This window comes from Paenibacillus sp. MAHUQ-63, assembly GCF_028765165.1.
Classification (GTDB): domain Bacteria; phylum Bacillota; class Bacilli; order Paenibacillales; family NBRC-103111; genus Paenibacillus_E.
Map to the genome: position 1 here is coordinate 410,826 of NZ_JARADB010000003.1, position 57,671 is coordinate 468,496.

Below are 57,671 nucleotides of genomic sequence, written 5' to 3' on the forward strand. Positions count from 1 at the left end.
GGATGCGGGAGCGGATGCGGGAGCGGATGCGGGAGCGGATGCGGGAGCGGATGCGGGAGCGGATGCGGGAGCGGATGCGGGAGCGGATGCGGGAGCGGATGCGGGAGCGGATGCGGGAGCGGATGCGGGAGCGGATGCGGCGGCGGGAGCAGCGGCGGGGAGCGAGGCGCAAGTGCCTATGGAGGCGGAGGCGCGAGGCTAACGGACACAGCTGCCGTTATTTGCGCGGTAGCCGCCTCGCCAGAGCTCTAACGGACACCACGTACCTTATTTGCCCAATTCGAGGCGAAATCACGCTTAGAATGGGCAAATAACAGCACTGGTGTCCGTTAGCGTCTGAAAGCGGCCCATTTCCGCCGAATAAGCGCCGCTGTGTCCGTTAGAGCCGCTGCCGTGCCCGTCCAGGACTGACCGGGACTGGGTGGGCTAGCCGCGCCTCGCGGAACCAGCCTGGACCGGTTGGCGGCCGGAAGAAAGGTGCGCGTGGAGGCGGAGGCGCGAGGCTAACGGACACAGCTGCCGTTATTTGCGCGGTAGCCGCCTCGACAGAGCTCTAACGGACACCACGTACCTTATTTGCCCAATTCGAGGCGATATCACGCTTATAATGGGCAAATAACAGCACTGGTGTCCGTTAGCGTCTGAAAGCGGCCCATTTCCGCCGAATAAGCGCCGCTGTGTCCGTTAGAGCCGCTGCCGTGCCCGTCCAGGACTGACCGGGACTGGGTGGGCTAGCTGCGCCTCGCGGAACCAGCCTTGCCCGCGAAATTCTCGCCCCGCCCGTGACACTCTCGTCCTGCCCGCTCGAGGCACCCGCGGCACCCGCGTCCCGCCAGCCCCGGCACTCGCCATCCCGGCCGGCCGCCAGCCCCCGGCCAACACAAAAAGGAGTTGAGCGCAAACAAGCCGCTCAACTCCTTTTTCAATTACTTCTTCTGGCTCTGCGCATACGATTCTTGATACTCTTGAATCATTTTGCTGCCGCCGGCCGTTTTCCACTTCTCGATTTCAGCCTTCCAGCCCGCTTCATCGATTTTACCCATAATGAACTTCGTTTCGGCATCCGTAATCATCTGCTCGAGCTCCTTGCCCCGTTCGGAGAATGTCGCGGAGTTCAGCGTCAACGCCGGATTCGGCACGATATACTGCTCATTCGTTTGGCCGATTTTCTGACTCCGGCGGAACAGATCCGGCTGCTTCATCATCTTCGTGATGTTGTAGCTTTCGCCACGCTGCGGCAGCGTATCCCGGTAAGGCTTCACTTCTTTCAAGTCGGCTTCGCGGTCGAGCGGCTCGGTAAACTCTCCTTTATCCGCGTAGTGCTTGCCTTCCACGCCTTTGACGATCAAATTCGCCATTTGCGGATCGAGCAGCTTGTCTACGAAGGCCAACACTTTCTTGAACTCCGCTTCCGTTTTGACAGAAGATTTGGGAATCGCCAGGAAGCCTGCATTGCCGCTCTCGCCCGGAACGCGGCGTCCGCTCGCGCCCTCGACGGCAGCCGCTTCGATGACTGCGTTCGGCACGACTTTCACGATTTTGTCCTGCCAGCTTTGCGCGTTACCGCCTGAAATTCGAATGCCCGCGCGGCCGGATTCATAAGCTTTATCCACCTCTGTCGTATCCACAACAGGGAAATCCTGATTGATCAGCTTCTCATCATACAAGCGCTTGAACAATTTCATCGTCTCAAAGAAAGGCTCGGTCACAAACTCCGGCGTAAACACGCCGTTCTCCACTTTCCACTTGGACGGTCCGCCTTGGGAAACCGAAATACGCGTCAGTGTGGAGCTCACATCCTGGTTGTATTTTTTCTCCAGCATGAGGCCGTACGTATCGTTTTTGCCGTTTTTATCAGGGTCATTCAGCGTAAGCGCTTTAATCACATTGTACCAATCATCCAATGTTTTGGGCGACTGAAGGTTCAGCGCATCGAACCAGTCCTTGCGGTAATGAATGACGGCACGTCCCAGATCACGGTACAGCGGAATGCCGTACAGTTTGCCGTCGACCATTATATTGTCGTAGAACAGCTTGTTCTGGGCCTGCAGGTTTTTGTAATCTTTGAGATAAGGACCGACTTCCCAGAACAGATCGGACTTCAAGGAGCTGATCATGCTCGGGTTGCTGTAATTAAGCTTGATGAGCTTCGGCAGCTCGCCCGATGCGATCATGACGTTCACCTTCTCGTCATAGGCGGAAGCCGGAATCCATTGAATTTGCAGATCCGTATTCGTATAAGATTTGATCGCCTTCTCGATGTCATTGTCCTTCGCCGGCACCTCGCCGACCTGATTGACGACCAGCGTAAGCGGAAACGGCTTCGTATCCTCCGCAGCGGCCGTGCTTTGCGCCTCGTTCCCGTTGGAATCGGCTCCGCACGCAGACAGCAGCGTGGACAGCAGCAGCACCGTTCCCATCGTCAGAGCTACTTGATTTCTTTTCATCGAGCTTTCCCCTTTCGTTATCCCTATATTATACTCTATTTTCAATCTCCGCCTATCTTCTAGCGAAAACAGGCAGAGTGTAAATAGGCTAGCCTTTGACCGAGCCGAGCAAGACGCCTTTCGTGAAATGCTTCTGCAGGAACGGATACACGAGCAGAATCGGCAGCGTGGCGAACACGATGACGGCCATCCGGATGGTCAGCGGTTGAATCTCGGCTTCATCAAACCCGGAATCGCCGATGCGGCTCTGCGCCAGCATGATGATTTCCCGCAGCAATACTTGAATCGGCCATTTGGCGTTATCGTTAATGTACAGAATTGCATTGAAGAACTGATTCCAATGCGTAACGGAATAGAACAGCGCGAACGTCGCCATAGCCGGCATGGAGAGCGGCAGCACAACGCGGAACAATACGCCCAGATCGTTGCAGCCGTCGATTTTGGCCGAGTCCTCCAGCCCGTCGGGAATTTGTTGGAAAAAGTTTTTGAGAACAATCAGGTTAAATGCGCTAATGGCGCTCGGAATCATCAAGGACCATAACGTATTCGTGAGATGCAGTCCTTTCACAACGAAATACGTAGGGATCATGCCCCCGCTGAACAGCATCGTAAACAGCACGGCAAGGAGGATCGTTTGGCGGCCTCTGAGCTTCGATTTGGCCAGCGGATACGCCATAAGCGCCGTAAAAATAAGATTGATAATCGTACCGACTACCGTGATGTAGATGGAGACCCCTAAGCTGCGAAGCAGCGTATCCGTGGAGAAAATATATTTATACGCCGACAAGGACCATTCTTTGGGGAACAATATGATGCCGCCCTTGGCCACTTCGGTGGGACTCGTGAATGAAACCGCCAGCACGTATACGAACGGCAGCACGCAGACCAGCGCGATAATCAGCAGCAAGCTGTAATTCACAATGTTAAAAATGCGGTTTCCAAGCGTTTTGTCGTAATGCATGTCGTGCAACCTCCATCGCAAGCGGCATCAGTAGACGCCCTCTTGACCGAATTTTTTTGCCATCCAATTGGAGCCCAGAACGAGCAGCAGCCCAACCAGCGATTTGAATAAGCCGACAGCCGCACTATAGCTGTATTGGCCTTGACTTAACCCTTTCATATACACATAAGTGTCGAACACTTCTCCGACCTCGCGGTTCGTCGGCGTCAGCATGAGGAAAATATGCTCGAACCCGGCGTCGAGGAAGTTCCCCAGCCGCAGAATAAGCAAGATGACGATCGTGCTGGAAATGGCCGGCAGCGTAATGTGCCAGAGCTGGCGCCATCTTCCCGCGCCGTCCATTCTCGCCGCCTCGTAGAGCTGGAGATCGACGCCCGACAACGCCGCCAAGAAAATAATGGTGCCCCAGCCGACCTCTTTCCAGATAGACTGCGAGACGATCATCGTTCTGAACCATTCCGGCTCCATGAGGAAAGCGATTTTGTGTCCCGTTAAATTGAACAATAGTTCATTAAGAATGCCGTTTTCCGTTGTCAGCAGCATGTAGAATATACCGACGACCACGACCCACGATACGAAATGGGGAATATACACCAGCGTTTGCACGAACCGTTTGAAGCGCTCTCTGCGAACCTCATTCATCATCAGCGCAAGTACGATCGGCAATGGGAAGAAAAAGACCAGATTATAGATAGCCAGAACGACCGTGTTCCGAAAAAGCATCCAGAATTGCGGCTCGCTGAAAAACCGCTGGAAATGCTTCAGACCGACCCAAGGACTATCCGCATATCCCAGATGCGGCTTGTAGTCCTGAAAAGCCATAATAATGCCGTACATCGGCACATATTTAAAGATTAGAAAATACGCAACCCCGGGCAGCAGCATGTAATAGAGCCATTTATCTCTGATTACATCCCTGACCCATTCCCTTCTGCGCAGCTTCTGCCCAAGCGATGCGGGCGCTGCTGATGGTATAGCTGTCTCCTTCATGCTCTCTCTTCTCCTTCCAGCTCGGAAAACCGATATGCCCTGATTATTGACCAGCTTCACATGAATAGAAATACCTAGCAGACAACTTGTGCTCCGCTCAGGCTGACAGCCCTCTCCAGCCCGCTTGCAGACGCTTGCGATATCTCCTGCATAACCCCGTGTGTGCAACAGGAAACCCGGGCACGCCGGCGGGAGCGAAGCCGCTGACGCTCAATCGCCTTGGCGTAACTAGAGATTAGATCACACTGAAACGACAAAAGCCGCCCTCTTCGCGATTGACCATCGCAGAAGGAAACGGCTCTTGGCTCATTTGTTGTTCTCCAGCAGCTCCCGGTAACTGCCCGGCGTCATGCCGAATGTTTTGCGGAAATTGCGGATAAATGCACTGATATTTTTGTATTGCAGCTTCTCGCCGATCTCGGAAATTTTGAGGCTTGTCGTTTCCAGCATCACCTTGGCCATATTCATCCGGTAATCGGATAAATAATCGCTGAAAGGTATGCCCATCTCCCTCTTGAACACACGGCTTAAGTACACAGGATGGAAATTGAGCGCCGCTGCGCACGACTCCAGCGTAAGGTCTTGATCGTACTGGTCTTGAATCATCCGAACCAACCGGTCGGCGATGTTCAAATACTGCGTATCCGCCTTCTCCGACAGGATATTCATGATCGGGACGAACAATTTGCTCTGGAACCAGACGGCGATGTCTTCCCGTGTTTGAAGTTTCAGCAGCCGTTCTACGGCGGAATCGCCTTCCAGCACCTTTTTCACCGAAATGCCTTGATCCTGCACAACGGTTATAATACGGGACATCAGCTGCAGCAGCAGGATGTGATGCTCATGTAAGAAGCCGTCTTTGTTCAGCAGCGTTGACAAGTACGTCTGGAACACGTCCATCGCTTTGTCCGGCTGTACGTCCTTCAACGCTTGCAGCAGCTGGTCTTCCATCAGCTTCAAATGCGAGTAAACGGCGGATTCGGCGCGTTCGCTGCTTTCAATGTCTTCGAAATGAACGATAATGTCCGGTCCCAGCGAAATGCGGGATTTCAAGGCGGCGAGACTCTCGCCGTAGGCTTTGACGGTTTCGGACAGCTTCCGGTACGGCTTGCTGATGCCGATGCTGACCTGCAGCTGCAAGTACTGGCTCACATTAGATTTGATGAGCTCCGCTGTCCGATAGCAGCGCTCCTTCAGCTCCTGCGGATCCAAGGTATCCAGGCTCAGCAGGGTAACCTGCGATTCACCGAGCAGAATCGGACTGAACCTCGCTTGGACGGGCAGCAATTCGCCGACAATATTATTGATGGCGAAGAGCAGCAGTTCGCGGTCCTGCTCTCCGTACCTGGTTTCCTGCAGTTGATCGATCTGCAGCGTCATGACGCCGAGGGAGCTCCAATCCGTAGGAAATCCGTACATAGGAGCGCGATGAATGAAATCATCGTCGGAGATTTGCCCGGTGAACAGCTTAAGCACGAAGAACTCTTTCAAATGAACCGATTGGCCCTGCATTTGCTTCTCCAGCCGTCCGCGCGAAACCGCGAGCGACTGGAACTTTTGCTGGATATACGCCAGCTCGTCCGTTCTGGCCGCCGTCTGCTCCGCAGCAGGCTCCACCTCGTAAGACCTCGTCACTTCCAGCAAATTGCGGATAGGGGAATACATTCTTTTGCTTCCATAGAAGGCTATCGCGAGCACGAACAGTAAAATGAGCGCACAGGCTGCCCCGGTAAGCAAGCCGATCTTCTTGCTGGCTTGCGTCATATCGGCAATGGATACGACCGAGACGAAGGTCCAGGCATTATAACCGGACGACAGGTACGTGACGCCTACTTGCTCATCGCCGAGCTTGGCCTTGAAGAAGCCCCGCTTGTCCGGATCTCCGTTCAACCGCTCTTTAATCATCGCATTAATTCCCAAATATGCCGTTTGGTCTTCCTGCTTCGACAGAAAAGCGTTGCCCCGCTGGTCGAGCACATAGTTCGTTCCCAGCTGCTTGTTGGTGGAAAGACCACCCCGAATTTCATCCGCTGGAACCTGCACGACCAGCATCCCTTTGGGGGTACCGGTTTTCGGAATGACCGGAATTTTGTAAATGAGACTCAGCCTGTCCGCAGCTGCCGGGCGGTCCGTTGGTCCGCTGCCGTCCCCCTGCTCGTCCCCAATGGGTTCGGGTGCTCGCTCAAGCAGGCTCGTATTCCAGAACATGCTCTCGGGCTGCCCTGCATACAGCATCAATTCCTTATAATTGTCCAGACGGTCGGCCTGCTTCAATTTGTCTAGAGTAACCGCCCAGTTTTTCTCGAAATTGACGAGATAAGCTTCACTAATGAGTGCTTTGGACTGAAGATTGTACAGCCCCGTCATCACTTCCCGCACCCGGATGAAGTCCTCCCCCGTCAGCGATTCGTTCATCACTTCCCGCACAAGCGAAGAATTGATGAATTGCAGGGACGTGACCTCGAGCGACTTGATCGTCTGTTCCACACGAAGCTGTGTCTGCAGCAGCAGCTGCATATTGGCTTCATTGACTTTCTGTTCAACATCCCGCGTCGCAATATAGTAAGAAGCGATCCCGATAAAAATGGTTGGAAGCGCACCTAGGATTAAACTGAATCCCAGAAGCCGGAGCAAATATTTGTGCAAGATCCACACAACCTTCCAATACGAAATATTACAAGTATTGCACATTCGTTACGACCCATCAAGACAATCACACTCGTGATATCGCTTACATTATCAAAATCAACTGTAACTGACTATGTGTTGCAGATAACTTTATGCATCCACGGCGAAAAACCCCTTATAGTATAAGGGGTTTGGCCAAGCATGCAAGCTATCCGCGAGCAATCAGGTTATCTAAAGCGCATTGGTTATCTGCTGCACATTCCGGCAATGATGCAGCTGAATAGCCGGCTCCTCGCTCGTTTGCAAACGTACATTTTCCAGCAGCAGGTCATCCGCATAGTGGGCGATGACGCCCCGCTCCGCCGTTGCCAGGAAGTTGCTGAGGCGTACGGAGGCTAGCGGCATTTCGGGCAGACCGTTGACGATCAGCGCCGTGTGTGCACCGGTGCAGACGACGTCGCGAATGTCGATGTTGCGGAAAATCGGCGTGCCCTCCGTGACGGGATGCACATCGTTATGGGCGCTGCCCGACCCTTCCACGCCTGCATAGAACAGATGAAAGGAGATCGCCTCCCCCGCAATCTGTGTCATCCGGATACGGCTGATTTCGATCTCTTCGACCACGCCACCCCGGCCGCGGGCGCTTTTGAACCGCAGACCGATATCGGTTCCCATGAACGTGCAGTCCGATACCCGAACGCGCCGCACGCCGCCGGACATCTCGCTGCCGATAACGAAACCGCCGTGTCCGTGATACACGGTGCAGCCCCGAATCGTGACATACTCGCATGGCATGCCTAATGCACGGCCGGCCTCGTCCTTACCCGATTTCATGCAAATCGCGTCGTCGCCGACATCGAATGTGCAATTCTCGATGAGGGCGTACCGGCACGAATCGAGATCCAGTCCGTCTCCGTTCTGGGCGAACCAAGGGTTGCGCACCGTCACCTGGCGAATCGTTACATGCTCCGATGCCCACGGGTGCAGGCACCAAGCGGCCGAGTTCTGGAACGTCGGACCGTCCAGCAGCACATATTTGCATTTGCGGAAGCTCAGGAGGTTCGGTCTTAAATAGTCCCGGTAAGGTGCATATGCAGCCGGATCGTGATTCCCTTCCCGGACAAGCTGCTCCGTCTGCGCTCTCCCGTTCATGGCCGCTTCGGAGGGCCACCAGAATTCCCCGTCGTGATCCGTCACGCCGCCCGATTGGACGAGCTTATCCCATTGCGGCGCGGTCATCTTCCAACGTTTGACCGGCCGCCAGGCTTCTCCGTTGCCGTCATAAACGCCTGCGCCCGTCAGCGCAATATGCTCCAGCCCTTCGGCGTCGAGCGGGGATTGACAGCGCACCGTCGGAATGCCTTCGAAGGTGGACATCACCAGCGGATACTGCGTGAAATCCTTCGTGAACAATACGACGGCGCCTGCCTCCGTGTGCAGCTCCAGCCTGCTGGCCAGCTTAAGCGGTCCCGTTACCCATACGCCGGCTGGGATGATAACTCGCCCGCCCCCAGCCTCGGAGCATGCCCGGATGGCACGCCGAAAGGCTTCGGTATTATCCGCCAACCCGTCGCCGATGGCTCCGTAATCCGTCAACAAGAAGCTGCGGTCCGGAATTTGAGGCAGGAGCACCTCCGGCATGGTCCAAGAACCGTTTATTGTATGCGTGGTCATTCGGTCATTCCTCCATTCGTATCGCTGAATCGGAACCAGTCGATGTCTGCATAAGCTCGTTCCGGCGATTGTTCCCCGCCGCCGCTTCGCAAGCAGAACAATCCCAGCTTCGCGCCGACCCAATGGCCTGGTTCCGCTGTGAATTCGCCGCCGATCTTCGCGAAGGTTACGCCGTCCAGACCGTAGGCGAAGCTGAAGACGGCTTCCTCAACGACCGTTGTTTGCAAATACACTGTGTGCACGTCTGCGGGAAGTCCGGCACGGTCCGTGACTTGTTCATTCGACGATTCCTTGTCGCCCCGGCCCTCCACATGGATAAGCTCGAGCCCCTGTTCCGAGCGCCGCACTGCCACATATCGGTAAGCATGCCCGAACGCCGTCAAGCCGGCCATCTCGTCCTGCCTGCCGAATCCGGGAGAGAGCGTGATGGATGCCGTCGCCGTGAATTGCGGGGCAGGAAGCTTCTGGCAGACGACGTTCAGCGCATCGTACAACGTTGCGCTTCCTGCAGGAAGCTCATAGGCGAATAGCCGCAGGTGCCCCGGGTTCTCGCTCAGCGAGTACCACTCGCGCCGGTAGTTCGCCTGCCACTGCCACTGCAAGCCCAGCTCTTGCCCGTTGAACTCATCGCTTGTTTCCGGTACGGCCAACGGCCAAGAGCGCCCTACGTCCGGCTTCTTGTGCACGAGAACCGGCTCGCCGATCCCGTCGCCATTCGCGTCAATCCCCATAACCGGCCAATCGTTCTCCCAGGCCATCGGCTGCAGGTGAACAATGCGTCCGTAGGCTTCTCTATCTTGGAAATGAAGAAACCACGATTCGCCGGATTCCAGCTCCACATAGCCTCCTTGATGCGGACCATTGACCGGAGAATCGCCTTGATGCAGCACGATCTTGTCCTCATAAGGCCCCATGATGTTCTTGGACCGAAGTATCGTCTGCCAACCGACGGAGACGCCTCCGGCAGGAGCAAAAATATAATAATAACCATTGCGCTTATACAGCTTCGGCCCCTCAATCGTCGGATGGCTCTCGGTCCCGTCGAACACAATGACACCATCGTCCAGCAGCGCAGTGCCGTCCGCCGACATCCGGCAGATCTGCAGCATGCTCTTAATGCCGCAGCGGCTGCGGGCAAATGCATGCACGAGATATGCCTGCCCGTCGTCATCCCAGAACGGGCAGGTATCGATCCAGCCTTTCACTTCCTTGACCATGTGAAGCGGTGACCAAGGCCCCGCAGGATGGACGGCCTTCGTCATATAAATGCCTTCATCCGGTGCGCTGAAGTAGATCCAATAGTGGCCGTCATGGTACCGTATGGCCGGAGCCCATACGCCGTCGCCGTGTCGAACCCGGTCATCGTATCCGCCCGGCAGCTGCTGAACGGCATGTCCGATCAACGACCAGTTGACGAGATCTTTGGAATGAAGAACCGGCAGTCCCGGCGAACTGACGAAGCTCGATGCCGTCATATAGAAATCTTCTCCGACGCGAATGACGTCGGGATCGGAATAATCCGCACATAGAATCGGATTGCGGTACGTGCCGTCGCCCAGATCGGCGAACCATACCGGCTTTATTAGGCTTTCACTGATACTCACTTGCGATCTCCTCCTCGTTCCATCTCTACACTGGCAAGCAGAAACGGCGCCATGCCCATCAGCACATCTCTCACAACCGCTTCTTCCAAATAGTACTCATAGCTGCCGTCCCGGTACGGATTACCGCCCAGTCCAGCACCATGGCAAATCCCTTGCACATGAACACTTGTTGGTGTTTCTGTTACTAGTTCGTTCAGCAGTCCTTGATACCCTTTGTGCGCGACCGTTTGGAAGGAACCGGAGAGATATTTCAAACGCGCGCCTTTGGCTGCCGCATAGACAATCATACTGCTCCCCGATGCTTCCAAGTAGTTGGCTCCGTCCGCTCCACGGTCCAGCACCTGATACCATAGTCCTGTGTTCGGATCCTGCACCCGTGCAAGCGCCCCCATCATCCGTTCGAAAATGCCGATGATCGTTCCGCGCTGCGGGTGCTCCTCCGGAAAGTGTTCCAAGGCATCGACGAGGGCCATCGCATACCAGCCCATGCCCCGGCACCAGAAATGCCGCGATTTGCCTGTATCGAGATCGCACCAACGCTGTTCACGGCTCTCGTCCCAGCCATGGTGCAGCAGCCCCGTAGTGACATCCCGCGTATGCTTTTCGACCAGAAGCAGCTGCCTAGCCGCTTCGTCGAACAACTCCGGTGCATCGAATGTTTTGGCATATTCGGCGATGAACGGAGTCGCCATATATAACCCGTCCAGCCACATTTGGTACGGGTATATCTTTTTATGCCAGAAGCCGCCTTCGCTCGTTCTCGGATGCCCTTTGATTTGCCGGATCAGCCTAGCCGCCGCCCCGGCATATTTCGGCTCGGACGTTCTCCGCCATAGCGCGAACAACGCCTTGCCCTGATTGATCTGATCCAGATTGTAATCCTCCAAGGTGTAAGTTCGAATCGAACCATCCTCCTGAACGAATAAATCCATATGCTTCCGGACATATTCCACATAAGCTTCATCCCCGGTAAGATCCCCGACGTTCAGCAAGGCTTTCAAAGTCATTCCGTTCACATACATCCAGCGCTGCTCTATTTCCGGATGGTAACCTCTTTCATTTGTGTTGCCCATGATCGTTTGTGCCGTTTTGACTGACCAATTCCCTGATTCCTTCATCTGCTCTTCCCGCCTTCCCCTTATTGCCCAGCATATCGTCCGTGACTACAGCTATTATGCTCGAAGATGGCATGTCAGCCTATGCAGTTGAGATAACCAGTTCGCTAGAGCGGCATTGAAACCGAGAGCCACAGCATGGCCCGGGTGAACAGGTTGCTTCGGGCACATTGGTTGCATCCTGCATATGTAACGGACATTCCCCGCATTTTACCTGCCAAAAAGGACCCCATGACGAGTTTAACTAGTTGTTTGAAGACTATTCGCTGTCTGCAGGAATAAAAAAACCCGGTGGCTCCTCATGGAGTCCCGGGTTCTTGCCTGTATGCTTCCCTCACGCTCTCGTCAGCTTCCTGCGATCTTCCACCTGCGGCGGCTCCTCCATCCAGCCGTGCTTAATCATAAGCTCCCCGCCTTCTTTCAAAAAAGGCAAAATCTTCTGAGCCGTGCGAGCCATCGTCAGCGGCAAATCGCTGCGCAAGCTGAACGCTCCGCCGAGCGCGTTGCTGCCGAGGCCGAATGCGCCCAGCAGATTCGTCAAATACATCATCAGCTTGTCGGAAAACGGAGACACGGTAGAATTCGTTGCCTTCCCTGCGTGCGTAGCCGGCGGCTCGATGTAGTCGCGGCGCAGAAACTCGCCCAGCGTCGTCTCCACATCTTTGGACAATTCCATCCCCTTGATGAAATAGTTCTTCACTTCCCGATCATTGGCCACTTGCGCGAAGCCGATCATCAACTGCATGCCGGTCAAATTCGTCTCAATGGCATGATGGAGAAGCGAGATTTCGATCGCATTCAACGATCTCGTCTCTCCGATCAATTTGAACCCGGTCAGATAGCTCTCGTCTTTAATGAAGTTGACTTCCGTAGGCATGGACATGAACGGAGGACGGACGAGCACGCCTTTATCCAGCAGCAATTGCGAGCTTTGATCAAAGACGTCTTGGGAATGCGCCGTTAATTGTCTATACAGCTTTTTGACGTCCTCGCGGTAAGACATCGTAGAATGCAGGGCGAACAGATTGACTTCTATTTTGCTAAGCATGTGCAGAAACATCGGCTCATATAGAAAGTCGAACAGCTTGGGAACACCCGGATGAACATCGTTTGCCGTAAAGCCAATCGGTACCGCGGCTCCTGCCGCTTGGAAGAGCTGCGTTATTTCATTTACAAATCCTTGCGCGCCTTCGTATGTGAAATTGATAATTCGCTGAACGTCGGCATCGTCGGCATGTTCACGCAAATATTCCAGAAATCTGAGCAGCATTGTTTTCTCTTGATAAGCCATCCACAAATTTCCGATTTCGGATGACGTCAAGGGGATTTTGTGAGCTTCCATGTACAACGCTCCTTTGTTTTTAGCAATATTCTTTCCTATGCGGGAAATAATATCCACAAAGAAGCGTACGAAAGTTATGACGATCCCTGGTCGCCAATTCGCCCGGCAGCGTCACCGTAACGGACTAAGATATGCCACATATATTTCAATTCCTGAACCGCGTCTTCATAGCAGCCCCGGTCAAGCCAAGCTTCCGGACGGCTCTTCAAATCAAGCGCCGCAGCTCCGATGGCGCTCGCATCGACGCGTCCGTTCACCGCAATCCGTCTGGCCAGCGAGGGCATGCTCGGACCTCGGAAATCCGCAGGAACATCTTCCGCACGGATGGCGAATCCCCTATGCCAATACAGCGTGATGCCGTACTTGAAGCATAGCTGTTCCAATATTCGGCCTGTCGGCGCCGTCTTGAAGGATGGATCCGCTACCAGCATATCGACGTCAGTCTGCAAATCAATCGTGCCATGAACTTGAGCTTCTATGTAATGATTCAGATTGCGGCTAGGCTTCATGGCCGCAGCAGCTTGGAATGGCTGCTCCAGGCCGTTCAGCAGTTGATCGATCAGCTTGCGGGGGCTCGTGTTCTTCTCTCCGATGGCGCGTTCTTCGAAGAATGCATCCTTCAAGAGTGCGGCGGTGATATCGTCAAACTCCGCATACGTTCCTTTTTCCTTCGGGTCTTGGTGGGAATCCAGATACGTATAGGTGCTGCGTGCAGCCGTCTTGGGCGAGAGGAGGAAGTAACACGAGCCGAACCTGGGAGCCGGCCCATCCGGATGCGGCCAAAGTGCGAGCGCACCGTACTTGGGGCGTTGGCCGTTCGATACGCCTTCGGCCTGATAGGCGCCTCCGAACATTCGAGCCTCCCAGACATCGCGGGCTCCTCCCGGATAAGCGGATACGCTCCCGCTCGAGATCCCGGTTTCGAACTGGCTCCTATAGTGCCCCTGCTCGAGCAGCGCTTCGGCTACACTGCGATGATGCGGAGCCGGTCGGTCCGGATGAAAATGAAGCGCAATTCGAGCCCGGGACTTCAGCTTGGCGACCGCCTCTTCATAGGTTTCCCTGGATATATTGGACATCTGCAGGATATCATCTATGACCCGCTTCGCCTCTTTTTGTCGCGTTCTGGCGTACCGCGTGATGTGTTCCATCGCTTGGAGCTGGGCGCTGGTCAGTTCACTCATATGCATACCTCCTGTACGTGCGTTATCCTGATTCTAACATACCAAACAGCAGAACAAGCTCCCTCATCGTCAAATGAGGGAGCTTGTTCTTATATGTCCTTATTTCGAAGCAGCTGGAGTGATCTCTTCGGTGTGTGTGTTCACTCCGTAATCGCCTTCAAATCGCTCACTTTCAGAGAAGCTTCCCGATTCGTGTCGTGAAAGACGACGCGTACCTCCAACTCATCATCCACTAGCTCAAAGGCAAGGATTGTACAGTTTCTGCCTCTATTCTTCGTCTTTCTAGGGTTATCCGGTTCGACGACATACGAACCCCCAATGGAAAGACTCACCATGTCCTTCATGTTCAATTAGCAACCCTTTCTAAGCTGTTATGGTACATAAGATCATTCCTCTCACCATTTTACCCCATAATGAGCCGAACGTCTGCACCTATATCTATGCAATGGCCTTTTCCACAAATTGGATGGCAACCCTCCAGCGTTAAGCTGCGTCTATACATGTATAAGTTAACTTGTTAGGAGCAGATATCATGAAAATAAAAAAAGGGCTCCAAACCGGAGCCGCTTGTATAGCGCTTATGACCGGACTGCTGCCTGGTGCCGTCGTTCATGCGGAGGCGGACAGCAATCCATCCGTTTACCTGGACGGCCGTCTGTTGTCCTTCGAGACCCCGCCCGTCATCGAAGACGGCTACAGCCTTGTTCCGCTGCGCGCCATTTTTGAAGCGGAAGGCGCCAAGGTGTCTTGGGACGAGACGACCCGCACCGTTACCGCAGTGAAAGATAACATCGAGTTTACATACCAGATCGGCGCCATGACGGCATCCAAAAATAAACAAACACTCGACATGCCCATCTCCGGCAAAATTATTGCCGGCAACACGATGATTCCGCTTCGTTTAATAAGCGAAACGCTCGGCAATCTCGTCAAGTGGCACGACTATGACCGATCGATTACAATTTCTTCGGCCAAAAGCTACGAAACGGCTATCGAATATGGCGTCAATCTGAGGGACGCTCCGAATACCGGTTCGCAAGTGCTCCGAATGATACCCAAGAAGGAGAACATCCATGTTATTCGAGAGCTGAACGCGAATTGGCTGGAGGTGCAGACGAAAGACGGGGCCATCGGCTTCCTCTCCGCCGACCCGCAGTACACCGATTACGCCGCTCCGGCGCTTGCCGAACAGAAAGCCGATGAGCTGATCGCGCTTGGCGTCAAATTCTTGGGAACGCCTTACGAATTCGGCGCTTCCTCCAGTCAAACCGCCACGTTCGATTGCTCTTCCTTCGTCCGATATTTGTTCAAGGAGGCGTTATCCATCGACCTTCCGCGAGTCTCCTACGAACAAGCCGAGGTAGGGAAAGATGTCGGACTTGACGAGCTTCGCAAGGGTGACCTGCTCTTCTTCACCGCCCGCGGGCTCGATATCGGGCATGTCGGCATTTATGCCGGGGACGGCAAGATTCTCCATACGTATTCCAAAGAACTTGGCGTCCATATCGCTGATTTTGATGACAAATGGAAGAAACGGTTTGTAAAAGCCAAGCGATTATTCTAGCTAAGCATTCAACATGGTTGGCTTGGAAGAGCTGACCATGCGAAATTTCACGAAACTAGCCACCCGCCAAGCTGCGATATAGCCGAATGTGATTAGATTGCACATAAAGCTAAGCGTGCTTGGCTCTATGGCGTGGATTGTCGCAATGGCGATGAAGCGCAGCGCGAAGATCGCGATCAACAGGACGAAAACGGTATGATTGCGTTTAATAAACGTTTCTCCGTTATCATGCACTTCAAAATTAGTCGTCTTGATAAGCGGAATGGAAATGATCATTCCCACGATAAGCGACAGAATGACCTGCTCCTCGCGAATATGCAGAGAAGGATCGAACAATTGCATGAACGATGTGGAAATGTACACGATTGGCAGTAACAGCGCTGCGCCTGACTTGCCAAGCGGCTTGCGCATCCCGCTCCATTGCCCGCGTAAAATAAAGAAAAAGATTACTGCCGATACCGCCATCGATATGGTTGAATTCATCATCGAACACTCCCTTAGAGGTTTTATTATGAATCCTATTATCCTCTCTCGGGGAACGGTTCGACAGTGAATCAGGTCACCGAATTAAGGTGACCTTTGTCATACGGAGCCCGATCACGGACTGAGACGCCGTTATTCGCCATTCTATACGCATAAAAAAATCTAACGGACACAGAAGCCGTTATCTGCCCGATATTCCCCATGTCCATCAGGGTAGGCGCAGATGACGGCTTTCCAGTCCGTTAGACTCGCAAAACGCGTAATAATTTCAATATCAAGACCGTTGTGTAACCCTAGCATTTACAAATCATCAACACATTGCCGTCCGGGTCTTTGATATTAAACCAATGCCCATGCTCGATACCTGTAACAAGCTCGATCTGACGGTCCTGGACGAATTGATACGCTTGATGAATGTCATCCGCGTTAAAATGAAACGCCGGGCTTCTGAAGTAAGTATCCTCGTTATAAATGCGGCTGTCCAAGATCAGATTCAAGCCGTTATTATCGAAGGGAATGCAACACAGATGGCCGTTAATAATTTCAAATGAAGGCTCCAAACCTAGCAGCGAACAATACCATTCGCGCGCATCGATGATGCTGCTTACCGGGATGAAAATAGCTCCTGCTTTACTGGAAATCGGACTCATGCCATTCAATCTCCTTATATGCCAGAATATCCACTAGTGTAGCATAGATTGGTAGAATAAGGAAACTGCATTGTCAAGCGCGCCCATTCTGTATGTTATTGCCCGCAAGCGCTCACGAATGCAGCGAACAACCGGAAGCTGGGCTCATCGATTTGATAACAAAACTCAGGATGCCATTGCACAGCCATCACGAATTTCTTGCCGGGCATGGCAACCGCCTCGATTAATTCGTCTTCCGCATAGGCGACGGCCTGCAATTGCTCCGACAATTGTTTGATGCCTTGGTGGTGATAGCTGTTGACCATCAGAGATTCTTTACCGACAATCTCATATAACGGATTTCCATCCGCTATGACGACGGCATGAACGGGCTCACTGTACGGAGGCTGCTGTTTATGCGCAATTAGCTTGCCGGCGCTTCGCTGCGCAGGAATATCCTGATACAGCGTTCCTCCGAGCAAAGCGTTAAACAATTGCAAGCCGCGGCAAATCCCGAAGGCCGGTTTATCCAGCTTCAGCACTTCATCGAACAGGAGTTTCTCCATCACGTCCCGTTCCTCGCACAGTTCTCCACACACACCATCGATTGCCTCACCGTATAGCTCCGGATTGATATCATGTCCTCCTGTAAAAAGAAAGCCGTCAAACGTTCCGGCTAACGTTCGGATGACCTCCGGGTCCGCTGTCATGGGCAGCATAACCCCAATGCCTCCGGCCTCTTCGATGCCTTTCATATATCCCGCAAGCATCCAGTAGCTGTCTTTATCCGTATCCACTAAAGGTAAAACGCCGATCAACGGTTTTCTCACAGTAAGCCCCCCTAATTTCTTTATAGATCTACCGCGAACAAGCGGACTTGTTCCTCCGTACCCGCATAGGGAATGGTCCCTTCATCCTTCAGCCCCAATTTCTCCAATAGCTTTGCTGAAGGACGATTATCTAGCGCCGTAATCGCGGCCAGACGCTTTAATCCGATTACTTCTTTGGCGTAACCCATTACTGCGGAAGCAGCTTCATAGGCGTATCCTTTCCCCCAATATCTGGGCAGGAAAGCAAACCCGATATCTACCTCTTCCATGAAATCCCGCTTCGCCAATCCGCAAATGCCCAGCGGGATGCCTCCATCCTTTAGCTCGGTCAAATAAAAACCGAAGCCCAGAGCGGCATATGCATTCATCGGGACGTCGATAATATGGGTCCGCGCATCCTCCAGCGTCCTTACACCTCTGTCGCCTATGTTCCGAATCCAGGACGGGTCGTTCAGCAGTTCAAGAATAAAGGCCGCGTCTTGGACGGTTTGATGACGAAGTATGAGTCTCTCGGTTTCTACGACGATCACAATCGGTCTCCTCCTCTTGAGAATTCAAATCATTCAAACCAGCTTAAGCCGCGAACAGAGATTATGCAAGCTATGCAGCCCTCTTAGCTGCTCCCGGTTACGTTCAGCTAGTGCTGCCCGTGCAGCTGCAATCACCGCTTCCATGGCTTGCCAATGTCCGGCTGGAAGGCCTCGGACCGCTTGTTTAAGCCGGACTGTATCGCCGGAATACACGGCTTTTTGCGTCGATTTCAGGATCCATACTTTCACTTCCTGGAACTTGTCATACTTCCGGTAGTTATTGTTTTCATGACGCGCCGCGGCGATTAATCCGTCTTGTTCCCAATACCGAAGCGTCGAAGTCGGGATACCTGCCGTTGCGGACAGTTCTCCGATCGTCATCCATCCCGGCTCTGCGCTTCCGCTTAGAGCGAGCTTACTCATCAATCCCTCGGCTTCCTCCAGCACAAGCTTGTCCGCATGCGTGGCTGCCTGGGCCGCATTGATCAGCCAAAGCGCCGCCCCCAGCTCTTGGCGCTGAAGCAGGATGAGCACCTCCGAGGTGATTTCCATCCCGAACCCCGGCGACATGGCGACAATACATGTGAAATAAGCGATATGCTCGTCCGTATAGACCCTGTAACCATTGGAAGCCCTGCTGGCTGGAGGGACAATGCCCTTTGCTTCGTAATTTCTGAGCGAGCTGGTGCTGATGCCTAATTGGTTAGCGATTTCCGCCGGACGTAAGGTGCGGCTCATACGGCTCATGAAATCCCCCTCGATAAGGATGCATGCCTAAACAGCTTGTAAGGTTCGTAACTGGCATGACCATAATATTCCACATGAAAATGGCAAAACCTTCGCATTTGCTTGAATGTTATACAATCTAGCTGAAACTATAAATCGTTGGAGGTATACGTATATGCGAATGCTCAATGAAGTAAATCCAGACATGTCGATCGGCCAGTTGGCCGCAGTTTTATCCGATTATATAGAGCACAGCTGGAGGAACGTATTTCAGGCGAATGTTCAAGAGCTCGCAGCTTTGTTCCCTGAATTAGAGGATTCCACCTATGGGATGTATTTGGAGCGTCTTATCCCGCAGGCATGGCAGCAGCTGGAGCGCTGCGGATTTCATCACGCAGAACCTCCCGGCGCTGAAGATTTCGTTATTGCGGGATGCCTTAATTTTCGAGACTCGATGGAGAAAGCCGAATGGGGCAGTCCCGGGCATGAAATGCGAATCTTTTGGATTGTGCTGAACAATCGGCATAACCGTCCCATCGGCACGCTCGTTCTGTCATTTGCCCACTCTCACCTGGAATTCAACGTACCGGAGCAGCCCAAGTTCGAAGCTTTCGCAGAAACGGAACGCCGCGCCATCGTATCCGCCATTCTTCATAAACAAGGCAAGCGACCCCAAACTTGATTTTCTTGTAACTTTTTTCTTTGATTCTCGTATGAATGTGATAGATTTCGCCTGAATGATAGAGAGCTGCGATAATCGCCAATCTTAAGACGGAGGCATTCATATGGCATTCACCATTAGTAATTTAACGGACAATAACAACGTCGTCATCAAAGAGAAGCTGGGACCTTTCAGCGTGCTCGAGTATCAACAGGATTTGAGCAGCACCACCCTTGCCGACGCACAAGCCAACTTCTACATGACCAAGAGCAATATGAAGAAGAGACAAGTCATGATCGAACTGAATGGGGAAATCATGATGAGCGCTGGCGCGATGCAGTATTACGTGGGCAATATCGAGATGACCTCTGGAGTGAGAGGCGCGGGCGGCCTGCTCCGCAATCTTGTGGCAGGCGCCGTAACCGGAGAAAGTGCCGTCAAACCCGTGTACCGGGGTCAAGGCACCATCATGATGGAGCCGACCTACAAATATTTGTGGCTGATCGACGTCGACAATGACCATATCGTGCTGGATGACGGGCTGTTCCTGGCCTGCGAGACATCGCTCCAAACCCAGGTCGTATCCCGCAAAAATCTGTCTTCCGCCGCTCTCGGCGGTGAAGGCCTGTTCAATCTCAGCGCCCGAGGTAAAGGTGTGCTCGTCGTAGAGGCGCCGATTCCTGCGGAGGAGGCTGTCATTGTGGAACTGAAGAACGATACGCTCCGCGTCGACGGGAATTTCGCCATGATGTGGTCGCATTCGCTGGACTTTACGGTAGAACGGTCGGGCAAATCGCTGCTCGGTTCCGCGGCATCCGGCGAAGGACTCGTCAATGTGTACCGGGGAACCGGTCTCGTTTGGCTGGCCCCGCTGTCCGCTTATAAGTGAAGAAGCAATGGCTGCGCTGGCGGGGTTATCCCTGGGCGGCCATTGCTCTATGCTCATAAATCAACGCAATATTTACATTCCGCTAATTTGCCTCTGACAATTCTTGCGTACAATGAAACTATAAATCCTTGTAGCGGAAGCGGAGGCTCGGGTTCGATGAAGACAGTGAACATCGCTTGGATAGGCATTGCTTTGTTTTTCCTTACGGCGATCGGCGTGAGTGCGAATGAACTGCTCACCGTCGAACAGCCTCTTCAACCTACGGAAATGAATCCTGTCGTTATTCCTTACTCACCGGAAGTTTATGGCTCGACGGCTCAGTTCGAGTACGAATTCGAGTGGCTTGGCGGTAAAATTGAAGCGAACCCGCAATAGGCAGTATTTTTACCATTCGTGCAACGGCGGTTCCTGCTATAGACATATAGGGCTTTGAAACGAGTTACTTCCGTTTCAAAGCCCTATTTGCTTGATAGTGTTGAAATAGACACAAACTTCAATATAATAGGGTTAGTGCACCAACAGGCGGGAGGACAAGCCATGAACAAAGAAGATCAGGTCATCCTGGGTTTCAGGAATGTATTAAACAAGATGGTTTGGCTGAATAAGTTTAAGATGGAAGACAGTCTTAAGGGCCATAAGCCTTCTGAAGTACATTGCATCGAATACATCGGCAAACATGCAGATTCCAACGTGACCATACTGGCGGAGTCCTTTTATATGACTAGAAGTGCCATAAGTAAAATAACGAAGAAGCTCATAGAAAAAGGCTTGATCGAAAGCTACCAGAAGCCGGATAACAAGAAAGAAATTTATTTTAGGCTTACGGAGCAAGGGAAAGTGGTTGACCAAATCCATGAGGAACTGCACCAAGAGTTTCGAGCGCGGGACAAAGTCGTATTTGAGCAAGTAACCGAGGAACAATATGACAGTATGCTCAGCTTCTTGGAAAAGTATAGTAGGCATTTGGATGCAGAAATAAAGAAACAAGATATAGATATGAAATCGGAATAAACTTGAATTGTAAAACCACAGGCAGCCGGCCTCTATGGAGAACGAGCTGCCTCTTTCTTATCATCATTTTGTTGACAAGGAAACAAAAGGTCGGTATCTTTGTTAACAAGGAAACAAAACGTTGACTTTTGAAGGGAGATTTCCATGTTCAAATGTAGAGCACACCGTGAACAGAACATCGAACAAACCGTAGATAAAAGGGCTTTACTATTCGGTCTCATGTCGGTGTTTCTTTGCGGAATAGGCTTCAGTATCGTAGCACCAGTCGTTCCATTCTTAGTGCAGCCTTATATAAGCAATCCGGAAGCTCAGGCTATCGTTGTTACGCTGCTGACTTCCGTTTATGCCGTCTGCGTGTTTGCCGCGGCCCCCGCACTTGGAGCATTGAGCGACAGGTATGGCCGTCGTCCATTACTCTTAATTTGCCTGCTGGGTTCCGCAATCGGGTACCTCGTTTTTGGCCTCGGAGGAGCGCTATGGGTACTATTTGCCGGCCGCATCATCGAAGGTATCACGGGAGGGAGTATAAGCACGATCTTCGCCTATTTTGCCGACATTATTCCTCCGGAACAGCGAACCAAATACTTTGGATGGGCCAGTGCGGTTGTAGGGGCAGGCACCGTCATCGGCCCCACCTTAGGCGGATTACTTGCCAAGTTCGGCAATTCTACGCCCATGTATGTTGGGGCAATCATCACTATATTGCAGGTTGGTTATGGAATCTTATATATGCCAGAGAGCCTTGCCAAGAAGAATAGACTGAGCAAGATTACCCTGGTAAGATTGAATCCATTTAAGCAGCTTGCAAGTGTGCTTGCCATGAATAACTTACGAAGACTGCTTGTCGCAGCATTCTTACTTTGGATCCCCAATGGATCTTTACAAGCCGTTTTTTCACAATTTAGCTTGGATACTTTCAGCTGGATGCCCGCACGAATCGGACTTATGTTTTCAATAATGGGTGTCCAGGATATCCTTTCACAAGGCCTCATCATGCCGAAGCTTTTGATAAAACGGAATGATGCACAGATAGCCATACTTGGGATGATTTCGGAGATAATCGGCTACGGTTTTATTGCGCTATCCGCTTTGTTCTCCTTCTATCCGCTTTTTATCATCGGCATGTTTATATTCGGTTTCGGGGATTCAATCTTTGGGCCTTCATTTAATGGGATGCTCTCTAAGTCTGTCGAGGCTAGCGAACAAGGAAGGATTCAGGGAGGCAGCCAATCTATTCAGGCTTTAGCAAGAATGATTGGACCTATCGTTGGAGGTCAAATCTACGTATCGCTTGGTCATGCCGCACCCGCTTTCATGGGCATGATCCTTATCGCAGCGGCCATACCCGCTCTGTATAAGAGGACACGAGTTGTGATATAAACGGTCTCAATTATTTTAAGGCACGGATCTTCTAACGATCACGTGCCTTATGACTTTGCCGCTAATAGGCTTTAATGAAATTCACGTTGGTAAGTCTGAAGGTATAGTTAACCATGGTGTCGTCAAACCGGTCCAGCTTCGCCGTGAACGGCACATCGTCATTTGGCTGTACGCCGGTCACACTTGCTTCCGCGCTTGCGATCGCATTTCCCTTGCTGTCCAACATTTGCAAAGTGAAGCTGAAACCGCCATAGCCCTCGTACTTTGGCAGGCTCGCTACATAGATACGGCCCGAGACGCTTTTATCGCTGGACACCATTGTGGGTACGACATCGATGAATCCGAGGTTGTCTCCGGCAATCTTATCAGGATTCCGTTCTGTGCCCTCATCCATCATCCATGCATCGCCCTGCCATGTCTCTATCAGATACCATGTATTGCCCCATACATCTTTCATCTTGGCATGCGCATGTACGGTTTGCGGTGCCAGCGGGTCCAGCCTGCTTTGCAGATTCGGATAAGCGTAGGTGAGCGTTCGGTTCTTCAGCTCGATATTCTGATTGACGGTCTCTGTGCCGGACGGCTGTTCATACCGGTTGGATATCCAACCCGTCTTCCCGTCTTGCGTTGTAACTTTATAGAAATCCCCTTGTTGGGCTGTCGCCTCCAAGCTCTGGGGATCTATCGCTTCCGCGTCTCCCATATAAGGTTGATGAACCGGTGCCTTGAACAGCGATGCTTTTCCTTGGACATTCACCTTCACAGGAGGAGATAGCTTCGTTACATGTTCGATTACCAAAGCCTCTGTTGGCGTAAACCATTTGTCCCCCATCCACGTTTCCAATAGCCACGAAGGATTTTGCAGCGGACGGTAGAAAATTCCCTTCGTATGAACAATTTGCGAGGAAAGCGTAGTTCCGGTATAACCATACTCCGGCTTATTGTATAGAGGGATGACGCCTGTTACATCCAAATATTCATCCTTGGGCACCATCCAGCCGATTTCCGGCCAATCGACCTGCACCCATTGGTCGCCGAGCCAGCTCGTGCGGATCTTAACCCATTTCGGCCGGTCAGGGAAAGGCTTATACCAATCGGCTTCGGCTGCGACAGTTGGAACGTCCTGAGGGGACAGAGAGGCCCACGAAGGGGAGTCTTCATGAGGGCTGGCGTACAGCTTCGTTTCATGCAAAAGAGTGATCTTCTCCGGCAGCGTTGGCTCCCAGGCTTCCGCAGAGGCCATAGGCGCCGCGCTCCAAACGATTGCGCTTATTCCACATAATAAGGCCAAACTAAGTTTCATTCACGCACCTCCAGTTTCAGGCAAACATACAACGGAGGATACCCACCTCCTAGTATTTGGAATATATAGTTAGACGTTCGCTCCGTAAAAAAGTTGCAAATGAATGCGTCATCCTGTTCGTTTATTCCGCCTGCCGCTCGAAGGCCTCCGTGCTTTTTCCTGAGAAATACGGAACTACGAACGCACTGACAAGCGCCAGCACAATCAAGGCGATGAAGGCGCCCCCGCGAATATCTTTCACGGACAACGCCAAGATCAGAAGCACAATTCGCGAGGCATTCAAGAAGCATTCCCGCCACAGGAAAATCTTGGCCTCTGGATCGCCGTATGCTTCGCAATAATTCGGAACTGCCTTGTGTTCCACACCGTACCGAAATAAAACATGCCGATCGTCGTCAAAATATTGGAAACGATCAGAATCGGCGCTTTCGGCATAAGCGGCAGCAGAAAGCCCACCGATACGAATAACATGCCGATGGCCAGCCATGCGCCTTCGCGAACTTTCAGACGTCTGTACAGCATCATCGCCCCGATGGCGAAGCACGCATACAGCACGTTCAACGCTGCGATAATTAGCTTATCTTCGGAAACGGAGAACGTGAAGACCAGCGCAAACAGCACTTGAAACTGCAGGAAAATACCTGCGGCAAGCAGCGAAGGAACCATCCAGCGGAGCGCGCTGCTGGAGAAGACGCTGCGGAATCGGATCCCTTGGAACAATCGCTCCGGCTCACCGGCCAACGTAATGTGCGGAATATGGAACGAGACGAACAGCAGCAAAGCCACAAATAGAAACATCAACAGAAATGAACCCGAATACCCGATCCATTGAATAATCAAGGCAAAAGCAATCGGATTAATGATAGAAACGAGCTGGTTAATAATATTGGCAATGGAAAAGTACTGCTCGAAATCTCTTCCTTTCCCATAAACGCTAAGCGTAATGTTCTGCGCCGAGGCGTAAAATCCCCACATAACGCCGATCGGCACGGCAATGATGGTAATCCATAGAACCCGGTTGTCCAGCTCCAGCACCGATAGCAACAGGAAGACAATACCGCCGCAAACGGCATTCGTCCGAATCAATACCCGTGTCGTATATTTCGTTAACAATCTTGATCCCACAGCGAACGCAACCGTCCACGTGACGAACATCATTAAGTTGAACCATACCACTTCAGAGATATTGTTGTTTTTCTCCCAAATAAACAGATTCACAAATATCCCGATGTAGTTAAAGATAATCGTGGACGCTGCGTTCATGAGCAGCAGCCGCTTCATTTGACCGCTTATTTGCATTCTTTTCCAGCCGCCTTCTAGTATGTAGGTAAGTTTGACCGATCACTATCGACAAATAATTCGCTTAGGGCCGTTGGTTATCCTGCATAAAAAAATAACCGGCCGACATTAGCTGTCAGACCGGCTCTCCGCGCTTTCCTTCTGTCTCTTCCAAGCCTCATGCTGCTCCCGAACCCTTCGCCACAGCTCCGAGCGCTCCGAACTCGAGTAATGAACCAGCTTCTCATGGAAAACGGCTGCCATCACGTCTAGCCATTCGCTCTTGCTGCCGATCTCGTACGATTGGATGCCGGAGGCGTCCCATTTTTTCCAGACACAGCCCCTTAGCTCGTTGGTGTCATTCGCGTTGCGCTGCCGCATCAGAAACAGCTCGATCCAAGGCGAATCGCTCGAGCGGCTGTAATGCGCATGGTTCGGCTTGAACACCTCCAAGTCCGTCACAACCTCAGGCGCATAATCAACCCCGGCGAAAGCAAACTGCGGTTCGTGCTCCAAGCGCCAGCCATGCTCGGCGACAGAGGAGGCCCGCACTTGATACGTCTCATGCCCTTGCGGATAGTCTCCCGTTCGCAGCGGCAGCGGCTCATAAGGCATATCGCCAAGACCGACATCGACGATCCAGCGCTCCTCTTCGCCTGCCTCGTCAGGAAGGCTGACCGTTACGCCGAGGTGAAACCCGTTCACACGCGGATTCTCCCCTTTCGGCTGCACGCCGGCCCGGTGCCACGAAACGCGGTAGCCAAGACTTCGCAACAGCGTGCCGAAAGCGCCGTTCAAATGAAAGCAATAGCCGCTGCGCTGCTGAATCATCAGTGCGGCGGTTTCCCGCACATCGATGGACGTCGGCTTGCCCGCATAGATATCGAGAGTCTGCCAAGGAATCATAGCGACATGCGCCTTATGCAGCTCGAATAAGTAGGCCCGGGTCGGAGCCTGAATATCTGAAATGCCTAACCGCGCTAAGTATGCGGTTATTTCCGTTCTCGTTAACATTGCATCTACCGCCTTCCACAACTGTATATTTCTACTATATAATAGAACTGACCACTAAGAAATGGTCAGATTCCAACCAAATAAAAAGACAGTTAACGAGGTCGGTCATGCTGAATCTTAACCTTTCAACGGATATGTCCCGCCCGCTCTATCTGCAGCTGTACACGCAAATCCGGGACCAAATACGCAGCGGTACGCTGGCGTATGAATCGAGGCTGCCTTCCGTCAGGTCGCTGCAGCTTCAGTTCAATATGAGCAAAACGCCGATTGAAACGGCCTATCAAATGCTGGTGACAGAAGGCTATGCCATCAGCAAGCCGCGATCAGGTCTCTATGTCAGAAGGGGGTTCGAGCATGAACGCGGGCTTGCGCAGGATCCCGATCCCGGTTCAAGCCCTGTTATGCCCGGAGACAAGCCTGCGCATGGTTCAATCCCCCCCAATCCTGCAGCTTCTCTACGGCCGAGGGACAACTACCTCGTCGACTTCCGGGTGTCCTTGACGGATGAACCGTCCTTTCCGGTTCGCACCTGGAAGAAGATGCTTCAGACGGCCTGGGACACTTCATTCGGGCGTATATCCAAGTATGGGAATCCCATGGGCGAGTACTCATTCCGCACGGTGCTGGCAGCGTATTTAAGGAATTTCCGAGGCGTCGTTTGCAGGCCGGAACAGATCGTCATCGGCACCGGCATCGCCTATTCGATGGGCCTTCTCGCCAAGCTTTTCCCCCGCGACCTGCCGATTGCCTTCGAGGATCCCGGGTATGCGCCGGTCCAGGAGCCCTTTCGCCATGCCGGCTTCGAGACGCTGCCAATCCCCGTTCATGCCGCAGGCCTATCGCTCGAGCATCTGTACGGCAGCGAGGCGCAGGCCGTATACGTCACCCCGTCGCATCAATACCCAACCGGCTGTGTCATGCCCTACGCCGAGCGGGAGCAGCTGCTGCATTGGGCTGCGTCGCGCAGTGCCTACATTATCGAAGACGACTACGACAGCGAATTCCGCTATCATGGCAAGCCCATTCCATCCCTGCAAGGACTGGATCGCCATGCGCGCGTCATCTATATCGGGACGTTCTCCAAAGCGTTCACGCCCGCTCTGCGCATGAATTACATGGTGCTGCCGAGCGGTTTACTTAGCCAATTGAAGGAAAGGAAACATGTGCTGTATGCCCCGTCCAGCGTCGATCAATTGGCCATGCAATATTTTATCGAGCAAGGCCACTGGTTCCGCCATATTCGCCGGGTCCGCAGCGTGTACAGAAGAAAGCATCACAAGCTTATCGGTCTGCTGAATGAAACGTTCGGTCCGCACATCACAATTACCGGACACAGTGCAGGACTGCATATCCAAATGACCGTAAAAACGACGTACACCTCCCAGGATTTGGTCAAGATGGCGGCGAATGAACGCATCCGGGTGTATGATTCGCTGGAGATGCAATCGGGGGACCCTGCCCCGGGGTTTCCACAAATTTATATCGGCTTTGGCGGTTTAAGCGAGACGGAGATCGAATTGGGGATACGTCATCTTCACAAGGCTTGGGGCCCCTGTTGGTCCATCCAATAGAAAAGGCAGGCGGGACTCTGGGTAAGAGTTCCTGCCTGCCGGTTCGGTGCGGTGATTCCGTTATTTGGTTACGACAAGTTCTTGATGTCTGGAAATGACAATATCCATAATGCGTCTGTAAATTTCGGATGTATACGCCGGATTGATGCCGCTCTCTTCAGAGAGTTGGCGAATTTTCCGGAACTGCTCGGATTCGCGGCCGGGATCCTGGGCATGCAGCTGATTCTCCGCTTTGTAGATACCGACTTCCTCTGTGCATTGAAATCTTTGGGCTAATAGCTTTATAATTTGCTGATCGATTTGATCGATTTCGTTTCTCAATTGGTCTAGTCTTGTCATCTGAATGTACCTCCACATTTCATCCTGTGCTTCATCGCTTTTATGTAATAAAGGAATGGTATGATTCTAACAATATCATATCCTTGATTCTATTAGCAATAGGAGGCTGCTAGTTACAAGATTGCCCTCGTTCCGATGACCACGGTGGCATCCATATCCTCGGAGCTGACCACCTGCGGCGTCAGCCCATTGTCTGCAAAGATTCCGGCGGTGTACGGCGCCTGCTGCTCGCTGGTTTCGACGAGCAAATACCCGCCGGGCGCCAGCCAGCGCAAAGCCTCGGCAGCGATCCGCCGCTGAATATCAAGCCCGTCGACGCCGCCGTCCAGCGCTGTGCGCGCCTCGTGCTCGCGGGCTTCGGCGGGCAGGCGCCTGATCGCGTCCGTCGGCACGTACGGCGCGTTCGCCACGACGACGTCGATGCGCCCGCGCAGCGCTGCCGGCAGCGGGGCGAAGAGATCGCCTTCGTACACTTGGCCGCAGACGGCTGCCGCATTGCGGCGGGCACAGCGCACCGCCGCCGGGTCAATATCGACGCAGTGCAGCTCGATGCGTTCCATGGCGGCGGCCAGCGCCACCCCTAATGCAGCTGTGCCGCAGCATAGGTCGAGCACAACGTCCCCCGGCTTCGCGCAGCCGATAGTCTGCCGGAGCAGGAACTCCGTCCGGTAACGGGGGACGAACACGTGCGGATCCACCGCAATCCGGCGCCCGCCGAATTCCACCCAGCCGATGATGTGCTCGATCGGCAAGCCGGCAGCCCGCCGGTTCGCCATGTCGTCAAGCTCGTCCGCATCCCGTGCGGCTGCCATGAGCAGCCGGCACTCCTCCTCGGCGTACACACACCCGGCAGCCCGAAGCTTGGCCGTTACCCGGGCAAACAACCTCTCCCTATTCGCGTCCTCGAGACGCCCGAACTCGCTCACAGGAATACCGCCAGCGTTCCGCCTGCGGCTCCGGCCAGCACGACAATCCATGGCTGCACCTTCCAGAAGACAAGCAGGACAAATAATATAGAAGCCAGCACGAAGTCCGCAGGCGCTAGAATCGCCGACGTCCATAACGGATGATAGAGCGCCGCCAGCAGAATGCCGACCACCGCTGCGCCGATTCCGGCTAGCGCCCCTTGCGCTTTGGCGCTGCTGCGCAGCGAATTCCAGAAAGGCAGCGCACCTACGATCAGCAGGAATGCCGGGAGGAAAATAGCGACCGTCGCGATCGCCGCACCTGCCCACCCGTCTGCCACTCCTCCCAAGTAGCTGGCGAAGGTGAACAAGGGACCGGGCACGGCCTGCGCAGCGCCGTAGCCGGCGAGGAAGTCGGCTTTCGAGACCCAGTCTGCAGGCACGACCTCCCGTTCCAGCAGCGGCAGAACGACATGCCCTCCGCCGAAAACTAGCGAGCCGGACCGGTAGAAGCTGTCGAACAAGGACAGCCAATCCGCCGTTACGACTTGACGGAGCGCCGGCAGAAGGACTAGCAGCCCGAAAAAGGCCGCCAAGCATATCGCTCCGAAACGGCGGGAAACCGGAATGCTTAATGTCGTCGGGGCCGCCATCGCTTGATTGCTGTAAAACAGGATGCCGGCAATACCGGCAAGCACGATAAGCAGAATCTGACTGAAAGCGGTTTGCCACATGAGCGTCACCGCTGCGGCGGCGATGGCGATCGTTATTCGGGTGCGATCCGGTGTCAGCTTCTGCCCCATGCTAACGAGCGCTTGGGCGACAACGGCAACGGCGACAATCTTCAGACCATGGATCCAACCCGAATTGCCGATATCGGCGCCGTGCAGCAGCATGGCAAACAGGAACAGCGCGATGGCCGAAGGGAGCGTGAACCCGAGCCATGCGGCCAAACCGCCAAGCATCCCTCCGCGGATCAACCCGATGGCCATGCCAAGCTGGCTGCTCGCAGGGCCGGGCAAGAACTGGCATAGTGCGACGAGATCCCCATAGCTGCTTTCGTCCATCCATTTGCGGCGGCGAATGTATTCATTATGGAAGTAACCCAGGTGAGCAATAGGTCCCCCGAACGAAGTAAGTCCGAGTTTGGTAGAGACCGCCAAAATTTCCAGCAGCGTTCCGGCTTTGCTCTTGCCTGTCGGCTGGCTTCCGACATCTTTCATTTCCATCATTATCAGCTCCCAGCTTCTGCGAAATGACACAAAAAAGAGCGGGCTCTTCTAGCACCCACTCTCTAAGTATGCCACTCTATCACCCGGCTGCATAGTCTATCTACCAAAATTCGCTCGTGACTGATCACCATAACGCCGGCACGCTGCCGTTCGGCCCATCTGACCACCGCTTGCCAGATCTGCGCCTGCGTGATCGCATCGAGCATCGTCGTCATTTCATCGGCAATCAGATAGCGTGTTCCGGAGCTTAGCGCCCTCGCCACACAGATCCGCTGCAGCTCTCCTCCGGACAGCTCGCCCGGATAACGGGTCAGCCAATCCGCCTCGACAGCGAGCTCGGCGAGCAAGCCGGCGTCCAGGCCGCCCGCTTCGGCGAGCGTGCGCTGCAGCTTCCAGCGCGGATTGACCGCCTGCTCCGGGTGCTGCAGCACCAACTGCACGGGATTGCGCTCGCCCGCGGTGAGCTGCTTGCCGTCGCAGGTGATCGTCCCCTCCCGGGGACGAAGGTGACCTGCCAGCAATTTCCCGAGCGTCGACTTCCCGCAGCCGCTCGGTCCGACAAGACCGATGATCTCCCCGGCCTCCAAGCGAATATCCGTATTCCGGATCACCCATGACGCTTGGTCATAGCGATACCCTAACGCTTTCCCCTCAAGTGGCATGATGACACCTCACTTCGCCGTTTCTTACCGCCCGCATGTCCGGGACCAGCGCCAGGCATTGCGCGGTTGCCTCCGCACAGCGCGGTGCGAACGCGCAGCCCGCCTGCGGCGCATCCGGCAGCGGCTGTGCGCCGGGCAGCGCTGCGAACCGTCTGCTTGGCAGCGCGTTCCACAGCGCTTTCGTATAAGGGTGGCGCAGCCCTTCCCCTTCTCCCGCGAAATCGCGCGTTCGGGCCGTTTCCAGCACGGTTCCCGCATAGAGCACCGCGATCCGGTCCGCGACGGATAAGGCGGCCTCGATATCATGCGTAATCAGCATGACGGCGCAGCCTTCATCCGCCAATTGGCGGAAGCGGCCCAACGTTCCGGCCATCGCAGGCGCATCCAGGCCCGGCGTCGGCTCATCGGCGATGACCAAGCGGGCCCCGCTTACCGTGGCCGTGGACACGAGCACTTTGCGCGCCATGCCGCCCGATAGCTGGAACGGGAACCATTGGGCCACGATATCCGCCAGCTGGTATTTGCGGAAAGCGTTCACCTGCAGCTCCGCAGGGTCGCCAAGGCGGGCAGATTGCCGCACCTGCTCTCCGACACGCATGAGCGGGTCCAAGTACTGGACGGATTGCGGGATCAGGGCAATCTCTCTGCCGCGCAGACGGCGCTGTCTCTCGGCGGTCAATGCTTCGCCTTTGAACGCAATGCAGCCCGTCACCTCGGCATTTCCGGGGAGAATGCCCAGAATGGCATGCGCCAGCAAGCTTTTGCCGGAGCCGCTGGAGCCTACAACCGCCACAATTTCACCGGCCTGAAGCGACAATTGAAGATTATGGATGACATTCGTATGCACCTGCCGCAGGCTCCGGTCATACCGGCTGAAACGAACCGAAAGATCCCGAATGTCCAGCATCGGTCATTCCCCTTCCGTCTGGTTTTTATTGTTCATGCGCATGCCTGGGGTCGACCCACTGCTTCAAGTTCTCTCCAAGCATGGCAATCGCACGTACGAGCAGTAATAAGCATAATCCGGGAAACAAAGCCAGCCACCAGAGACCGGAAGACAGATAGCGCATCGACTCCGATAAAATAATGCCGATCGCCGGCTCGTGCGGCGATAAGCCCATCCCGATGAACGTGATCGAGGCCTCGTGGAGAATCGCATGCGGCACGATCAGAATCATGCCGACCAAGAGCTGCGGCAGCAGATGAGGAAGCATGTGCCTGGTCGCGATCCACCAGCTGGATCGGCCGAAATTGCGGGAGATGGCGATATACGGTGAAGCCTTAAGCTGCATGACCTCGGCCCGAATCACCCGGGATAAGCTCGGCCAATGCGTCAAGGCGACACCGATCACGATGCCTTTGGCCCCTCCGCCCAGCACGAAGGCAATTAAGAGGAGTGTCACCAAATGAGGCACACTGAGGAATAAATCCGTCAGCCAGCTGACGGCACGGTTGACCGTCCTCCCGAGCGTCGCGGCGGCAAGTCCCATCAGGCTTGCAATAACTACGCTGGAGGCCCCGGCCGTCAGCCCGATCCCCAGACTGAGCGTAAGTCCTTTGATCGTCCGTGTCAGCATATCCCTGCCGAGCCAATCCGTCCCGAACGGATGCTGTGCCTGCGGCCCCAAGTTGCGCTGCCCCAGATCCGTGCTTAGCCCGGAAGCATCCAGCCATACGGACGCTGCGACAATAGCGCCAAGCAGGAGCAGGGCAACCGCCGATGTGAGAAGCAGCTTATGCCGGTAGTGAAGCTTCATGAGCGCCCGTTCGGCGCGCTGTGATTGCTTCATGACCGCCTGCCTGCTTTCATTCTCGGATCAATCAAGCGGTAGATGAGATCCGCAGCCGTATTCCCCGTATAGACGAATACCGCGCTGAACAATACGATGCCAAGCAGCAACGGGATATCGCCGCGCAGCCCCGCTTCGACGGCAGCCTGCCCTAATCCGGGATACGAGAACACCTGCTCGGCGAGGACCGCGCCGCCGAATAGTTCGCTGAACGAAGCGAACTGCAGCGTAATCGCAGGCATCGCCACGTTACGAAGCCCGTGCCGCCAGAAAATAGTGAACCCCTGCTCGCCCCGGGCTTTGGCAAACAACCAGTACTCCTTGTCCATCACATCCAGCAGCTTCTCTCTCGTATGCAGCGCAATCGCTGCAATTCCTGTGACGCTTAGCGTCAGCGCCGGCAACAGCATATGCCGCACGCGGTCGATGAATTGCACATGATCCGCCGTGACGCCCGCGGGAACGGCAAGCCCGACCGGCAGCCAGCCGAGCCATACGGAGAATAGGAGCATCAGCAGCAGTCCCACCCAGAAGGTTGGCGTTGACGACAGCGTGTAGCAATACCACCGGATCAGCTTATCGAGCCGCGTATTTCGGTTCATCGCTGCAAGTACGCCGGCAGTGAATCCGATGAGTCCAGACAGCAGCCATGCAGCCCCCATAAGCGCTAGAGATGCGGCGAACCTCTCGCCGATCACCTCAAGCACAGGCCGTCTATAGATCATAGACGTTCCCATATCCCCGCTTGCCACAGCCGTCAGCCAGTTCCAGTAACGGGCGAGCGGCGGATCGTTCAATCCCCAGTATTGCATGATCGCCTCTCGCTGCTCCGCGCTGACCCGCAGCATATCGGCTCCTACATAAGCCTGAACAGGGTCGATCGGGGACAAATGTACGAGCATGAACGAAATCGCACTTACCGCGAACAGCAAGCCTATGAGACCGAACCCTCTGCGAATTAAGATTTCCATCGCCATTCCTCAATGTTATCCGTGACCGGCCAGCCGTGGCCGTGCGGATGAATCTTCTTCTTGCCGACATCCAATCCGGCTTTGACCAGATACAGATGGTCCATATTAACCAGCCATGTCCAAGGCGCATCGCCTTTGGCGCTCAGCCCTGTTGCACCGTCCCATTGGGCTTTCTTCCAGTAGGACCAGGCCTCCTGTTCGCCCGTCGCCCGCAGAGCCTTCGTCATGTAATCTTCAACCATGGAGTTGCTGTAATAGCCTGGGTTGTAATACTCGACGCCGCCGAATTTACTGCTATAGACATTGTACATTTCTAGCGGATCATGACTTCCCCAGCCCAAAAGAACCGGATTCGCATGCATCAGCTTTTCAATCTCGCTCCAGCTCTTCCCCTCCGCTTGGACCTTAATCCCCAAGGGCTTCAGCATATCCGCCGACGCAATCGCCAGCGATTGCCGCGTGACGTCGCTGGACGGATAAAGCAGGCTGAACTCGGCTTTCAAGCCTCCTTGTTCCACAATCCCGTCGCCGTCCGTATCGTGCCAGCCGTTATCGGCAAGCAGCTTAATCGCCGCCGGCATATCGGCATCCGGAATGACAGCCTCCGGATTGAACCAAGGAAGCCCGTCATTCAGCGTGTAGGCCGGCGTTCCGTGCCCTTCCAGCACGCCTTGCACCAGCGCTTTCCGGTCCAGCGCGAGATTGATGGCTTGGCGAATAGCCCTATCTGCCGTAACATCATTGCCGATCGGATAGCCTTCCTTCGTTTTTCCGCCGGACTTCACATAAGGAAACATGATGCCGCGGTTGTCCACGGTCCTCGCGGCGATCAGTTCCATCCCGCTCACCGCTTGCTTGCTGAATGCAGCCGGTATGGCCGCCATATCGACCGTTCCCGCCTTCGCAGCCGCGAATGCCGCATCTTCGCCAAGGAAGAGGAACGTGAGCTTTTGGAAAAAAGGCTTCGTCCCGTAATAGTTCTCGTTCGCTTCCACAATCAGCTGCTGCCCTCTATCCCACTGAACCAATTTGTAAGGGCCGGAGCCGATGGGCTTCATCGCATACTCCTTCCCATGCGCATGTTTGGGAACAATCCCCGTAGACACGAGCATCTGGGCAAAAGTCGATTGCGGTTCCTTCAATGTAAACTTCACGGTCAGCTCATCTGGCGCTTCAACGCTCCGGACATTGCTCAGATCGACCGACGAACCGCTTGCCGCCGCCGCTTGGTACGTATACTGCACATCTGCGGATGTAACAGGCTTGCCATCACTAAACTTCGCTCCTTGGCGAAGCTTCACGGTCCAGACGGTACCGTCCGCGCTTACCTCGTATCCCGTCGCCAAATCGTTCGTGATGTTCATCCCGCTATCCCGTTTCAACAGCGTGCTCTGAAACAACGGCGATCCATAGCGACCCCACCCTGTTGTGGGATCGAAACCGGTCTCCGGCTCGCCCCCGATAGCGAGCACCAGCTCTGTTTTCGCGCTATGTGCGGTCTGGGCCGTCGGAGTTGTCTGTGCGCTTGGCTGCGGCTGCGGCTTATCCGACTTACAGGCCGTTAGGCCAATAGCAAGCGCCAATGCCATGGAAAGTGCAGCCCATCTTTGTTTCATCCGTCTTCCCCCTTTTTCCAATGTTAACGTGTGCAGTAACACGATTTTATCAAATAGTAACACAGCAGACGGGTTATGTCATCCAGAATTTACATACATAACGAAGGGCAGACGGGTTATGTTATCCAACCAGAATTTACATGCATAACGGGGGGCTTCCCCGTGTGTCGGGGACTTAGCTGAGCACGATGTTATTCGACCGCACAGCCGTCACCGAACAGGTCCGCCCCGGCACTCCCCTCCAGATTCTATATGAAAAATCATATACATATTGCACAAAGAGGGAAAAATCCTTAATTGTATATGAAATATAGAATACAATCTGGCTTTTTACCGATAATCCAGGAATTGTATTCGAAAAATCATACAGACTGTAAAAAAAGACTTCCCCGAGCCATTTAAATGGCTCAATGGAAGTCCTTGCCGTCAATGGTGCCTATTGACTTGGTCCCGATCCAAACCTACTTCTCCGAAAACGAGTAGATGGATTTGGCCGAGAATGTTGCTGTAAACGAGCCGCCCGACAAAGCGACATCCGCCATGTTGTTGAGATTATCCGTGGCGCTCGTCTTGAGTTTGCTCGCTGCCGCAGAGGATGTGCCGAACCCGCTCACGGTTGCCGTGATGTCGGAGCCAGACGTATTCACGACAACAAGCTGCGCTTTGCCTGTGGAATTGATCTTGGTGGCAACGGCCAGCAGCGAGGGATGGCTGGACACCGCCCCGATTCGCACGTACCCCGGACGCATCACACGGCTGAAGTTGCCCATGGCATACAACACCTTACTCGTGGCATACGTGCCGCTGCTCGTATTCAAATTGATCAGCTGCTGGGCCAAACTTTCATCCTTGCCGACGCTCCACCAGTACAGATACCCTCTTGCCCCATTCATGCCGCCGGCTGTCAACGCCCGGTGGATGTTGGCCGCCAGGTCGACAGCCTGCTGGTTATCGTATGCCGCATCGCCGGGATTCCAAAGATTGTTGCTCTCGTCCTTGAAATTATATTCCGTCATCAGCTTCGGCTTGGTTTCCTCGTACAGCGCAGCATTGTTATTACCGTAATTATGGTAAGCTATATAATCCAGTTTGCTTTCATTAGCCGGCATATTGTTCAGAAAATTCATCGCTACATTCTCCGAGGTCGCCTCCGGAGCCGTAAGTTTGACCTGCGGCCTTACACCTTTGGCGGTCAGGGCCGCATCCAAATAGCCGACGAAGCTGTCCATCTCCGCATTGAAATAGCGGGCTGTCGCCCATTGCGCATTCTCGTAATCAGCTTCATTCTGGATGCTGAGCCATTTGATATTGTAGCCGAAGTCATTCCTATACTTCTGCACCCATCTCGCCAAGTAATTGGCGTAGTCGGTATAGCGCGCCGCCAGCAGATGGCCGCCCTTCACGGTTCCCGTATCCTTCATCCAGGCTGGCGGACTCCAGGGAACCGCATAGAATTGCATAGGACTGTACCGCGCAAGCGCTTGATCCGCGAACCAGCGCTGATGCGCATCGGTGGTCCAATCCTCGGTGCAGCCGTTCCAGCCGCAATACGAAATCTCGACTCCCGAGGAATCTTCGCTGGGCTTGAACGGATTAATCTCCCATCGGACAACGGTGAGTCCCGCATTGGAACCGCTGTTAAGAAACAGCTTGTCGAGGATTTCATTTTGGACGGCCGTACTCATACCGGTTTGCAGGTCGTATACCGGTTTATTGGCCGCTGCCCCGAAGCCGTCAATAGTTTGGTACGTCGTACTCTTGGTTAACACAATGGTTTCGGCGGCGGCGGCGGCGACGGGAAGATTCAGCGTATAGCTTGCAACGAACCAAACAACAGCGAGAAGACTAATAGATCGTCCGCTTAATCTCAGCTTATTCAATCTCATTATTCACTCCTTGTTTGCCATGCTGCCTCCCCGGCCGCGCGTTACCAGTGAGGATACCCAAATTGTAAGCGCGCTCAAACCGTTTCGTCTATAGTCATTAACGTACCAATTCCAGCTTGTTCGATAGCGGAACCGGCAGGGTCTCGTCTTGCCAATCCAACTTGTCTACGACAAAGACACGAACGGTATAATTCGTATTATCCGGATCAGCCACATCGAAGTGTCCCGTAAGCCGGCCGGCCGAAGTGATATCGCTCTCCAGCGCCACATGGGCGACAGGCGTCGTCCCTTTCACCAGCTGGAAGTAAACGACCTCCGTTCCGGCATGGTCGGCTGCTCCCGCTGCGGGCGCAACATCGACGCTCGCGCTCAAGCCATGCGTTCGGATCAGCGCACCATTCTGCGTAACGGTGAAAGGCTTCTCTGCGCCAGGCCCAGGCCCAGGCTCTGGCCCCGTATCCTCCGCAATTTCGGCGACGAGGAAATCATCGATTCTGGCCGCTTGATTCGCTACCCGAATCCCCGCTTTGCCTTGCGTCAAGGCCGGCGGGTTGGATGGAAACAGCGCGCCGTTATCCGTCTCGTCGAAAATCAAATTGTCATCGACGTATCCTTGGATGCGATTGCCGTCCACAACCAATCTCAACTGGTACCAGTTGCCGACGATATAAGGGTACGGAATTTTTTTGCTGTCCAGCTCCTTGATGGTTCCGTTCACAATGCGACCCAGTGCCATATAACCTGTACTGCCTCCCGGCAACCCGTTGGTGCCGTTATGAATCCGCAGCATATAGAAGTTTTTGCCGTCGTCCGACGCCCTGGCGATGACGCCAGGCAGCGAGGTGCCGACCTGCGCCTTCACTCTTGCTCTCACTTCATAATTCGTCCATGCGCTCTGGCCGACCGTGAAAGCCATGGAAGTCGTCGTATATTTCTCCAGCACCTTGCCCTGGTCTTCGTCCGCAATCCGCAGATGAGAGGCGGCCCCGTTCGGCGATGCCCCGTTGCTCCAGCCGGCAGCGCTATCTTGATTAAACTGTCCGTTCTCGAAGTTCTCTTCGTACAAAATCGTTCCAACCGGCGCTTCCGGATTCGCTTGGATATGCAGCGTATACGCCGTCATCGTGCCCGCCTCCGAGGTGACCAGCACTTTCCCGATCCCGGTCCCATTCGTTAGAACAGCGTCCGTAATTTGCGTCCTCGCCACATTGCTTGCCGTCGGCACGGCCTCCACGACTTTCACGTAGCCGGTTCTGGACGGAACTTGAATGTGATATTCCGTTTGCCCCGGAACAAGCGCAATGCTCGTTTCCGGCAGCTTTTGCCCCGGAGCCGTCAGCTTGTCGGTAATGACCGAGAGCCTTAACGAGCTAAGCGTCGTATCCGAGCTAGCCTGCCGCAGCGTCAGCGTATAGTAGTTGGCTCCGCTGCCTTCGTTGGATAGAGCGGCAAGTGTGAATTTCTTCTCTTGTCCCACCCTGTCAAATGTCACCGTCCCGGACGCAGGCGCAACGGCGGCATTCGCCGTACCGTACACCGCCCCCGTTATGTTCACGGTGCTGGATGAAGAAGGCACCAGAACCGTGTAATGGTTAATCCGTGGATCGAAGCCTTGGATGGTCACGCCATTCACGGCAATATCGCCGAGCAGCGGAACAATCGGGTACACCTTCACATCGTCGAAATCAGCGAGCGCTTCATGGCTTCTCAAACCGAATTTGCCGCTGGTCCGGCCTGTATCCGTACTCTCAACGACCTTGACGCCGTCGATATAGCCTGTGATCGTACTGCCGGCAAGCTCCAGATTCAGCTTATACCATCTGTCGGAAGCAATGTTGTAAGGCAGGTTGTAAGAGGCAAGCACGGTCGCCGTTCCGTTAATGCGTTTCTCCAACACCGCCTGTTGGACGGTGCCTGATCGAATCATTTTGAAATAATAATGGCTGTTATACGTGCTCGCTCTTGCCAGCAACCCCATCTGCACATTGCCTTGGTAAGCGCTATTAGCCACCTTGACCCGGGCTTCCACGCCGTAATCCTTCAAATCTTCCCCGAAAATCGCAAAACTCGGCGTTGCTCCATACACGTTAACCGGTTGGACGTACGTATTGTTATATACGCTATCCGTAATCGTTGTCCAAGGCGTTGCTGCACTGCTGTATCCCGTCATCGTCCAGGAGGACAGATCCCGTTCCCCGGCGGTTTCGAACGCATTCTTGTACATCGCTTCCGCAAAAACTTTCACCTCGTCGATCGAGAGCGGCCCGTCGTAAGTGGAACCGGTTACCGTCAGCTTGACGTACCGGGCCTTACCGCCGAACCATTCAAGACTGTTCCCAGGCGATGGGACATAGTCCGGCGAGGTCTTATCGACAGCTGCGGTGTATGAGCTGCCATCCAGGCTTGTCGATATGGCATACCGGAATCCTCGGGAAGCGCTGTTCGTCCAATCGATTTGCATTCCGGCCAAATGGTACGCTTTGCCCAGATCCACGACGACCGACTGCGGATAGGTACTGCTCGCAGCGATGGCAGATGTCTCGCTGCTGCCGTCGACGAGATTCGAGCCGCCGCTCATCCCCGGGGAAACAGTAACCGTTTTGCCTGCGGAAACAATATTCTTGATGCTGGGGTCAACCGCTTCAAGCTCGATGAGCATAACGGCATTTTTCTCAAGCGTTTGTCCCAGTACGATTTCATCCGCTGCATTCACAATCGATTCCTCAACGATCTGCAGATCGTCCGTTTTGTTGTACGCATAATTGCTGTGCGTTTCGTCAACTACATAGGTCTTGTATCGCACGCTTTTCCCTTGAAAGCCTGCCGGAAGATTGGTCACATGCACATTGACATTGGAAGATACGGTGCCATCGCCCTGCTTGTTCCATACCATCATCGTCGCCTTGGTGTCGCTATTCTTGGTGGCGAGCATCCGGGTACCGTAGATATCCGTACTTCCGCCTGTCGTCTTCACGCGTGTATCCCCGAGCCGGGCGAACATCCTCATCGTATTGAAATACGGTGTATAGAACGTTTTGCCGAGCACTTCGTAATAATTCAGCTTATCTCCCGTTCCGATCAGTTGGAATGTATTGATGTCGGCGTTGCCCCACTTGATATCTACTCTTGCGATTGCCGGAGCGGAAGGCCCCAAGTCGAATTTCAGCCAAGTCCAGTAGTCCGCCTGTGTGAACTGCGTCGAATCGTCCTGGTCCGTGACCGCTGCGATATTGGGATCATTAGCGGGGTTAGGAATCGGAATCGGCTCTCCTTGGCTGTCAAAGAACCGGATTTCCTTGATTTTCATCGGCTTGGATGAAGATGCGGACTCCCGCCAACCGCGCAGATTAAGGTATTGAAGCGGCTTGTCATTGCGGCTGGTAAAGGTTTGCCAGTTCGACGTATCTCCGTTGCTGAGTGCATAATCGACGTCGAACTGGTTTTTGAAGTAGGCGTTCAGCGTATGCACGGCCACCCAGTTCATCGGGATGTCTGTTCCTCCGCGCGCGTAGAAATAAGCCGAATCCGTCATAAAGGCCGCTTGCTTGGCAAGGCCTACATTGTTCGTCGCATCGCTCAGCCCGCCGCCGCCTTTCCAGCCGTACTCGCTTACGATCGTGATCGCATTCGGGTAATACTGGCGCAAGTAATTCTTCATTTGAATTTCCTGCGTTTCGTTCATGCGGACATCCTCTTGATAGCGGTGCCAAGATACGAAATCGACTTGATAGCCGTTCGCATAGCTGATGTCGACGAACTGCTTCTGCTTCTCGAAATTGTATCCGGACAGCACGGGCCCGCCGACCTTCAGCGACTGACCGGCAAGACCTTGCGTATTCACCCATTTGACAGCCTCGGACATGCCTTGGTACATCCGCATGTAGCCGGGAATATCGTCCTTCACATGTCCGTAAAAGGCAGGCTCCAGATTCGGCTCATTGCCTACCTCGATGTATTCCAGCTTCGGATTTTTCGTCTTGAGCGTATAAATGATTTTCTTCATCGCCTTATCGAATTCCGGCCAGTTCATTTCCGTTTCCCCGGCGATCAATCTGTTCTTGGCCGGGTTGGCATCGCCTCCGTACGAATAAGCAAGCGAGATCAAGAGCGACTCCGAGAATTGCGACATGAAATCGTACGTTTCCTTACGGGCGCTGAGCAAGTCGGGATTGTCGGCGTTGCGCGGATCGTCGATCGAATAAGCCAAATAGTCGCCGTTCGCTGCATCTTTATTGTAGTACCAGTTGATTTTCACGAAATCGCGTACGACTTTCGTCTTCAGCCCCTTCAGTTCATCCACGACGTGGACCGGCAGCGGGGTATAGTTCGTATTGTTGAATTGCTCCGTGCGGACCAGCGGTCCTTCCGACACCGCATAATCCGCCTCGAGCTCGATGCCCGCCGCCTGAGCGGGCTGTGGCGCGAGAACGGCGGCGGCTGCAGCCAGCAAAGCGGCTGCCGTCCATACTGCGCATATCTTTTTCAGCTTAATCAGCATTCGTTATAACCCCCTTGTTTGACTATAAATCCGATACAGCATGACGGCCGCTTCGGCTCTGCTCGTGCTCCGCTGCGGGTGCAGGAAGCCGCCGCTGCCTTCGATGTAGCCGGAGGCAAGAAGCGCCTGCACGGCAGCTGCCGCATACGCCGATACTTGATCGGCATCCTTGAATGGGGCTGCTGAGGCGGCGGTTCCTGAACCTTGGGGCTTGTTAGCAAGACCGAGCGCTCTCGCCGTAAGCGCCATCATTTCCTGCCTGGAAATGTCTTTATCCGGCTGGAACAGGTTTTTGCCCGAACCGTCGGCGATACCTAATTTACGAGCAATGCCCAGCGCCTCATAGTAATAATCGTCAGGATGAATATCGTTGAAATTTTCCTCGAAAGAAGCGTACAAGCCTAACGTTCTTACCAGCAGCAGAACGAAGTCCGCACGTTTGACCGCAGCTTCCGGCACGAACGCATCGTCTGTCACCCCAGTCACGATACCTTTGGCGGCGAGCGCTTCCACTTGCTTCTTGGCCCAGGGGTAGCCGGACAAGTCACTGAACGACTTCACGGCATAGACGACGGCATATTGGCTGAAGTGCGGTGTCTTGAACGTAACCGTATCGGTTTCAGCGTCATAATTGCCGCTTGTCACGGGAGCCGCATTCCCTTTGCTGTCGATGTGCCAAACGGTGATGCCGTCCGGATTGCTCAGCTCCGCAGGCGCAGCGTCGTACGGGATGGAGATCACGGCCGGGGCATCCGGATTCGACCAAGCGACCGGATGGCCATCCAGCATCACGCTCACATCGATCAAGGGGCGGCCTCCGATTGCGGACTTGACCTTCTCCGGCAGCGCATCTTTGCTTGCCAGCGTGATTGTGAATGTCACCTGTTTCACACCCGCTGCTTCGTCCGGCTTGAACATGCCGCCTGCCAAGAGCAGACGGCCGGTCTCCGTCCGGATCTCCAGCTTGCTTCCCGGAACGCCCGCTGTCAGGAAGGAGACCGGCAGCGTAATCTCGTAGCCGGAAGCCCCTTCCGTGTGCTGTACTTCCAGAATCACCTTCGGAGAAGACGACGCCTTGCCTGCTTCGTCGTAAGCTGACTGGATCTCCGCTTGCCCTACGGCTGCTCTGGCCAATCCGGATGCGTCCGGCTTGCCGGCAGGGAGCACCGCCAGCTTGACGGTGCCGCCTGCGGATGGGCTCGTTGCCTCTCCAGACCCGTGACTGCCTCCACCGTTATTTCCGTTGTTATTTCCGTTATTTCCACCGCCACTGCTGCCGCTGCTGCCGTTGCCGCCATTGCCGCCTCCGGCTTCACCGCCACCGGGGCCCGGACCTGGTCCAGGCTCTGAACCCGGTCCGGGCTCCTCAGGGCGATCGTCCTTCGCTGCGACCTCAAACGCCGTTTCGGCCCAATCCCTCCCTGCGCCCGCCTTCACCGTATACGTACCGGCAGGACTATCGGCAGGCAGCGTCACCGTCTTGCCCGCGCGCAGCTGCTCCTTGCTCAGCTGATCCATTTCCAGCATCGTCTCATTCGGACGCAGAATGAGCACCACGACCTCCTCCAAGCTTGTCGTTCCTTGAACGACGAACATATCGCCCTGTTTCTGAGGCGCGATGGAGGCAAGCATGGTCGACGGTACAGCAGCGAACACATGGTTGAACGAACACAGACTCGCAACCAGAACTGCCATGCATGCTATTCGCCTTATCAATCGACTAATCCCTCTCTTTCCTATGCAAATAATCGGTTATTAAACTAGGCATACCGAAGAGACGCCTCTCTTCGCCACGTACAGGTAAGCGCTTTCGGTATGTCCTTATAAGAGGGTCTTCAGATCCCTCCCCCTCGTCTAGCGGGGACCCGAAGACCACCTGTTACCTTTCCGGCTTCCCCCGATACTGTCCGGGAGTTATTCCCTCCATCTTGCGGAAGTACCGGATGAAATTAGCCGGATTGTTATATTTCAGCTTGTCAGCGATATCCGTCACCGTCATATTCGTATCGCGGAGCCAACGCTTCGCCATATGAAGACGGTATTGGGCCAAATAGTCGGCGAAATTGATGCCCGTTTCTTGACGAAACACACGGCTGATATACTGCGGATGATAATTGATTCGGGCCGCACACTTCTCAAGCGTCAAATCGGTATCGAACTCGTCCTCGATCAACCGTTTCACCTCATCGGATATCGTGCGGAACTGCGTATCCCTTGACTGCTCCAGCAGCCGGACGCTAGGCTCGATAATTTGTTCGAAGAACCAGGCTTCAATGTCTCGGGGCGCGTGCAGATGAAGCAGGTCGTCGAACAACGACCGCTCCCTCTCGTTCAATTCATACAACGATATGCCTGAATCCTGCAGCAAGCGGATCAAATCGACCAGCAGCCGAACCAAAGACAGCTGATAATCGTTGTGGCTGCCGGCGGATTGCGAGGCATTCGCAATAAATACAGCCAATGCCTCCTGCGCACGAGCCGGTTCGAACGATTGAATCGCATCGATGAGCTGTGCAGCGGATTCTTTGGGATAATGAACGTCCTTGCTTTTATTAGGCTGCACGTCCTCGATGAACAATGCCGCCTCCCTCCCGAGCTGAACGCGGTATTTCAAGGCTGCCACACACTCCGCATAGCCTTGCTCGGCATACATCCAATGCGCGAAGCTTCGGCTGATTCCAACGCTGGCTTCGATGGACAAGTACCGCTTCACTGCTTTTTGTATAGATACGGCGATCTCGTATACCTTTTCCTTGAAAGCCCCCTCGGAGCTTGCTTGCGAACCGGCGATGAGCAGCACGGCATCCTGATACACGATCGGCGCAAGCCGTTCCTGGCTCGGCACGAGCTCGGACACGATATTGCCGATGGCGAACAGCAGCAAGTCGCGGTCCTTCTCGTCAAAACGGCTGCCCGACAAGTCATCGATTTGCAGAAGCAGGACGCGCATGCGGTCCCATTCCTGCGTATAGCCGTAATATTGAAGCCGATCTTGAATCTCCGACGATTTCGCCTCGCCGGCGAGCATTTTGCGAACGAGCAGTTCCGTCATATGCTCCTGCTGACCGGCCAATTGGAACTGCATCTTCGATTGATTGGTCAAGAGCGACTGGATGCCTTCCCGAATGACGCCGAACTCGTCCTTCGCCCCGCGAACGGTCTTCTCATTGGTTAATGTACGGTAGATGCTCCGTACCGGCCTGTAAACGCTCCGCGTGCCGAAAACGGCGACGACGACGGAGGCGATCAAGGCGATCAGACTCACCCATAGCGATGTCCACGCAATCCCCTGCGCCCGCTTCGTGAGCTCGCTAATCGGCAGCGCAGAGATGTAAATCCAGCCGTTATACGTGGATTTCCGGTAGGACACCGACATATCTTCATCGTGGATTTGGGATGTGAACAACCCTGTCCCTTCGCCGGATTCCGCGATTTGGCGCATATATGCTTCATGCGATAAATCGCTGCCGATCAAACCCGCTTCCGAGTGAGCAACGATTTTGCCGTTTTCATCTACAATATAGATTTGCCCATGCGAGCTGCCGTCCAAATTAATCAAATTGTTCATTTCCTTGCCCGTTAGCATGACGGCCAGCATGCCTTGTGGATTGAGCGAGTTAATCGGCCATTTCTTGATGTTCATGATCGTCTGGGGATGGCTCGTCAGTCCGGGATCGGCCTCGACATATTCGGAAACATCCATGCTAACCCACTTGGAGCCTTGGTGCATACGGGCGAAATCCTGCAAAAGATCCTTCATCTTCAGTTGGCTGTGCTCATTGAGACCCGAGTTGGAAATCAACCAATCCTTCTCCATGCTGTATAGGAAAACATCCTTAATCCCGAGCTCAAAGGTCTGGATCCCGATCAAACTATCGTACATATCCGTAATCAGATCCGTATCCGTATAAGCAAGCCTCTTGCCGATGGCGCCCGAGACCATTGGGGTGTTCAGCAGCTGCGAGGCTGAGTAATCGATCGTTTTTAAGGTTTGCTCGACCCGCAGCTGCGTTTGTCTCAACAACTGTTCGTTGCTTTCGTTCACTTTTTCCAGCACCGTGCGGGATGAATACGTATAGGAGTACCACCCTAAGATAAGCACTGGAAAAGCCCCCACAACGAGCGTAAGCACGATCAGTTTTCGTAAATATGGATGTGTATTCATGCCCGATTATCTCCTCCGAAGGCATTTCTGGGTGACCTGTCCGTTATCTTTCAGTATATCATTAAGGGTCTGCGTCATGGGGATAAATCACAGACCCTCCTGCCAAACCGGCCTGCAGCTTTACTTCTTGGCAGCTTTGTTGTATTCGGCCGTATATTCCTCAATCACTTTGCTTCCGCCGTTTTGCAGCCACTGGTCGACCGCCTTCTTCCAGCCGTTCTCATCGATTGCACCCATGATGAACTTCGTTCTGGCATCCTCAATCAGCTTCTCCAGCTCTTTGCCCTTCTCGCTGTAGGTGTCGGAGATGAACGCATTGACCGGATTCTCAATCGCGATTTTCGCATTTTCTTTCCACACAATATCACGCTGATGCACGAGCTCCGGCCCGAAAGTGGTGACCTGATCTCTTAACACGGCAAGCTGCGAAGAATCGCCCATTCCGTATTCGACAAGCATCTTCGGATCCGCCGTTTTCTTGTACTGTCCGTTCTCTACCGTATATTGGCGGCCTTCGATGCCGTTATACAGCATGTTTTGCATCTCTTTATCGGACAGCTTGTCAAAATAGTTCAGGATCGCTTTCAATTCCGCTTCCGTTTTCACGGACGTTTTCGGAATCATGAAGATCCCGTAAGACCCTGTGCCTGCAATGCTGCGCAGCCCTTTCGGCCCTTCCAGCGCACCGACCAGCGTCACCTTCGCCTTCGGATCCGCCTTCTTAGCCTGCTCCTCAATGCCGTTGGCGTCATTCAGATTGGCGACCCATGCGCCGGCTGTGCCTTTGTTCATCACTTGGCGGCCGTCTTTGACAACTGCGAAATCGAGGTTCATCAGCTTCTCGTCATAGAGCTTCTTATAGAACTTCATCGTTTCCAGATAAGCAGGCGACAGATGAGCAGGCGTTACCTTCCCGTCCTTCACTTCCCAATCGGCAGGACCGCCGTGCCAAGCCAGCATGCTTCTCCAGCCGGCAGGCACCTGCTGTTCGACAAGCCCGATCGTATCGTTCTTACCGTTCTTGTCCGGATCGTCATTCGTGAACGCTTTCAGCACCTTATAAAACTCATCGATCGTCTTCGGCTCCTTCAAGCCGAGATTATCGAGCCAATCTTTGCGCAGCGTAACACCGTCACGGGCCAAATCGCGTTCCCGGTATATCCCGTACACTTTGCCATCGATGGAAATCGCGTTCAGGGCGATGGGATTCATGCGGCTTAAGTTTGGATAATCCTTCAAATACGGGCCAACTTCCCAGAACATGCCCGAACGAACGGAGTTCACGATGAAGGGAACCTTCTGATTGAGCACCGTGATGACGCTGGGCAGCTCTCCTGAAGCGACCGTTGCGCTAAGCTTGTCGGAGTATGTTGCCGACGGTACCCAATTGAGCTTCAGCTCCGTGTTGGTGGCAGACTGAATTTTTTTGAAAATTTCTCCATCCGTCGACATCGGCTCGGGATTGAAGCTCGGCATCATAATGGACAGTTTATAAGGAGCCGCCGGCTTGGCGGCTTCCGCTGAAGCGGATGGCTGCGCTGCGCTGCCTGTGCCAGGAGCGGCTGCTCCTCCCCCTCCGCATCCTGCGGCTACTCCAGCCGTCAGGGTCAGCAGCGACGCCAGGGCGATCGCTTTTGGATTTGTTGTTTGTTTCATGTTTCGTCCTCCCTTTTTGTATATGATACATGTATCGAGAAACTGTGGAAACAGTTTACCCTTTCACGGAACCTAACAGCACGCCTTTGGCGAAATGCTTCTGCAGGAACGGATAGACCGCCAGGATCGGCAGTGTCGATATGACGATAACGGCCATCTTCACACTTTGCTCAGGCGGCTGGACAAAGTCGGCGGCAAGCGATGTGGAATCGCCGAGTCCTCCGCCGTCGGACATGATGACAATTTGCCGCAGCAGTACTTGAATGGGCCACATGGTGGAATCGTTGATGTACAGCACGGCGCTGAAAAATGTGTTCCAGTGGCCTACGGCGTAAAACAGCGAGAACGTCGCAATCGCCGGCAGGGACAGCGGGATCACGATGCGGAACAAGATGCCCGGGTCGCTGCAGCCGTCGATTTTGGCCGATTCCTCCAGGCCGTCCGGCATTTGCTGGAAGAAATTGCGCATAATGATCAGGTTAAAAGCGCTGATTGCACCGGGAATGAGCAGCGACCAGTACGTATCGATCATGCCAAGCTGCTTGACGACCAGAAATGTCGGGATCATCCCCCCGCCGAACAGCATCGTGAAGATGACCGCGAGCTGGATCGGCTTGCGGTAGTCCAAGTCCTTCCTGGCCAATGGATAGGCCATCAGACAGGTCATCATAATGTTGATAAGCGTCCCCGCTATCGTGATGAAAATCGTCACGCCCATACTGCGCATCAGCGTGCCTGTCGAGAAAATATACTCGTATGCGCTAAGCGAAAATTCCGTCGGGAACAGGATGAACCCCCGCTGGAGCAATTCTTTTTGCGTCGCGAACGAGCCTGCGATGATATAAATGAAAGGAATGAATGTCACCAGCGCAAATATCGTTAACAATCCAACATTGATACAATCAAATAACCGGCTTCCGAACGAACGGTCCTTAACCATTCGGCAGCCCCCTTTCCATACGGCTTATACGATGCCTTCTTCGCCCATTTTTTTGGCCAAATAATTGGAAGCGGCAACAAGCACCAATCCGACAACCGACTTGAACAAGCCGACGGCCGTACTATAGCTGTATTGGCCCTCCGAAATTCCCGTCGCATAGACATAAGTATCGAACACTTCGCCCACCTCGCGGTTCATCGCGTTCAGCATAAGCCAAATTTGTTCAAAACCGGTGTCCAGGAAATGGCCTAAACGCAAAATCAACAAAATCACGATCGTGGACCGAATCGCCGGTAGCGTAATATGCACCATCTGCTGCATCCGGTTCGCCCCGTCAATCCGGGCGGCTTCGTATTGTCCGGGGTCGACGCCCGCCAGTGCGGCTAAGAAAATAATCGTCCCCCAACCGGTTTCCTTCCAAATCACTTCTGCGGTTATGAATGTTCGAAACCAATCCTGACTGAGCAGGAAATTGATTTTCTCACCGCCAAGGAACTTGATACCCTCATTAATGAGTCCGCCCTCCGTCGTAAAAAACAAGTACACAATCGAGACGATAACGACCCACGACATGAAATGCGGAATGTACACGACCGTTTGCACGGTCCTTTTGAACAGCTCCACACGAAGCTCGTTGAGCATTAAGGCGATCACGATCGGCAGCGGAAAGAAGAAAACGATATTGTATACCGCCAAAATAAATGTGTTGCGCAGCAGCTTCCAGAACAGCGGATCCCCGAAAAACCGGTCAAAATGCTTCATGCCGACCCACTGGCTGTCCCAGAAGCCGAGAAACGGCTGATAATTTTTGAACGCGATCAACACGCCGTACATGGGCACATATTTAAAAATCAGAAAATATAAGATGCCGGGGAGCAGCATCAGATAGAGCCACCGGTTTCGCAGCATGCGCCTTGCCTGCTGTTTGCGATACGTCGTCTTGCTTAGCACCGTGTGGGCTGCTGCAGTTTGAGTGCTCATAAACCCCTTCCTTTCTACCACTTGCATGGTGATATGTTCGCTTTCAGTGCGGTTTGCCTTGCCACCTCTGCATCATAGGAGACTCCCTCCGTTGCCGTCCATAGTCATTCCTGCACGTCTTGTATTACGCTGCAAAACCCTTATAAATCAAGGCTTGAGCCCTTGATATAGTCATTATCCGCCGGCGATAGTCATTGTTTGACGGGGCTGAGGGAACGCCAAAAAAGCCTGAGGCCGAGCCTCAGGCTTCTTTCATCGGCGGTCTGCGCTGCACTCGCTGCCGGGTGCCGGCCGGTCGGTCGGTCGGCCGGTTGGCCCGACTAATCCGACTGGACCTCGGCGGGCTAACGGACACAGCGGACCTTATTCCGCGATTTAAGGCCGGCGCGGAATTCTAACGGACACCGGCGACGCTATTTGGCGTCGGCGGGCATGAATTTGCCCCGAAACCGGCAAATAAGGACTCCCGTGTCCGTTAGAATCGCGTCGCGTCGATTTGCGCGCGAATAGCGGCCGTGGTGTCCGTTAACGCGAGCGGCGGCGGGGGAACGGCACCCGTGCGGGCGGCGCCAACAACGCAGCGCCTCCCTGGGGCCGCTCGCTCCGGGCCGCCACACCACACGGCACGCATGCGCTCCTGCCGAACGCTCACCCGCCCGCCACCGCTCCCGCGCTGCGCCTCCCCAGCCGCTGCCTGGCCGCTCCGCCCGGCATCTTCTATTGGGCCGTCGGCGTAACCGCCAGCCGCTGCCTCGCATAGCGGTTCTCCGGAATCGGCAGGCCAAGATTACCGCGCAGCGTATCCGCCTCGTACTCCTCCCGGAACAGACCGCGCTCCTGCAGAATCGGTACGACAAGATCGACGAAGTCGTCCAGACCTTTCGGCGTCGCCGACCCTACGATGAAGCCGTCGGCGGCCCCGCCTTCGAACCAAGCCTGCAGCTTGTCGGCGACAACCTCCGGAGTGCCGAGGAACGTCGGCTTCGGCGTCGCGACGCGTAGAGCCACCTGGCGCAAAGTCAGTCCCTCTTGCTTGGCCCAAGCTTTCATGCGGTCCGTGGCGCTCTGGAAGGAATTGCGGCCAAGCTCCCCAAGCTCGGGAAACGGCTCGTCGAGCGGATACTGCGTGAAGTCGTGATGCTCATAGAAGCGCCCAAGGAAATCCAGCGCCTTGTCGATGGACACCAGATTGGCAACCTCCTCGTACTTACGCTCCGCTTCTTCCTGCGTCCGGCCGACAATCGGCCCAATGCCAGGCAGGATGACGATCTCATCGGGATTTCGGCCGAGCGCCCGAGCGCGCCCTTTCACGTCGTCATAGTATTGCTTCGCTTCCTCCAGCGTTTCCTGTCCCGTGAAAATAGCATTCGCCACTTTGGCGGCAAAGGTTTTGCCGTCTTCCGACGCGCCTGCCTGGAAAATGACAGGCTGACCCTGCTTGGAACGGGCGATGTTCAGCGGACCTTTCACAGAAAAGTGCTCGCCCTTATGATTCAGCGTATGCAGCTTCGACGGATCGAAGAAAACGCCGGATGCTTTATCGCGAACGAACGCATCGTCCTCCCAGGAGTCCCACAAACCTGTCGCTACCTCCAAATATTCGTTCGCGATCTTGTAGCGCTTCGGATGAGCCGGGTGCTCCTGCTCCGTTTTCCCGTAATTCAGCGCTGTGCCTTCCAGCGGGGACGTCACCACATTCCAGCCTGCCCGGCCCCCGCTTATCACATCCAGCGAGCCGAATTGACGGGCTACGGTGAACGGCTCGCTGTACGAGGTCGAAAGCGTCCCGACCAGGCCGATTTTCGAGCTGACGGCAGCCAAAGCACTTAATATCGTAATGGGCTCGAAGCGGTTTAAAAAGTGCGGGATCGATTTCTCCGTAATATACAAGCCGTCGGCGATGAAAACGAAATCGAACTTGCCTGCCTCCGCTTTCTGCGTCCAATGCTTATACAGCTCGAAATTGACGCTCGCGTCCGTAATCGCTTCCGGGTGGCGCCAACCCGAAATATTGCCGCCTACGCCATGCAAAATAGCGCCCAGCTTCAGTTTTTTATGATGTCCCATGTAGGATCCTCCTCAATGTATGTGAATTATGCCTGCAACTGCACGGCATGCAACCTTTTCAATTCCTCTACCGCCAATTCAGCGAAAAATGCACTGCTAACCGCAAGCGCCCCTTCATCCACATCAAAAGCAGGATGGTGCCACTCGTGCGGACCAGCGGTCCCCATAAAGGCGAAGAAGCCGGGAATCTGCTGCTGGTAATAGGCGAAGTCCTCGCCGGCAGGAGACGGCTTCGGCGTCACGACGGTAAGCCCGAGCCGCTTCGCCGTTCTGCTGGCAGCTTCCGCCAGTTCCTCATCGTTGTTCACCGGTGGCGGTCCCGGGAGCCAGCGCAGCCGGGCCGTCGTCCCGTAAGCGGCGGCTACGCCGTTCACAATTTCGCCGAACCGCTCAGTCACGCGCGCGCGCACATCTTCGTCGAAGGTCCGTACCGTGCCGTCCAACACGGCCTTCTCCGGTATGACATTCCACGCCGTGCCTGTATGCAGACGCGTGACACTGACCACGGCGCTCTCCAGCGGGCTCACGTTGCGGCTGACGATCGATTGCAGCGCCACGACCATGTGTGCGGCCGTCAAGATCGGATCGATGCTCGCCTCAGGAACAGCGGCATGCGAGCCCTTGCCTTGCAGCTCGACGAGAAAGCCGTCGGCGGCAGCCATCAGCGCCCCGCTCCGGATGCCGATCGTCCCGACCGGCAAATCCGGCTTATTGTGCATGCCGTAGATAGCCGTCACGTCTTTCAAAGCTCCGCTGGCGAGCACTTTTGCCGCTCCGGCCGCCTTCTCTTCCGCCGGTTGGAAGATGAAACGGACGGCACCCTGAAGCTCATGCTCGATCTTTTTTAACATTAACGCCGTTCCCAGCAACGCTGCCGTATGGAAATCATGTCCGCAGGCATGCATCTTGCCGGGATGCTGTGAAGCGAAAGGCAGACCGGTCTCTTCTTGAACCGGAAGCCCGTCAATATCCGCACGAAGGGCAATGACTGGCCCGTCAAGCAAGCCTCCGATCTCTGCGACAAGTCCCGTTTTCAAGGAATACTGCGTCAATATTCGAATTCCCGCCTCTTCCAGCTGACGCCGAATGTAGGCTGTCGTTTCAAATTCTTCATGCGACAGCTCGGGATGTTGGTGCAGATGCCGGCGGATGCCGACCAACTTCGGCTCGATCCTTTTGGCGCTAAGGAGTGCTGCGTTTTCTTGAACTTCCATAAGTACACCTCACTTTCATTCAGGACACGACCCGGTGCTCCAGGAAAAAGTCAACAAGCTCCGACTGTTCGCCGGTTAAGGAAACTATATTCGTTTGCAGCGCTACGTTCGTCACTTCCGCCACTTCAATCGGTGTCAGCAGACGCTCACGAACCTCTTTCCCGACGCACAGTCCCGGCAGGAAGCATAAGCCTGCTTTATTCATAACGAGCTTCTTGGCCGTCTCCGCATTATCGGTATGAATTTCAATCGCCGGCGGTTTGTTCAAGCTTTGGAACACCCGGTGTATCCGCAGCCAATCCAGCGAGCCGCATTCAAAAAATACGAAAGGCTGGTCAACGATTTGCTCTAGCGATACCTCTTTATGGCCGGCAAGCGGATAATCCGTATGCGCGTACAACCGGATTGGGTCCTCATAAAATTTGCGCGACTGCAGGTTCGGATGACTGATATTTCGAACGAAGCCGATATCTAACTCGCGGCTGAGCACCTTGCTGACGATGTCGTCGGTGGTTGCCGTCGTCAGCTTGATTTGCAGCGCCGGGTAGCGCGCCTTCAACTTCGGCAATAGCTCAGGGATCATATAGTTGGAGACGGACACCGTGCAGCCGATCCGCAGCTCAAGCGGCACCGCCCGCTGCTTCTGGATCTGCTGCTTGCCCTTCTGATACACTTGCAGCAGCTGCTGGGCATAGGGCAGGAACTGCCTGCCTTTCTCGGTCAGCTGCACCTGTTTGCCCAGCCGGTCGAACAACCGGCAGTCCAGTTCGCGCTCCAGCGATTGAATGCGCGCCGTGACCGAAGGCTGAGATAGAAAAAGCACCTCCGCTACTTTGTTGAAACTCCCGTAATGAAACACATAGACGAACGCTTCGATATTTTCAATGTTCATACATGGTTCTCCCAGTTCATAAGATTAGGATGATACTTGGCCAACGAAGCACAAAGAGACCTTAAGAAACATATCCGCTGCATCAGCAGCTTGGAACGGCTTCAAAGGTCTCCGGCAGCCCGGTTGACGCTATCTAATTATCCTATACCTTACTTCTTATAACCAAGTATGTCAATCGGAATTTAACAATTAAAGAAAAATCTTTACATCACCGGATCGTGGCACGCCGTATAATGACCGGGAGCTATTTCGCGAAACGCAGGCTCCTCTGCAGCGCACCGGGCCGTCGCCGCCGGGCAGCGCGTGCGGAACCGGCAGCCGCTTGGCGGGTTCGCCGGCGAAGGAATTTCCCCGCGAATGGCGGTCAGTTCGCTGCGTCTTCGCGGATCCGGCGACGGGATGGATGCAACCAGCGCCCTCGTATAATGGTGCGCTGGATGCCGGAACAGCTCCTCGCTCGGCGCGATTTCGACCAGCTTCCCCAAGTACATGACGCCGATCCGGTCGGATACGTACCGCACGATGTGCAGGCCATGGCCGATGAACATCATGGTCAGATCAAGCTCGCGCCGCAGCTCCTGGAGCAAGTTGATGATCTGCGCCTGCACCGACACATCCAGCGCCGATACGGCCTCATCCGCGAGCACGAATTTGGGATTCAGCGCGATCGCCCGGGCAATCCCGATACGCTGGCGCTGACCGCCGGAAAATTCATGCGGGTACCGGTCGTAAGCCGCTGCATGCAGTCCGACCAGCCCGAGCAGGCGCTGCACGGCCTCTTTGCGCTCCGCTCCGCGCAGCAGGCCATGGACGGCGAATGGCTCGCCGATAATGTCGCCGACTTTCCATCGCGGGTCGACAGAGCCGTACGGGTCCTGGAAAATCATTTGCATATGCTTCCTCTGTTCTCTCAAGCGGGCTGCCGTCAGGTCAGCCAAGTCCTGCCCCTCGAACCGTACGGAGCCGCGGGTCGGCTTCTCCAGATGGAGCAGCAACCGGCCCAGCGTCGATTTGCCGCTCCCGGATTCGCCGACGAGACCGAACGACTCCCCTCTTGCAATGGTGAAGGAAACGTCGTCGACCGCTTGAATCGCTCTGCGTTCCCTGGAGAACACGGTGCGGCCGATCGGATAATGCTTCGTTACATGGCGCAGCTCGATCAAGGTCGCGGGTTCCCTTTTCGCTTCTGCACCGGACTTCGTAACGGATGTACCGTCACCGTCAACCCATATGCCGCCGTTCGACAGCAGCTTGTCGGAATGCCAGCAAGCGGACTGCCTGCCGTCCGCTTCTACCAGCGGCGGTGCTTCACGCATACAATCTTCCGAGGCATAAGCGCAGCGCGGATGGAAACGGCAGCCCGTCGGCCAATCGGCAATGCCCGGGATGGCGCCGGGGATCGCGTAAAGCGGCTTGGACCGATCGCTGTCTATCGTTGCTACAGACCGCAGCAAGCCCATCGTATACGGATGGCGAGGCGCTGCGAACAGCTCCTGCGCCGGCGCCTGCTCGACAATGCGTCCGGCGTACATCACGATCACCCGGTCGGCAATCTCCGCAGCGACGCCCAGATCATGCGTAATGAACAGAATGGACATGCCAAGTTCATCCTTCAGCTCCAACAGCAGCTGCAAAATTTGTGCCTGAATCGTAACATCCAGCGCAGTGGTCGGTTCGTCGGCAATCAGCAGCTCAGGCTTGCAGCTTAGCGCCATGGCAATCATCGCCCGCTGCAGCATGCCGCCCGAAAGCTCACCCGGATACTGCTTCATTCGCAGCTCAGGCTCAGGAATGCCTACACGCCGCAGCAGATGCACGGCCTGCATAACCGCTTCCTTATGCGAAGTGCGGCGTTCATGACGCCGAATCGTCTCGACGATCTGGCTCCCGATCGTAAAGACAGGATCGAAAGCCGCCATCGGCTCCTGGAACACCATCGCGATCTTTTTACCACGCAGCCCGCGGAGATCCCGATCGCCAAGCGCTGTGACATCCACACCATCAAGCTCGATCGAACCGGAAGTAATCGAACCGTTAGCTTCTTCGATCAAGCGCATGACGGCCTTGGACGTGACGGACTTCCCGCTCCCCGATTCACCGACCAAACAGACGATTTCGCCCGCCTTCATGTGAAAGCTGATGTCGTGAACCGCCTGTACGTTCCCCCGCTCCGAGGCAAATTCGACACGGAGCCGGTCTACGTTAAGTAAAGTGCCCATCGCATATATCCTCCTAGGTTATCCGCTTTCTCGGATCGAGTCTGTCCCGCAATTCGTCGCCCAGCACATTGACGGACAGAACGAATAGCGTAATAGCCAGACCGGGAAACGTGCAGATCCACCAGGCTACGGATAGATACCCTCTGCCTTGTGACAGCAGCGCGCCCCAATCCGGAACTTCCTTCAGAACGCCAAGACCGAGGAAGCTAAGACCGGAGCCGGTCAGAATCGCCGTACCGATGCCGATCGCCGCCATCACGAGCAGCGGGGATATCGAATTCGGCACAATATGTTTGAGAAATAAGGGCAGCGGAGCGGCACCGAGGGATCTCGAAGCCGTGATAAACGAACGGTTGCGGAGGCTGAGAATTTGTCCTCTCATCACTCGGGCATAGTTCGGTACGGCCGAAAGCGCGACGGCGAGCACAATGTTCCATAGTCCCGGTCCTAAAGCTGCGGCAATTGCCAGAGCCAATAGAACACTCGGTACGGTCATGACAATATCGTTGATCCGCATCAGCACGTTGTCCACCCACCCTCCGCAGTAGCCTGCAGCCATGCCGACAGCGGCTCCGATGAAGCCGCCGACTATGACCGAGGCAAACCCGATGAACAGCGATTCCCGCGCGCCGTAAATAACAAGACTAAGCACATCCCGACCGAAATAGTCGGTTCCCAGCCAGTGTGCCGAACCGGGAGGCAGCAGCAGCTGATCCGCCTGCATATCTGTCGGCGCGTATTTGGCGAACCATCCCGGGGCGATCGCAAATAAGAGCAATACAAATACGATAAGAGACGCTGCATACAAAATGGCTTGCGAAGGAACGAACTTCAGCGGCAATCGCCTGCGAAGCCTGGCGGCGCTTATAGCCTGCCATACCGGTTTGACGGCGGTAACTTCCCTCATCCATGTCCCCTCCTTGCTTCTTAGTAAGAACGCTGACGTCTGATTCTGGGATCGATATACGCGTATGAAATATCAACCCATGTATTGACAAGCACATAAATAATGGCGGTAAACAAAACCACGCCCTGCACGACCGGCAAATCTTTGGCCATAATCGCGTCGGCGATAATACGCCCGATGCCTTGACGCGAGAACACCGTCTCGATGACAACCGTGCCCGCAAGCATCTCGCCGATCAGCAAGCCGAGCATCGTGACGGCCGGAATGAGCGCATTGCGCAGCGCATGCCGGTACATAACAGTCCGTTCCTGCAGCCCTTTGGCCCGCAGCGTCGTGATGAACGGCTCGCCAAGCACCTCAAGCATCGAATTCCGCACCATGCGGACAATGAAGCCTGCGCCCAGCATACCGAGCGTTAACGCCGGTAGAACGAGCGTCGCCAGTCCGTCCGACCCCATCGCCGGCAACCAGCCCAGATAGACGGAGAATACCAAGATGAGCAGAATACCCGACCAGAACGTCGGCATGGAGATGCCGAACAAGCCGACGATTCTTGCCAAGATATCGATCCACCCATTGCGGTGTATGGCCGACAGTACCCCGAGCACGACGCCCACAACGACAGCTACAGCCGATGCCGCCGTCGCAAGTCCAAGCGTAGCCGGGAAATGTTTGAGGATTTTCGGCAGGACGGGCTCTGAATTCATGAGCGATTGGCCGAAATCGCCGCTGAGCACATGCAGGAAATAGTTCAGAAACTGCTCGTGAAACGGCCGGTCAACACCTAACTGGTGCCGCAAATTGGCCACCGCCTCCGGACTCATGGCGCTCGGATCGATCATATTCATCACAACGTCGCCTGGCAGCACATAGAGAACGCAGAATACAAGAACCGATGAGCCCGCAATGACGCCCAA

At 54.5% G+C, this 57,671-nt stretch carries 49 protein-coding genes (1 of these 49 only partly in view); 8 read left to right on the top strand and 41 right to left on the bottom strand.

Translation table 11 applies throughout. The features are described 5' to 3' along the window. Window positions 1-202: hypothetical protein (locus PUT07_RS18125; protein WP_274469750.1), on the top strand; the 202-nt coding region annotated here is incomplete at its 5' end. A gap of 432 nt (window positions 203-634) precedes the next feature. Here PUT07_RS18125 and PUT07_RS18130 read toward each other — a convergent pair. The 11 genes from PUT07_RS18130 to PUT07_RS18180 all read right to left on the bottom strand — a co-directional run bounded on the left by PUT07_RS18130 (window position 635) and on the right by PUT07_RS18180 (window position 14,289). After that, window positions 635-901: a hypothetical protein gene (locus PUT07_RS18130; RefSeq protein WP_274469752.1), complete on the bottom strand. Its 267-nt coding sequence runs from the start codon at window positions 899-901 to the stop codon at window positions 635-637. 25 nt (window positions 902-926) lie between these two features. Then, window positions 927-2,447, bottom strand: a complete 1,521-nt coding sequence (locus tag PUT07_RS18135) for an extracellular solute-binding protein (protein WP_274469754.1) — start codon at window positions 2,445-2,447, stop codon at window positions 927-929. Window positions 2,448-2,535: 88 nt separating this feature from the next. Beyond that, complete coding sequence (locus tag PUT07_RS18140) at window positions 2,536-3,408, bottom strand: carbohydrate ABC transporter permease (protein ID WP_274469756.1); 873 nt, start codon at window positions 3,406-3,408, stop codon at window positions 2,536-2,538. A gap of 27 nt (window positions 3,409-3,435) precedes the next feature. Beyond that, window positions 3,436-4,398: an ABC transporter permease gene (locus PUT07_RS18145; RefSeq protein WP_274469757.1), complete on the bottom strand. Its 963-nt coding sequence runs from the start codon at window positions 4,396-4,398 to the stop codon at window positions 3,436-3,438. 306 nt (window positions 4,399-4,704) lie between these two features. Beyond that, window positions 4,705-7,053 carry a helix-turn-helix domain-containing protein gene (locus PUT07_RS18150; protein WP_379240347.1) on the bottom strand — a complete coding sequence of 783 codons (2,349 nt, stop codon included), beginning with the start codon at window positions 7,051-7,053 and terminating at the stop codon, window positions 4,705-4,707. Between the two features lie 204 nt (window positions 7,054-7,257). Continuing rightward, window positions 7,258-8,700 carry a glycoside hydrolase family 28 protein gene (locus PUT07_RS18155; protein WP_274469760.1) on the bottom strand — a complete coding sequence of 481 codons (1,443 nt, stop codon included), beginning with the start codon at window positions 8,698-8,700 and terminating at the stop codon, window positions 7,258-7,260. Then, window positions 8,697-10,304, bottom strand: a complete 1,608-nt coding sequence (locus tag PUT07_RS18160) for a glycoside hydrolase family 43 protein (RefSeq protein WP_274469762.1) — start codon at window positions 10,302-10,304, stop codon at window positions 8,697-8,699. Before PUT07_RS18160 ends, PUT07_RS18155 begins: the two co-directional genes overlap by 4 nt. Further along, window positions 10,301-11,422, bottom strand: coding sequence for a glycoside hydrolase family 88/105 protein (locus PUT07_RS18165; protein WP_274469764.1), 1,122 nt, complete (start codon window positions 11,420-11,422; stop codon window positions 10,301-10,303). Before PUT07_RS18165 ends, PUT07_RS18160 begins: the two co-directional genes overlap by 4 nt. 331 nt (window positions 11,423-11,753) lie before the next feature. Continuing rightward, the gene (locus PUT07_RS18170; protein ID WP_274469765.1) at window positions 11,754-12,761 is read right to left on the bottom strand and encodes a DUF3231 family protein; all 1,008 of its coding nucleotides are present in this window, start codon (window positions 12,759-12,761) and stop codon (window positions 11,754-11,756) included. 74 nt (window positions 12,762-12,835) lie between these two features. After that, entirely contained in the window at window positions 12,836-13,945 is a 1,110-nt protein-coding gene (locus tag PUT07_RS18175) for a DUF3626 domain-containing protein (protein WP_379239967.1), read from the bottom strand. A gap of 140 nt (window positions 13,946-14,085) precedes the next feature. Next, window positions 14,086-14,289 (bottom strand): hypothetical protein, encoded by a 204-nt coding sequence (locus PUT07_RS18180; RefSeq protein ID WP_274469768.1) that lies wholly within the window; start codon window positions 14,287-14,289, stop codon window positions 14,086-14,088. Between the two features lie 188 nt (window positions 14,290-14,477). On the opposite strand from PUT07_RS18180, the gene PUT07_RS18185 reads away from it, so the two are divergent. Further along, a complete protein-coding gene (locus PUT07_RS18185; protein WP_274469769.1) occupies window positions 14,478-15,509 on the top strand; it encodes a stalk domain-containing protein in 1,032 nt (343 codons plus the stop codon). Here PUT07_RS18185 and PUT07_RS18190 read toward each other — a convergent pair whose 3' ends face one another. The 5 genes from PUT07_RS18190 to PUT07_RS18210 all read right to left on the bottom strand — a co-directional run bounded on the left by PUT07_RS18190 (window position 15,510) and on the right by PUT07_RS18210 (window position 18,728). Further along, complete coding sequence (locus PUT07_RS18190) at window positions 15,510-15,995, bottom strand: CcdC protein domain-containing protein (RefSeq protein WP_274469770.1); 486 nt, start codon at window positions 15,993-15,995, stop codon at window positions 15,510-15,512. Window positions 15,996-16,285: 290 nt separating this feature from the next. Next, the gene (locus tag PUT07_RS18195) at window positions 16,286-16,642 is read right to left on the bottom strand and encodes a VOC family protein (RefSeq protein ID WP_274469771.1); all 357 of its coding nucleotides are present in this window, start codon (window positions 16,640-16,642) and stop codon (window positions 16,286-16,288) included. A 95-nt stretch (window positions 16,643-16,737) separates the two neighbouring features. Continuing rightward, entirely contained in the window at window positions 16,738-17,451 is a 714-nt protein-coding gene (locus PUT07_RS18200; RefSeq protein ID WP_274469772.1) for a gamma-glutamyl-gamma-aminobutyrate hydrolase family protein, read from the bottom strand. 20 nt (window positions 17,452-17,471) lie between these two features. Beyond that, complete coding sequence (locus tag PUT07_RS18205; protein ID WP_274469773.1) at window positions 17,472-17,981, bottom strand: GNAT family N-acetyltransferase; 510 nt, start codon at window positions 17,979-17,981, stop codon at window positions 17,472-17,474. A gap of 33 nt (window positions 17,982-18,014) precedes the next feature. Further along, window positions 18,015-18,728, bottom strand: coding sequence for a MerR family DNA-binding transcriptional regulator (locus tag PUT07_RS18210; protein ID WP_274469775.1), 714 nt, complete (start codon window positions 18,726-18,728; stop codon window positions 18,015-18,017). A 154-nt stretch (window positions 18,729-18,882) separates the two neighbouring features. On the opposite strand from PUT07_RS18210, the gene PUT07_RS18215 reads away from it, so the two are divergent. From PUT07_RS18215 to PUT07_RS18235, 5 genes are all read left to right on the top strand, one after another. Further along, window positions 18,883-19,389, top strand: a complete 507-nt coding sequence (locus PUT07_RS18215) for a DUF6022 family protein (protein WP_274469776.1) — start codon at window positions 18,883-18,885, stop codon at window positions 19,387-19,389. 103 nt (window positions 19,390-19,492) lie between these two features. Next, window positions 19,493-20,257: an AIM24 family protein gene (locus tag PUT07_RS18220; RefSeq protein ID WP_274469777.1), complete on the top strand. Its 765-nt coding sequence runs from the start codon at window positions 19,493-19,495 to the stop codon at window positions 20,255-20,257. Between the two features lie 156 nt (window positions 20,258-20,413). Next, the gene (locus PUT07_RS18225) at window positions 20,414-20,632 is read left to right on the top strand and encodes a hypothetical protein (protein WP_274469779.1); all 219 of its coding nucleotides are present in this window, start codon (window positions 20,414-20,416) and stop codon (window positions 20,630-20,632) included. Window positions 20,633-20,794: 162 nt separating this feature from the next. After that, entirely contained in the window at window positions 20,795-21,268 is a 474-nt protein-coding gene (locus PUT07_RS18230; RefSeq protein ID WP_274469780.1) for a MarR family transcriptional regulator, read from the top strand. 144 nt (window positions 21,269-21,412) lie between these two features. Next, window positions 21,413-22,648 carry an MFS transporter gene (locus tag PUT07_RS18235; protein ID WP_274469781.1) on the top strand — a complete coding sequence of 412 codons (1,236 nt, stop codon included), beginning with the start codon at window positions 21,413-21,415 and terminating at the stop codon, window positions 22,646-22,648. Between the two features lie 61 nt (window positions 22,649-22,709). Here the strand turns inward: PUT07_RS18235 and PUT07_RS18240 are convergent, their stop codons facing one another. From PUT07_RS18240 to PUT07_RS18255, 4 genes are all read right to left on the bottom strand, one after another. Continuing rightward, window positions 22,710-23,951 carry an SH3 domain-containing protein gene (locus PUT07_RS18240; RefSeq protein WP_274469783.1) on the bottom strand — a complete coding sequence of 414 codons (1,242 nt, stop codon included), beginning with the start codon at window positions 23,949-23,951 and terminating at the stop codon, window positions 22,710-22,712. Window positions 23,952-24,072: 121 nt separating this feature from the next. Further along, window positions 24,073-24,234: a hypothetical protein gene (locus PUT07_RS18245; RefSeq protein ID WP_274469785.1), complete on the bottom strand. Its 162-nt coding sequence runs from the start codon at window positions 24,232-24,234 to the stop codon at window positions 24,073-24,075. Further along, window positions 24,231-25,250 (bottom strand): MFS transporter, encoded by a 1,020-nt coding sequence (locus PUT07_RS18250; RefSeq protein ID WP_274469787.1) that lies wholly within the window; start codon window positions 25,248-25,250, stop codon window positions 24,231-24,233. Before PUT07_RS18250 ends, PUT07_RS18245 begins: the two co-directional genes overlap by 4 nt. A 108-nt stretch (window positions 25,251-25,358) precedes the next feature. Next, the gene (locus PUT07_RS18255; RefSeq protein ID WP_274469788.1) at window positions 25,359-26,243 is read right to left on the bottom strand and encodes an arylamine N-acetyltransferase family protein; all 885 of its coding nucleotides are present in this window, start codon (window positions 26,241-26,243) and stop codon (window positions 25,359-25,361) included. 107 nt (window positions 26,244-26,350) lie between these two features. On the opposite strand from PUT07_RS18255, the gene pdxR reads away from it, so the two are divergent. Then, complete coding sequence (pdxR, locus tag PUT07_RS18260) at window positions 26,351-27,814, top strand: MocR-like pyridoxine biosynthesis transcription factor PdxR (RefSeq protein ID WP_274469791.1); 1,464 nt, start codon at window positions 26,351-26,353, stop codon at window positions 27,812-27,814. A gap of 60 nt (window positions 27,815-27,874) precedes the next feature. Here the strand turns inward: pdxR and PUT07_RS18265 are convergent, their stop codons facing one another. The 21 genes from PUT07_RS18265 to PUT07_RS18365 form a co-directional block, all read right to left on the bottom strand. Further along, the gene (locus tag PUT07_RS18265; RefSeq protein ID WP_274469793.1) at window positions 27,875-28,153 is read right to left on the bottom strand and encodes a chorismate mutase; all 279 of its coding nucleotides are present in this window, start codon (window positions 28,151-28,153) and stop codon (window positions 27,875-27,877) included. Between the two features lie 113 nt (window positions 28,154-28,266). Then, on the bottom strand, window positions 28,267-29,037 hold the full coding sequence (locus PUT07_RS18270) for a putative protein N(5)-glutamine methyltransferase (RefSeq protein ID WP_274470872.1): 771 nt from the start codon (window positions 29,035-29,037) through the stop codon (window positions 28,267-28,269). A 38-nt stretch (window positions 29,038-29,075) separates the two neighbouring features. Beyond that, window positions 29,076-30,287 carry a chromate efflux transporter gene (gene chrA, locus PUT07_RS18275; RefSeq protein ID WP_274470873.1) on the bottom strand — a complete coding sequence of 404 codons (1,212 nt, stop codon included), beginning with the start codon at window positions 30,285-30,287 and terminating at the stop codon, window positions 29,076-29,078. 65 nt (window positions 30,288-30,352) lie between these two features. Next, complete coding sequence (locus PUT07_RS18280; RefSeq protein WP_274469794.1) at window positions 30,353-30,952, bottom strand: ABC transporter ATP-binding protein; 600 nt, start codon at window positions 30,950-30,952, stop codon at window positions 30,353-30,355. Then, window positions 30,942-31,859 (bottom strand): ABC transporter ATP-binding protein, encoded by a 918-nt coding sequence (locus tag PUT07_RS18285; RefSeq protein ID WP_274469795.1) that lies wholly within the window; start codon window positions 31,857-31,859, stop codon window positions 30,942-30,944. The genes PUT07_RS18280 and PUT07_RS18285 overlap by 11 nt, the downstream gene beginning before the upstream one ends. Before the next feature lie 25 nt (window positions 31,860-31,884). After that, window positions 31,885-32,742: an ABC transporter permease gene (locus PUT07_RS18290; RefSeq protein WP_274469796.1), complete on the bottom strand. Its 858-nt coding sequence runs from the start codon at window positions 32,740-32,742 to the stop codon at window positions 31,885-31,887. Further along, window positions 32,739-33,713: an ABC transporter permease gene (locus PUT07_RS18295; RefSeq protein ID WP_274469797.1), complete on the bottom strand. Its 975-nt coding sequence runs from the start codon at window positions 33,711-33,713 to the stop codon at window positions 32,739-32,741. Before PUT07_RS18295 ends, PUT07_RS18290 begins: the two co-directional genes overlap by 4 nt. Then, on the bottom strand, window positions 33,701-35,329 hold the full coding sequence (locus tag PUT07_RS18300; RefSeq protein ID WP_274469798.1) for an ABC transporter substrate-binding protein: 1,629 nt from the start codon (window positions 35,327-35,329) through the stop codon (window positions 33,701-33,703). Before PUT07_RS18300 ends, PUT07_RS18295 begins: the two co-directional genes overlap by 13 nt. Before the next feature lie 461 nt (window positions 35,330-35,790). Next, entirely contained in the window at window positions 35,791-37,215 is a 1,425-nt protein-coding gene (locus PUT07_RS18305) for a glycoside hydrolase family 30 (RefSeq protein WP_274469799.1), read from the bottom strand. Window positions 37,216-37,312: 97 nt separating this feature from the next. After that, window positions 37,313-41,713 carry a family 16 glycoside hydrolase gene (locus tag PUT07_RS18310; RefSeq protein WP_274469800.1) on the bottom strand — a complete coding sequence of 1,467 codons (4,401 nt, stop codon included), beginning with the start codon at window positions 41,711-41,713 and terminating at the stop codon, window positions 37,313-37,315. Between the two features lie 3 nt (window positions 41,714-41,716). Next, on the bottom strand, window positions 41,717-43,408 hold the full coding sequence (locus PUT07_RS18315; protein WP_274469801.1) for an S-layer homology domain-containing protein: 1,692 nt from the start codon (window positions 43,406-43,408) through the stop codon (window positions 41,717-41,719). 184 nt (window positions 43,409-43,592) lie between these two features. After that, the gene (locus PUT07_RS18320; protein WP_274469802.1) at window positions 43,593-45,878 is read right to left on the bottom strand and encodes an AraC family transcriptional regulator; all 2,286 of its coding nucleotides are present in this window, start codon (window positions 45,876-45,878) and stop codon (window positions 43,593-43,595) included. Between the two features lie 120 nt (window positions 45,879-45,998). Beyond that, entirely contained in the window at window positions 45,999-47,534 is a 1,536-nt protein-coding gene (locus tag PUT07_RS18325) for an extracellular solute-binding protein (protein ID WP_274469803.1), read from the bottom strand. A gap of 55 nt (window positions 47,535-47,589) precedes the next feature. Further along, entirely contained in the window at window positions 47,590-48,474 is an 885-nt protein-coding gene (locus PUT07_RS18330) for a carbohydrate ABC transporter permease (RefSeq protein ID WP_274469804.1), read from the bottom strand. A 24-nt stretch (window positions 48,475-48,498) separates the two neighbouring features. Beyond that, window positions 48,499-49,455, bottom strand: coding sequence for an ABC transporter permease (locus PUT07_RS18335; protein WP_274469805.1), 957 nt, complete (start codon window positions 49,453-49,455; stop codon window positions 48,499-48,501). Window positions 49,456-50,172: 717 nt separating this feature from the next. Continuing rightward, window positions 50,173-51,522, bottom strand: coding sequence for an LLM class flavin-dependent oxidoreductase (locus PUT07_RS18340; protein ID WP_274469806.1), 1,350 nt, complete (start codon window positions 51,520-51,522; stop codon window positions 50,173-50,175). A gap of 26 nt (window positions 51,523-51,548) precedes the next feature. Further along, entirely contained in the window at window positions 51,549-52,736 is a 1,188-nt protein-coding gene (locus PUT07_RS18345) for an amidohydrolase (RefSeq protein WP_274469807.1), read from the bottom strand. A 19-nt stretch (window positions 52,737-52,755) separates the two neighbouring features. Further along, a complete protein-coding gene (locus tag PUT07_RS18350; RefSeq protein WP_274469808.1) occupies window positions 52,756-53,628 on the bottom strand; it encodes a LysR family transcriptional regulator in 873 nt (290 codons plus the stop codon). A gap of 203 nt (window positions 53,629-53,831) precedes the next feature. Then, window positions 53,832-55,847, bottom strand: a complete 2,016-nt coding sequence (locus PUT07_RS18355) for an ABC transporter ATP-binding protein (RefSeq protein ID WP_274469809.1) — start codon at window positions 55,845-55,847, stop codon at window positions 53,832-53,834. Between the two features lie 13 nt (window positions 55,848-55,860). Continuing rightward, window positions 55,861-56,754 (bottom strand): ABC transporter permease, encoded by an 894-nt coding sequence (locus PUT07_RS18360; RefSeq protein ID WP_274469810.1) that lies wholly within the window; start codon window positions 56,752-56,754, stop codon window positions 55,861-55,863. A gap of 20 nt (window positions 56,755-56,774) precedes the next feature. Continuing rightward, window positions 56,775-57,671 carry the 3' portion of an ABC transporter permease gene (locus tag PUT07_RS18365; protein WP_274469811.1) on the bottom strand. 36 nt of this gene lie beyond the right edge of the window, so only the last 897 of its 933 coding nucleotides appear in the window; the start codon falls outside the window, past its right edge; the stop codon is at window positions 56,775-56,777.

Excerpts from the sequence above, each read along its gene's own strand:
- PUT07_RS18135 (WP_274469754.1), bottom strand. The coding sequence starts at position 2,447 with ATGAAAAGAAATCAAGTAGCTCTGACGATGGGAACGGTGCTGCTGCTG.
- PUT07_RS18140 (WP_274469756.1), bottom strand. The coding sequence starts at position 3,408 with ATGCATTACGACAAAACGCTTGGAAACCGCATTTTTAACATTGTGAAT.
- PUT07_RS18145 (WP_274469757.1), bottom strand. The coding sequence starts at position 4,398 with ATGAAGGAGACAGCTATACCATCAGCAGCGCCCGCATCGCTTGGGCAG.
- PUT07_RS18155 (WP_274469760.1), bottom strand. The coding sequence starts at position 8,700 with ATGACCACGCATACAATAAACGGTTCTTGGACCATGCCGGAGGTGCTC.
- PUT07_RS18165 (WP_274469764.1), bottom strand. The coding sequence starts at position 11,422 with ATGAAGGAATCAGGGAATTGGTCAGTCAAAACGGCACAAACGATCATG.
- PUT07_RS18170 (WP_274469765.1), bottom strand. The coding sequence starts at position 12,761 with ATGGAAGCTCACAAAATCCCCTTGACGTCATCCGAAATCGGAAATTTG.
- PUT07_RS18175 (WP_379239967.1), bottom strand. The coding sequence starts at position 13,945 with ATGAGTGAACTGACCAGCGCCCAGCTCCAAGCGATGGAACACATCACG.
- PUT07_RS18180 (WP_274469768.1), bottom strand. The coding sequence starts at position 14,289 with ATGAAGGACATGGTGAGTCTTTCCATTGGGGGTTCGTATGTCGTCGAA.
- PUT07_RS18185 (WP_274469769.1), top strand. The coding sequence starts at position 14,478 with ATGAAAATAAAAAAAGGGCTCCAAACCGGAGCCGCTTGTATAGCGCTT.
- PUT07_RS18190 (WP_274469770.1), bottom strand. The coding sequence starts at position 15,995 with ATGATGAATTCAACCATATCGATGGCGGTATCGGCAGTAATCTTTTTC.
- PUT07_RS18195 (WP_274469771.1), bottom strand. The coding sequence starts at position 16,642 with ATGAGTCCGATTTCCAGTAAAGCAGGAGCTATTTTCATCCCGGTAAGC.
- PUT07_RS18210 (WP_274469775.1), bottom strand. The coding sequence starts at position 18,728 with ATGAGCCGTATGAGCCGCACCTTACGTCCGGCGGAAATCGCTAACCAA.
- PUT07_RS18215 (WP_274469776.1), top strand. The coding sequence starts at position 18,883 with ATGCGAATGCTCAATGAAGTAAATCCAGACATGTCGATCGGCCAGTTG.
- PUT07_RS18220 (WP_274469777.1), top strand. The coding sequence starts at position 19,493 with ATGGCATTCACCATTAGTAATTTAACGGACAATAACAACGTCGTCATC.
- PUT07_RS18225 (WP_274469779.1), top strand. The coding sequence starts at position 20,414 with ATGAAGACAGTGAACATCGCTTGGATAGGCATTGCTTTGTTTTTCCTT.
- PUT07_RS18230 (WP_274469780.1), top strand. The coding sequence starts at position 20,795 with ATGAACAAAGAAGATCAGGTCATCCTGGGTTTCAGGAATGTATTAAAC.
- PUT07_RS18235 (WP_274469781.1), top strand. The coding sequence starts at position 21,413 with ATGTTCAAATGTAGAGCACACCGTGAACAGAACATCGAACAAACCGTA.
- PUT07_RS18240 (WP_274469783.1), bottom strand. The coding sequence starts at position 23,951 with ATGAAACTTAGTTTGGCCTTATTATGTGGAATAAGCGCAATCGTTTGG.
- PUT07_RS18250 (WP_274469787.1), bottom strand. The coding sequence starts at position 25,250 with ATGCAAATAAGCGGTCAAATGAAGCGGCTGCTGCTCATGAACGCAGCG.
- PUT07_RS18255 (WP_274469788.1), bottom strand. The coding sequence starts at position 26,243 with ATGTTAACGAGAACGGAAATAACCGCATACTTAGCGCGGTTAGGCATT.
- pdxR (WP_274469791.1), top strand. The coding sequence starts at position 26,351 with ATGCTGAATCTTAACCTTTCAACGGATATGTCCCGCCCGCTCTATCTG.
- PUT07_RS18265 (WP_274469793.1), bottom strand. The coding sequence starts at position 28,153 with ATGACAAGACTAGACCAATTGAGAAACGAAATCGATCAAATCGATCAG.
- chrA (WP_274470873.1), bottom strand. The coding sequence starts at position 30,287 with ATGGAAATGAAAGATGTCGGAAGCCAGCCGACAGGCAAGAGCAAAGCC.
- PUT07_RS18280 (WP_274469794.1), bottom strand. The coding sequence starts at position 30,952 with ATGCCACTTGAGGGGAAAGCGTTAGGGTATCGCTATGACCAAGCGTCA.
- PUT07_RS18285 (WP_274469795.1), bottom strand. The coding sequence starts at position 31,859 with ATGCTGGACATTCGGGATCTTTCGGTTCGTTTCAGCCGGTATGACCGG.
- PUT07_RS18290 (WP_274469796.1), bottom strand. The coding sequence starts at position 32,742 with ATGAAGCAATCACAGCGCGCCGAACGGGCGCTCATGAAGCTTCACTAC.
- PUT07_RS18295 (WP_274469797.1), bottom strand. The coding sequence starts at position 33,713 with ATGGAAATCTTAATTCGCAGAGGGTTCGGTCTCATAGGCTTGCTGTTC.
- PUT07_RS18300 (WP_274469798.1), bottom strand. The coding sequence starts at position 35,329 with ATGAAACAAAGATGGGCTGCACTTTCCATGGCATTGGCGCTTGCTATT.
- PUT07_RS18305 (WP_274469799.1), bottom strand. The coding sequence starts at position 37,215 with ATGAGATTGAATAAGCTGAGATTAAGCGGACGATCTATTAGTCTTCTC.
- PUT07_RS18310 (WP_274469800.1), bottom strand. The coding sequence starts at position 41,713 with ATGCTGATTAAGCTGAAAAAGATATGCGCAGTATGGACGGCAGCCGCT.
- PUT07_RS18315 (WP_274469801.1), bottom strand. The coding sequence starts at position 43,408 with ATGGCAGTTCTGGTTGCGAGTCTGTGTTCGTTCAACCATGTGTTCGCT.
- PUT07_RS18320 (WP_274469802.1), bottom strand. The coding sequence starts at position 45,878 with ATGAATACACATCCATATTTACGAAAACTGATCGTGCTTACGCTCGTT.
- PUT07_RS18325 (WP_274469803.1), bottom strand. The coding sequence starts at position 47,534 with ATGAAACAAACAACAAATCCAAAAGCGATCGCCCTGGCGTCGCTGCTG.
- PUT07_RS18330 (WP_274469804.1), bottom strand. The coding sequence starts at position 48,474 with ATGGTTAAGGACCGTTCGTTCGGAAGCCGGTTATTTGATTGTATCAAT.
- PUT07_RS18335 (WP_274469805.1), bottom strand. The coding sequence starts at position 49,455 with ATGAGCACTCAAACTGCAGCAGCCCACACGGTGCTAAGCAAGACGACG.
- PUT07_RS18340 (WP_274469806.1), bottom strand. The coding sequence starts at position 51,522 with ATGGGACATCATAAAAAACTGAAGCTGGGCGCTATTTTGCATGGCGTA.
- PUT07_RS18345 (WP_274469807.1), bottom strand. The coding sequence starts at position 52,736 with ATGGAAGTTCAAGAAAACGCAGCACTCCTTAGCGCCAAAAGGATCGAG.
- PUT07_RS18350 (WP_274469808.1), bottom strand. The coding sequence starts at position 53,628 with ATGAACATTGAAAATATCGAAGCGTTCGTCTATGTGTTTCATTACGGG.
- PUT07_RS18355 (WP_274469809.1), bottom strand. The coding sequence starts at position 55,847 with ATGGGCACTTTACTTAACGTAGACCGGCTCCGTGTCGAATTTGCCTCG.
- PUT07_RS18360 (WP_274469810.1), bottom strand. The coding sequence starts at position 56,754 with ATGAGGGAAGTTACCGCCGTCAAACCGGTATGGCAGGCTATAAGCGCC.